This is a genomic window from Tepidimonas alkaliphilus (genome assembly GCF_007556595.1).
Classification (GTDB): Bacteria; Pseudomonadota; Gammaproteobacteria; order Burkholderiales; family Burkholderiaceae_C; genus Tepidimonas; species Tepidimonas alkaliphila.
Map to the genome: position 1 here is coordinate 56,072 of NZ_VJNB01000001.1, position 55,137 is coordinate 111,208.

General features: G+C 70.3%; 52 protein-coding genes and 2 tRNA genes (2 of these 54 only partly in view). 25 read left to right on the plus strand and 29 right to left on the minus strand.

Features of this window, described 5'->3' with window-relative positions; genetic code table 11:
• The 5 genes from Talka_RS00270 to Talka_RS00290 all read left to right on the plus strand — a co-directional run.
• Positions 1–128, plus strand: the end of a protein-coding gene (locus Talka_RS00270) for a DUF2946 family protein (RefSeq protein WP_185970004.1). It extends 262 nt beyond the left edge of the window; only the last 128 of its 390 coding nucleotides appear in the window; its start codon lies beyond the left edge, outside the window; the stop codon is at positions 126–128.
• A 120-nt stretch (positions 129–248) separates the two neighbouring features.
• Positions 249–884: an SCO family protein gene (locus Talka_RS00275; RefSeq protein WP_246100501.1), complete on the plus strand. Its 636-nt coding sequence runs from the start codon at positions 249–251 to the stop codon at positions 882–884.
• 61 nt (positions 885–945) lie between these two features.
• The gene (locus Talka_RS00280) at positions 946–1,443 is read left to right on the plus strand and encodes a copper chaperone PCu(A)C (RefSeq protein ID WP_143889036.1); all 498 of its coding nucleotides are present in this window, start codon (positions 946–948) and stop codon (positions 1,441–1,443) included.
• A gap of 21 nt (positions 1,444–1,464) precedes the next feature.
• The gene (locus Talka_RS00285; RefSeq protein WP_143889037.1) at positions 1,465–1,929 is read left to right on the plus strand and encodes a Spy/CpxP family protein refolding chaperone; all 465 of its coding nucleotides are present in this window, start codon (positions 1,465–1,467) and stop codon (positions 1,927–1,929) included.
• Positions 1,930–1,946: 17 nt separating this feature from the next.
• Entirely contained in the window at positions 1,947–2,540 is a 594-nt protein-coding gene (locus tag Talka_RS00290; RefSeq protein ID WP_143889038.1) for a cyclic nucleotide-binding domain-containing protein, read from the plus strand.
• 39 nt (positions 2,541–2,579) lie between these two features.
• Here the strand turns inward: Talka_RS00290 and Talka_RS00295 are convergent, their stop codons facing one another.
• On the minus strand, positions 2,580–3,701 hold the full coding sequence (locus tag Talka_RS00295) for an ABC transporter ATP-binding protein (RefSeq protein WP_143889039.1): 1,122 nt from the start codon (positions 3,699–3,701) through the stop codon (positions 2,580–2,582).
• A 47-nt stretch (positions 3,702–3,748) separates the two neighbouring features.
• Between Talka_RS00295 and Talka_RS00300 the strand changes: the two genes are divergently transcribed.
• Positions 3,749–5,437 carry an ABC transporter permease gene (locus tag Talka_RS00300; protein ID WP_143889040.1) on the plus strand — a complete coding sequence of 563 codons (1,689 nt, stop codon included), beginning with the start codon at positions 3,749–3,751 and terminating at the stop codon, positions 5,435–5,437.
• A 35-nt stretch (positions 5,438–5,472) separates the two neighbouring features.
• Here Talka_RS00300 and Talka_RS00305 read toward each other — a convergent pair.
• From Talka_RS00305 to Talka_RS00335, 7 genes are all read right to left on the minus strand, one after another.
• Positions 5,473–5,544: transfer RNA gene (locus Talka_RS00305), tRNA-Arg, on the minus strand.
• A 145-nt stretch (positions 5,545–5,689) separates the two neighbouring features.
• Entirely contained in the window at positions 5,690–9,415 is a 3,726-nt protein-coding gene (locus Talka_RS00310) for a translocation/assembly module TamB domain-containing protein (RefSeq protein ID WP_143889041.1), read from the minus strand.
• 5 nt (positions 9,416–9,420) lie between these two features.
• Positions 9,421–11,211 carry an autotransporter assembly complex protein TamA gene (locus tag Talka_RS00315; RefSeq protein WP_185970005.1) on the minus strand — a complete coding sequence of 597 codons (1,791 nt, stop codon included), beginning with the start codon at positions 11,209–11,211 and terminating at the stop codon, positions 9,421–9,423.
• An 88-nt stretch (positions 11,212–11,299) separates the two neighbouring features.
• Positions 11,300–12,487, minus strand: coding sequence for a vWA domain-containing protein (locus tag Talka_RS00320; protein ID WP_143889043.1), 1,188 nt, complete (start codon positions 12,485–12,487; stop codon positions 11,300–11,302).
• A complete protein-coding gene (locus tag Talka_RS00325; RefSeq protein WP_143889044.1) occupies positions 12,481–12,921 on the minus strand; it encodes a PIN domain-containing protein in 441 nt (146 codons plus the stop codon). Before Talka_RS00325 ends, Talka_RS00320 begins: the two co-directional genes overlap by 7 nt.
• Positions 12,918–13,193 (minus strand): antitoxin, encoded by a 276-nt coding sequence (locus Talka_RS00330; RefSeq protein WP_143889045.1) that lies wholly within the window; start codon positions 13,191–13,193, stop codon positions 12,918–12,920. The genes Talka_RS00325 and Talka_RS00330 overlap by 4 nt, the downstream gene beginning before the upstream one ends.
• A 66-nt stretch (positions 13,194–13,259) precedes the next feature.
• Positions 13,260–14,102: an AAA family ATPase gene (locus tag Talka_RS00335; RefSeq protein ID WP_143889432.1), complete on the minus strand. Its 843-nt coding sequence runs from the start codon at positions 14,100–14,102 to the stop codon at positions 13,260–13,262.
• 145 nt (positions 14,103–14,247) lie between these two features.
• On the opposite strand from Talka_RS00335, the gene Talka_RS00340 reads away from it, so the two are divergent.
• A complete protein-coding gene (locus Talka_RS00340) occupies positions 14,248–14,910 on the plus strand; it encodes a c-type cytochrome (protein WP_143889433.1) in 663 nt (220 codons plus the stop codon).
• Between the two features lie 233 nt (positions 14,911–15,143).
• Positions 15,144–16,433 carry a polyamine aminopropyltransferase gene (gene speE, locus Talka_RS00345; RefSeq protein WP_143889046.1) on the plus strand — a complete coding sequence of 430 codons (1,290 nt, stop codon included), beginning with the start codon at positions 15,144–15,146 and terminating at the stop codon, positions 16,431–16,433.
• 143 nt (positions 16,434–16,576) lie between these two features.
• Here the strand turns inward: speE and argH are convergent, their stop codons facing one another.
• Complete coding sequence (gene argH, locus Talka_RS00350; protein WP_143889047.1) at positions 16,577–18,040, minus strand: argininosuccinate lyase; 1,464 nt, start codon at positions 18,038–18,040, stop codon at positions 16,577–16,579.
• 126 nt (positions 18,041–18,166) lie between these two features.
• On the opposite strand from argH, the gene Talka_RS00355 reads away from it, so the two are divergent.
• From Talka_RS00355 to Talka_RS00375, 5 genes are read left to right on the plus strand one after another with little or no spacing between them, the layout of a single operon-like run.
• Positions 18,167–18,970 (plus strand): LytR/AlgR family response regulator transcription factor, encoded by an 804-nt coding sequence (locus Talka_RS00355; RefSeq protein WP_143889048.1) that lies wholly within the window; start codon positions 18,167–18,169, stop codon positions 18,968–18,970.
• Positions 18,967–19,971, plus strand: a complete 1,005-nt coding sequence (hemC, locus tag Talka_RS00360) for a hydroxymethylbilane synthase (RefSeq protein WP_143889049.1) — start codon at positions 18,967–18,969, stop codon at positions 19,969–19,971. The genes Talka_RS00355 and hemC overlap by 4 nt, the downstream gene beginning before the upstream one ends.
• A 20-nt stretch (positions 19,972–19,991) precedes the next feature.
• A complete protein-coding gene (locus Talka_RS00365; protein ID WP_143889050.1) occupies positions 19,992–20,753 on the plus strand; it encodes a uroporphyrinogen-III synthase in 762 nt (253 codons plus the stop codon).
• Between the two features lie 41 nt (positions 20,754–20,794).
• On the plus strand, positions 20,795–21,847 hold the full coding sequence (locus Talka_RS00370) for a uroporphyrinogen-III C-methyltransferase (protein ID WP_246100502.1): 1,053 nt from the start codon (positions 20,795–20,797) through the stop codon (positions 21,845–21,847).
• A 45-nt stretch (positions 21,848–21,892) separates the two neighbouring features.
• Complete coding sequence (locus Talka_RS00375) at positions 21,893–23,164, plus strand: heme biosynthesis HemY N-terminal domain-containing protein (RefSeq protein WP_143889051.1); 1,272 nt, start codon at positions 21,893–21,895, stop codon at positions 23,162–23,164.
• Between the two features lie 65 nt (positions 23,165–23,229).
• Here the strand turns inward: Talka_RS00375 and Talka_RS00380 are convergent, their stop codons facing one another.
• The gene (locus Talka_RS00380; RefSeq protein ID WP_143889052.1) at positions 23,230–23,802 is read right to left on the minus strand and encodes a DUF2062 domain-containing protein; all 573 of its coding nucleotides are present in this window, start codon (positions 23,800–23,802) and stop codon (positions 23,230–23,232) included.
• Positions 23,803–23,883: 81 nt separating this feature from the next.
• On the opposite strand from Talka_RS00380, the gene Talka_RS00385 reads away from it, so the two are divergent.
• From Talka_RS00385 to ntrC, 6 genes are all read left to right on the plus strand, one after another.
• On the plus strand, positions 23,884–24,807 hold the full coding sequence (locus Talka_RS00385; RefSeq protein ID WP_143889053.1) for an EI24 domain-containing protein: 924 nt from the start codon (positions 23,884–23,886) through the stop codon (positions 24,805–24,807).
• Positions 24,808–24,817: 10 nt separating this feature from the next.
• The gene (locus Talka_RS00390) at positions 24,818–25,639 is read left to right on the plus strand and encodes a competence/damage-inducible protein A (protein ID WP_143889054.1); all 822 of its coding nucleotides are present in this window, start codon (positions 24,818–24,820) and stop codon (positions 25,637–25,639) included.
• 168 nt (positions 25,640–25,807) lie between these two features.
• Positions 25,808–27,223, plus strand: a complete 1,416-nt coding sequence (gene glnA / locus Talka_RS00395) for a type I glutamate--ammonia ligase (protein ID WP_143889055.1) — start codon at positions 25,808–25,810, stop codon at positions 27,221–27,223.
• A 126-nt stretch (positions 27,224–27,349) separates the two neighbouring features.
• Positions 27,350–27,883 (plus strand): efflux RND transporter periplasmic adaptor subunit, encoded by a 534-nt coding sequence (locus Talka_RS00400; protein WP_143889056.1) that lies wholly within the window; start codon positions 27,350–27,352, stop codon positions 27,881–27,883.
• Positions 27,884–27,890: 7 nt separating this feature from the next.
• Positions 27,891–28,961, plus strand: coding sequence for a nitrogen regulation protein NR(II) (glnL, locus tag Talka_RS00405; protein ID WP_143889057.1), 1,071 nt, complete (start codon positions 27,891–27,893; stop codon positions 28,959–28,961).
• Between the two features lie 37 nt (positions 28,962–28,998).
• Complete coding sequence (ntrC, locus tag Talka_RS00410) at positions 28,999–30,471, plus strand: nitrogen regulation protein NR(I) (RefSeq protein WP_143889058.1); 1,473 nt, start codon at positions 28,999–29,001, stop codon at positions 30,469–30,471.
• Between the two features lie 58 nt (positions 30,472–30,529).
• Here the strand turns inward: ntrC and Talka_RS00415 are convergent, their stop codons facing one another.
• Together Talka_RS00415 and Talka_RS00420 are read right to left on the minus strand one after the other, a co-directional pair.
• Positions 30,530–31,321, minus strand: a complete 792-nt coding sequence (locus tag Talka_RS00415) for an exodeoxyribonuclease III (RefSeq protein ID WP_143889059.1) — start codon at positions 31,319–31,321, stop codon at positions 30,530–30,532.
• 63 nt (positions 31,322–31,384) lie between these two features.
• Positions 31,385–32,266, minus strand: coding sequence for a ferritin-like domain-containing protein (locus Talka_RS00420; protein WP_246100503.1), 882 nt, complete (start codon positions 32,264–32,266; stop codon positions 31,385–31,387).
• A 16-nt stretch (positions 32,267–32,282) separates the two neighbouring features.
• Between Talka_RS00420 and Talka_RS00425 the strand changes: the two genes are divergently transcribed.
• Entirely contained in the window at positions 32,283–32,810 is a 528-nt protein-coding gene (locus Talka_RS00425) for a gamma carbonic anhydrase family protein (RefSeq protein WP_143889060.1), read from the plus strand.
• A gap of 17 nt (positions 32,811–32,827) precedes the next feature.
• A complete protein-coding gene (hslO, locus tag Talka_RS00430) occupies positions 32,828–33,808 on the plus strand; it encodes an Hsp33 family molecular chaperone HslO (protein WP_143889061.1) in 981 nt (326 codons plus the stop codon).
• A 10-nt stretch (positions 33,809–33,818) separates the two neighbouring features.
• Here hslO and Talka_RS00435 read toward each other — a convergent pair whose 3' ends face one another.
• From Talka_RS00435 to Talka_RS00465, 7 genes are all read right to left on the minus strand, one after another.
• On the minus strand, positions 33,819–34,121 hold the full coding sequence (locus Talka_RS00435) for a septum formation initiator family protein (RefSeq protein WP_143889062.1): 303 nt from the start codon (positions 34,119–34,121) through the stop codon (positions 33,819–33,821).
• Positions 34,122–34,140: 19 nt separating this feature from the next.
• Positions 34,141–35,424 carry a phosphopyruvate hydratase gene (eno, locus tag Talka_RS00440; protein WP_143889063.1) on the minus strand — a complete coding sequence of 428 codons (1,284 nt, stop codon included), beginning with the start codon at positions 35,422–35,424 and terminating at the stop codon, positions 34,141–34,143.
• Between the two features lie 66 nt (positions 35,425–35,490).
• Positions 35,491–35,784 (minus strand): DUF1330 domain-containing protein, encoded by a 294-nt coding sequence (locus Talka_RS00445; protein ID WP_143889436.1) that lies wholly within the window; start codon positions 35,782–35,784, stop codon positions 35,491–35,493.
• The gene (hepT, locus tag Talka_RS00450; protein WP_246100504.1) at positions 35,778–36,218 is read right to left on the minus strand and encodes a type VII toxin-antitoxin system HepT family RNase toxin; all 441 of its coding nucleotides are present in this window, start codon (positions 36,216–36,218) and stop codon (positions 35,778–35,780) included. The genes Talka_RS00445 and hepT overlap by 7 nt, the downstream gene beginning before the upstream one ends.
• A complete protein-coding gene (gene mntA / locus Talka_RS00455) occupies positions 36,215–36,634 on the minus strand; it encodes a type VII toxin-antitoxin system MntA family adenylyltransferase antitoxin (RefSeq protein WP_143889064.1) in 420 nt (139 codons plus the stop codon). The genes hepT and mntA overlap by 4 nt, the downstream gene beginning before the upstream one ends.
• On the minus strand, positions 36,631–37,491 hold the full coding sequence (kdsA, locus tag Talka_RS00460) for a 3-deoxy-8-phosphooctulonate synthase (RefSeq protein ID WP_143889065.1): 861 nt from the start codon (positions 37,489–37,491) through the stop codon (positions 36,631–36,633). The genes mntA and kdsA overlap by 4 nt, the downstream gene beginning before the upstream one ends.
• Entirely contained in the window at positions 37,488–39,137 is a 1,650-nt protein-coding gene (locus Talka_RS00465; protein WP_143889066.1) for a CTP synthase, read from the minus strand. Before Talka_RS00465 ends, kdsA begins: the two co-directional genes overlap by 4 nt.
• Before the next feature lie 88 nt (positions 39,138–39,225).
• On the opposite strand from Talka_RS00465, the gene coaBC reads away from it, so the two are divergent.
• On the plus strand, positions 39,226–40,455 hold the full coding sequence (gene coaBC, locus Talka_RS00470; RefSeq protein ID WP_143889067.1) for a bifunctional phosphopantothenoylcysteine decarboxylase/phosphopantothenate--cysteine ligase CoaBC: 1,230 nt from the start codon (positions 39,226–39,228) through the stop codon (positions 40,453–40,455).
• Positions 40,456–40,539: 84 nt separating this feature from the next.
• Here the strand turns inward: coaBC and Talka_RS00475 are convergent, their stop codons facing one another.
• Both Talka_RS00475 and Talka_RS00480 read right to left on the minus strand, forming a co-directional pair.
• A complete protein-coding gene (locus Talka_RS00475; RefSeq protein WP_143889068.1) occupies positions 40,540–43,602 on the minus strand; it encodes an efflux RND transporter permease subunit in 3,063 nt (1,020 codons plus the stop codon).
• Positions 43,599–44,690: an efflux RND transporter periplasmic adaptor subunit gene (locus Talka_RS00480; RefSeq protein ID WP_143889438.1), complete on the minus strand. Its 1,092-nt coding sequence runs from the start codon at positions 44,688–44,690 to the stop codon at positions 43,599–43,601. The genes Talka_RS00475 and Talka_RS00480 overlap by 4 nt, the downstream gene beginning before the upstream one ends.
• Before the next feature lie 74 nt (positions 44,691–44,764).
• On the opposite strand from Talka_RS00480, the gene Talka_RS00485 reads away from it, so the two are divergent.
• Positions 44,765–45,442: a TetR/AcrR family transcriptional regulator gene (locus Talka_RS00485; protein ID WP_185970006.1), complete on the plus strand. Its 678-nt coding sequence runs from the start codon at positions 44,765–44,767 to the stop codon at positions 45,440–45,442.
• Between the two features lie 6 nt (positions 45,443–45,448).
• On the opposite strand, the gene Talka_RS00490 is transcribed toward Talka_RS00485, so the two are convergent.
• The 7 genes from Talka_RS00490 to Talka_RS00520 all read right to left on the minus strand — a co-directional run bounded on the left by Talka_RS00490 (position 45,449) and on the right by Talka_RS00520 (position 52,828).
• A complete protein-coding gene (locus Talka_RS00490) occupies positions 45,449–45,736 on the minus strand; it encodes a DUF167 domain-containing protein (protein ID WP_143889070.1) in 288 nt (95 codons plus the stop codon).
• 63 nt (positions 45,737–45,799) lie between these two features.
• A tRNA-Thr gene (locus tag Talka_RS00495) sits at positions 45,800–45,875 on the minus strand.
• Positions 45,876–45,921: 46 nt separating this feature from the next.
• The gene (locus Talka_RS00500; RefSeq protein WP_143889071.1) at positions 45,922–46,974 is read right to left on the minus strand and encodes a class 1 fructose-bisphosphatase; all 1,053 of its coding nucleotides are present in this window, start codon (positions 46,972–46,974) and stop codon (positions 45,922–45,924) included.
• A gap of 32 nt (positions 46,975–47,006) precedes the next feature.
• Positions 47,007–49,661 (minus strand): aminopeptidase N, encoded by a 2,655-nt coding sequence (gene pepN / locus Talka_RS00505; RefSeq protein WP_143889439.1) that lies wholly within the window; start codon positions 49,659–49,661, stop codon positions 47,007–47,009.
• A 35-nt stretch (positions 49,662–49,696) separates the two neighbouring features.
• A protein-coding gene (prfB, locus tag Talka_RS00510; protein ID WP_143889072.1) for a peptide chain release factor 2 occupies positions 49,697–50,801 on the minus strand; the annotation gives its coding sequence in 2 pieces (ribosomal slippage) (positions 49,697–50,719 and positions 50,721–50,801; 1,104 coding nt in all).
• Between the two features lie 92 nt (positions 50,802–50,893).
• Complete coding sequence (locus Talka_RS00515; RefSeq protein ID WP_246100505.1) at positions 50,894–51,778, minus strand: DMT family transporter; 885 nt, start codon at positions 51,776–51,778, stop codon at positions 50,894–50,896.
• Between the two features lie 78 nt (positions 51,779–51,856).
• The gene (locus tag Talka_RS00520; RefSeq protein ID WP_143889073.1) at positions 51,857–52,828 is read right to left on the minus strand and encodes an alpha/beta fold hydrolase; all 972 of its coding nucleotides are present in this window, start codon (positions 52,826–52,828) and stop codon (positions 51,857–51,859) included.
• A gap of 49 nt (positions 52,829–52,877) precedes the next feature.
• Here Talka_RS00520 and plsY point away from each other — a divergent pair, with 49 nt between their 5' ends.
• Positions 52,878–53,648: a glycerol-3-phosphate 1-O-acyltransferase PlsY gene (gene plsY, locus Talka_RS00525; protein WP_143889074.1), complete on the plus strand. Its 771-nt coding sequence runs from the start codon at positions 52,878–52,880 to the stop codon at positions 53,646–53,648.
• 120 nt (positions 53,649–53,768) lie between these two features.
• Positions 53,769–54,824 (plus strand): UDP-N-acetylmuramate dehydrogenase, encoded by a 1,056-nt coding sequence (murB, locus tag Talka_RS00530; RefSeq protein WP_143889075.1) that lies wholly within the window; start codon positions 53,769–53,771, stop codon positions 54,822–54,824.
• A gap of 15 nt (positions 54,825–54,839) precedes the next feature.
• Here murB and Talka_RS00535 read toward each other — a convergent pair whose 3' ends face one another.
• Positions 54,840–55,137, minus strand: partial view of a hypothetical protein gene (locus tag Talka_RS00535; RefSeq protein WP_143889076.1) — the 3' portion only. 143 nt of this gene lie beyond the right edge of the window; the window shows 298 of its 441 coding nt (coding positions 144–441); the start codon falls outside the window, past its right edge; it ends in the stop codon at positions 54,840–54,842.

The following is a 55,137-nucleotide window of genomic DNA, read 5'->3' on the forward strand; positions in this document are numbered from 1 at the left end:
CGGAAGGATGGCCTGCGCCGTCCCGCGAATCCGGCATGGCTTGGCCGGCGTGGGCGACCGCTTCGCCGGCGTCCAGGTTGGCGTTGTGGTGGCACCCTCAGCCGCACGCGCCCCCTCGCTTTCTTTGACGCGGCGCCACCGCTGGGGTTGCAGCCCCAGGGCAGCGCGCATGCAGCCGCGCTCGGCCCACGCTGAGGGGTTCAGCGCGGCGCCGTTGGCTTGCCTGGTGTCAAGGAGGCTGTGGGTTGATGAATGGTGTTTCCCTTTCGAATGGGGCTCGCCGCGGCTGGCTGCGCGGCGTCTCCGTCGCGCTGATGATGGCGATCGCCCCGTGGCTGGCTGGCTGCGAGCGTGGCGGCCCGAAGGATGCCCTGCGCGGCATCGACGTGACCGGCGCGCCTTACGGCAAGACGCTGGAGCTGACCGACCAGCACGGGCAGCGTCGCACGCTGCAAGACTTTCGCGGCAAAGTCGTGATGCTGTATTTCGGCTTTGTGCAGTGCCCTGACGTCTGCCCGACGGCCCTGGCGCGCACCGTGGAGGTCATGCAGCGCTTGGGGCCAGACGCCCAGCGCGTGCAGCTGCTGTTCGTCACGGTTGACCCCGAGCGCGACACGCCTGAGCTGCTGCGCGAATACCTGGCCGCCTTTCACCCTTCGTTCCTGGGCTTGACCGGCACGCCGCAGGAGATCGCGGCCGCCGCGCGTGAATTCAAGGTCTATTACGCCAAGGTGCCCACCGGCAGCGGCTACACCATGGACCACTCGGCGCAGACGTATTTGATCGATCCGCAAGGTCGCTTGCGCATCGTGCTCAAGCACGAACAAACCGCCGACGACTACGCGCACGACATCGCATGGCTGCTGCGCGAAAGCGCCGGATGACGCTGCGTCCGTGACGCCGGGCGCGTCAATCGTCCTCTTAACTTCCTCTTTTTTCAGGAGAATGACCATGACCCGCACACTGCTTCAATCCGCTGCCGTGGCGCTGCTGGCGCTGACCGCCGCCGCCTGGGCGCAAACCGTCAAAGTGGAAGATCCCTGGGTGCGCGGCACGGTGGCGCAGCAAAAAGCCACCGGCGCCTTCATGCGCCTGACCGCGCCGGAAAACATGCGCCTGGTGGCCGGCGAGTCGCCGGTGGCCGGCGTCGTCGAGATCCACGAGATGGCGATGGACGGCGACGTGATGCGCATGCGCGCCATCCCGGGGCTGGCGCTGCCGGCCGGCCGGCCGGTGGAGCTCAAGCCCGGCGGCTACCACGTGATGCTGATGGATCTGAAGCGCCCGCTGGCCGGCGGCGAAACGGTGCCGCTGACGCTGGTGTTTGAAAACGCCGCCGGCCAACGCGTGCGCCAAGAGGTGCAAGCCAAGGTGATGGCGCTGGGCGCGCCCGCTGGCGGCATGGGCGGCGGGCAGGCCGGCCATGGCGGTCACCGTCACTGACGTGGGGGAAGGAGGGTTGCGATGAACGTTATCAAGACCGTGCGCGCGGGTCGTCACGCCAGCCGCGCCTTGATCGCAGCGCTGCTGCTGGCGGCTGGCGCAATGGCCAGCGCCCCTGCGCTGGCGCGCAGCAGCGTGGTCGATGAGTCCACGCCGATCGTGGAGCTGATGCCGCTGCTCCTCAAGCACGAGGCGCAGCTGGGCCTCACCGACGCGCAGCGCCAGGCGCTGGAGCAGTTTCGCAAAGACGCGATGCCGCGCCGCGTCGCGCTGACCCAGCGCATTCGCGAGCTGCGCGGGCAGCTGCGGATGGCGATTTTGGAGGCGGCGCCGCCCGCGCGCCGTGACGAGCTGCGCCAGCAGCTCGTGCAGGCCGAGCAAGAGCACCTGCAGGCGCGCGAGCGCTGTGCCGATTTTGTGCGCTCGACGCTGACGCCAGAGCAGTTCGCGCGCGTGCGGCAGTGGTATTTGGACAGCTTGCCTTGAAGCCGATCGCAGCGACCATGTCAACCAGCGACCTTCAATCGCGGCCTCTTGCCCCGCCTTCGGTGGTGGCGCTGGCGCCGCAACAGATCGTTTTTGATGTGGGAGGGCGCGACGGTCCCTGGCGGGTGGTGCGCGGTCTGCTGCGGCTTGACCGTGTTGGACGGGATGGCCCTCTGTTGGTGATGCTGGCCGAGCCGGGCGACTGGCTGGGCATTGACGCGTTGGCCGGGCAGCCGCACGGCTGGCGCGCCACGGCCATCACCCCTGTCGTGTTGCAGGGGCCCTGGCTGGCTGCCGACGAGACGCAGCGCGCCGCCTGGTTGATCGAAGCGCTGTTGCAACAGCCGGAGCGTGCCCATGCGATGGCGCTGCTGCGCACCGGATCGGTGCGCCAGCGCTTGGCTACGCTGCTGAAATGTCTGGAGCGCCCCGACGTGCTGGGCGACGGGCGTGGGCTGGCCGGGCTGCGCGGGCGTCTGCCGCCGCTGCGGGTGCTGGCGGAATTGGTCGATGCCAAACACGAAACCGTTTGCCGCGCGTTGGGCGAGCTGTTGCCGCGCCCGCGCAGCGCTGCCGCCGCGCCCTGGTCGGCCTCGCTGCCGGCGGGGTGACCCGCCAACGACGCTGCCTTCGCTCGATGGGACTGCAGCCTAGCGGGCCGACGTCGGCGGTTGCGGGCTGTTAAGGGCGGGCGGGCTGGCGGCGCTGGCGCCGCGGGCAAAGGTCACCACATGATCGACCGCGGCGCGCAGCCCGATCCACTCGCCGATGGCGTGGTCGTGGTGCGACGGCACTTGCACCTGCAGCAGTTGCCCGTCGGCCAGCCGCACGGTGTAGAGAAACGCCGCGCCGCGAAACGCCTTGCGCACGATTTCGCCGCGAAACGGGGAGGCGTCGTCGTGCACGATGTCGTCGGCGCGCAGCAGCACCTCGCAAAGGCCGTCCGGGAAGGCGCTGGGCAGCGGGCATTCGGCAATATCCTCCAATTCGCCCAGCGGCGTTTGCACCACCACGCGCTCGCCGCGCGCCACGATGCGCGCCGGCGCAAACACGCCATGCCCAATGAACTCGGCCACAAAGCGCGTGGCAGGGCGATGGTAGAGCGTGTAGGCGTCGTCCCACTGATGCAGCCGGCCTTCGTGCATGACTCCGATCAGGTCACCCAACGCGAACGCCTCCATCTGGTCGTGGGTGACGAACAGGGCGGTGATGCCGGCGGCTTTCAGGATGGTGCGCAGCTCTTGCGCCAGCCGCTCGCGCAGATCGACGTCCAGGCTGGAAAAGGGCTCGTCCAGCAGCAGCAGGCGGGGCCGTGGCGCCAAGGCCCGCGCCAGCGCCACCCGCTGCTGTTGACCGCCGGAGAGTTCGTGCGGGTAGCGCCGCTCGTAGCCCTGCAGCCCCACCAACGCCAACACTTCCGCCACGCGCTGCTGCCGCTGCAGACGCGTCCAGCGGTGCAGACCGTAGCCGACATTGTCCGCCACCGAGAGGTGCGGAAACAGCGCGTAGTCCTGAAACACCATGCCGATGCGGCGCGCCTCCGGGGGCCAATGCACGCCGCGGGCGGCCACGGTCTGACCCTCCAGCGTGAGCTGGCCTTCGTCCAAGCGCTCCAGCCCCGCCAGCGCACGCAGCAGCGTGGTTTTGCCGCAGCCCGACGGGCCGAGCAGCACCCCAAGGGCTCCGGCTGGCAGAGCCAGCGACACGTCATCCAGGGCCGCGCGGGGGCTGCCCGGGTAACGCAGTCGCGCGTGCTCCAGTTTGAGAAACATGATTCGACATTGTAGATAATGTGCATTCTCATTCACTGCAAGCAGGCATGGTTGCTCGTTCAGCGCTGTCATGGTGGCGTGCGGCCCGGCAGGCCCCGGCGTACGCCGCCGTCGGTCGCAGCTGGTTCGTCCCAGCGGCGTTGGCCTTGCTGGCGGCGGTGCTGGCCTTGCCGGTGTTGGCGTTGCTGGTGGCGGCGTTGAGCTGGAACGACGCTTCCTGGAGCGTGCTGCGTTCAATGGCCGCCACCACGTTGCCGGGCTATGCCGGCGCCACGCTGGCGCTGTGCGTGATGGTGGGTTTGGGGGTGGCGCTGGTGGGCAGCGTCACGGCGCTGACGGTGACGGTGTTTGACTTTCCGGGCCGCCGCAGCGCGCAGTGGCTGCTGCTGCTGCCGCTGGCCATGCCGGCGTATGTGACGGCCTACGCCTACACCGATTTTTTGCAATTCTCGGGGCCTGCGCAAACCTGGCTGCGCGAGACCTTCGGGTTACAGGGGCGGGTGTTGCCGGAGGTGCGCTCGCTGTGGGGGGCGGCCTGGGTGTTCACCTTCACGCTCTACCCCTACGTTTATTTGTTGGCGCGCACGGCCTTGGCCGATCGGGCCGCAGCGCTGCTGGAGGCCGCGCGGCTGTTGGGCGCGCCGCTGAGACGGCGGCTGCTGACGGTGGCGCTGCCGCTGGCGCGCCCGGCCATTGTCGCCGGGGTGGCCTTGGCGCTGATGGAAACGCTGGCCGATTTTGGGGTGGTGAGCTACTTTGGCGTGCAAACGTTGACGGCTGGGGTGTTCAAAGCCTGGCTGGTGATGGATGACCAAGTGGCCGCCGCCCAGTTGGCTTGGCTGTTGCTGATGATGGTGGCGCTGCTGCTGGCGCTGGAGCGCGTCTCGCGGCGCCGGCTGCGCTACAGCTCCAATCGGGTTGATCGCGCTGCGGCTGCGGAAGCGCGCCCCGTGCGGCTGCGTGGCGCGGCGGCGCTGGCGGCCTGGCTGGTGTGCGGGTTGCCGGTGGGGCTGGGTTTTGGCCTGCCGGTGCTGTTCATGCTGCGACCGCTGATTGAAGGCTGGGACGTTCTGCCTTGGCAGTCGTTTGGCGGCTGGGCGCGCAACAGCCTGACGCTGGCGGCCATGGCCGCCGCGCTGACCACGCTGGGGGCGCTGGCGCTGGCATACGCCCAGCGGCAGCGGCCAACCCCGGTGGTGCGGCTGGCGGTGCGCACGGTGGGGCTCGGGTACGCGGTTCCGGGGGCGGTGTTGGTGGTGGGGCTGCTGCTGCCGGTGGGTTGGCTGCAAGCCGCGGCGCCGCAGGCGCCTTGGGCCTCGTGGGTGACGGCCACGGTGTTGGGGGTGCTGTGGGCTTATTGGGTGCGCTACACGGCGGTGGCGCTGCAATCCCTCGAAAGCGGCTACAGCCGCGTGCCCAGCAGCTTGGACGATGCGGCGCGTTTGCTGGGCCGGCGCGGCTGGCGTTTGTGGGCCAGCGTGCATCTGCCCTTGCTGCACCGTTCGGTGTGGGCAGCGGCGTTGCTGGTGTTTGTGGATGTCATGAAGGAACTGCCGGCCACCCTGGTGCTGCGGCCCTTCGGCTGGGATACGCTGGCGGTGGTGGCGCATCAAATGGCGCGCGATGAACGCTTGGGCGAAGCGGCCCTGCCGGCGCTGACGCTGGTGCTGGCGGGCTTGGTGCCGGTGCTGCTGCTGAGCCGCGCGCTGCGCCGCGGCGAGACGACGGCTTGTTGACCGTGCGCTGGCGGCGCCCGTGGCTTGCCTGGGGGCCCCCCCGCCAGGAATCGAACCTGGATTTGCCGCTTAGGAGGCGGCCGTTCTATCCATTGAACTACGGCGGGCTGTGAAAGGTGCAGCCGATTGGGGCTTGCCTTCAAACGAACTTTTTAGTGTAACCGACCTGCAGGCGAATGAGGCTACAGAGTCCAAGCCCAAGCAGGGCCGGCTAGCGCGGACGGCAGCGTCGGATGGCGTTGCAGGGGCGCTTCAATCGAAACGCCGCCGGTAGAGCAGCTCCAGCGCGTTGTCGTCACCAGCGCGTCCGCGCAGCGTCAAATAGCGCGACAGGTCGTAGAGCACCGACACCGTGCCCGTCAGGCCAAGCAGGCTGCGTTCGTAACCCAGGTAAAGCTGCTCCGAGAGCCGCTTGCCCAAGCTGACGCTGGCGGCGCGCACGTTGCCGTCGGCGTCGCGGCTGCCGGGCTCCAGCGTCAGCTCGTCCAGCCCCAGCGCCTGGGGCAGACCCGCCATCGTCGAGCCCCCGCGGCGGTCCCATAGCGCCTGCGCGGCGCGCTGCAGCAGCGCGGCTTGCGCGCCGGGCCCGCTCAGCGGTCGGCCCAGCGCCAGCCACGCCAGGATGTCGGTGTCCGGCAGGCTGGGGTCGGCGTAGAGCCGCACCACCGGCGCTTGGGCGCGACCTTCGATGTGCACGCCGACCGTTTGCTCGCTGAAGCGCCGCACGGCTCGCACGTCCAGTTGCGGGTCGTCCAGCGCCCCGTTGAAGCGCAGCAGACCGCGCTCGATGTCCAGCGTTTGCCCCCAAGCTTGGTAGCGACCGCGCACAGTGCGCACCTCGCCGTCGAGGCGCGCAGGTTGCTCGCCGCGTTGCCGCCAGCGCAGGTTGCCAGTCAGGCCGGTTTGCAGTCCGCGCCCCTGGAGTTCGGTGTCGGTGCCGAGGTCCAGGGCCAGCTCAACGCGGCCATCCCAGCCCGCCGGCCAGGGACTGCGCCGCGCGGGCTGCGGTTGCCCGCGCACCACCACGTCGTCGCTCAAGCGCGGCTTGTCTGCCGGGGGCAACAGCCAGCGCGCCTGGTCGAGTTGCAGCTGCCCTTGCACATCGACGAGCCGTGCGCGGGTGCGAATCTGCAGGTCGCCCGACAGCCGCACGCGGCGATCGGCGCGCGCCAGCGCCAGCCAGCGTCGGGCTTGCAGGGTGATGTCGGCCTGCGCCAAGGACCAGCCGTCGGTCCAGCTCAGCTGCCCGCGACCTTGCAGACCTCCGTCGGGCTCCCCGGCGGGGTTTGGCCAGTGCAGTTGCACCAGCTGGAGCCTGTGCTCATCCAAGCGCGCCTGCAAAACGCCGCCGCGCCAGTCGATGCCCTCCGTGCGCACCGCCAGCTCAAGGTCGTGGCCGAGCAGCTCGCCGCGCAGGGCCGGGCGGGCCCAGGCGCCGCCCACGGTGCCTTGTCCCTGTAGTTGCCCTCCCACCCGCCAGCCGGGCGGCAGCCACGGGGTGAGCAGTTGCAACGGCGGGGCTTTCAGGTTCCAACGCCCCTGCCAGCGTGTCTCGGGCGCCAGCGGCCACCACGCGGCGGCGGGCTCAGGGTTGGGGGTTGAGGGTTCGGCCTGCAAATCCAGCTCCAACTGGCCGGCGCGCTCGCTGTCCCACGCCAGCGCCGCTCGCCAGCGCTGGGGGCTGGCGTCCAGCTGCAGGCGGGCGCGACGCACGCCCGCCTGCCATTGCGGGCCTTGCGGGCCGTCGGGCTGCAGCTTGAGATCCCCGGCAGTGCGCTCCAGCACGCCTTGCAGCTGCGCAGAGCTCAGCGCCGCCTGCTCTTGCAGTTGGATTTGCCATCGCGCGCCCAGCGCAAGGTCGGCGCTGGGTTGCAGCGGCGCTTCGCGCGGCCACGGCCGCCCCCACCAAGCCAGCCAGGCCGGCAACGCAGCCACCTCAACTTGGCCCGAGCCGCGCCAAGTGCCGTTGTTCTGGCGTTCGATCGCGTCCCAGCGCAGCAGGGCCTGCGCCGCGCTGACGTCACGCGCACGCGCGCGCAGCGTCCCTGAGTCCAAGCGCACCAAGGGTAGCGCGGGGCTGAGGCCGCGGAGTTGGACGGGCTCGAGCCGAAGCTCCAACGAGCGTGCGCCCCATTGCAGCTCCGTCTGTCCCTGCAATTGGGCCTGCGCGCCCGCCCCTTGCAGGAGGAGCTGGCCCCGCTGAACCTGCCATGCCGCCGGGGCGTCGCGGGCGGGCGGGCGCAGCCCCGCGACCGCCAGCTCTAGCTGCCAAGGGCCGGGTTCGGGCTGCAGCAGGGGCCAGCCGCGCCAGCCCTGCATGCGCAGACGCAGGCGGCCTTGCCAGCCGGTCAGCTGCCGCTGAAGGCGGTCGAGGCTTGCCCCTCCAGCGTGGGGTGACAGTCCTGCCAGACCACGTTGCAACGTGGCTGGCAACCGCGCCAGATCCTCGATCTCGACGCTGAGCGCTCCCGATGCCTGGCTCGGCAGGGTTTGCCGCGTCCAGATCAGCGAGCCGGCCCAAAGGGCTTGCAGGCCATCGACGCGAAGCTGCGCGTCGTCCAGCTGCAGCCGCTCGTTCGGCTGCCATTGCCCGCGGGCCAGCCAGCTCAGCCAGCCATCTTGCCCCTGCACCCGCCAGCGCTGCGGCCCGTTGGGTGTGGAGGCGGGTTCCAACTGCGCCTCGGCCTGCAGCCGCCGCGGCGGGGCGGCGCTCCACAGCGCCGGCAGGGGCAGATCGTGCAGGCGCAGCGCCAACTGCAGGGGATGCGCCGGCAGCGCTCCCCAAGGGGTGGCCACAGAGGTCAGTCGCATGCGGCTGCGCAAGTGCAAGAAACCGGAGCCCACGTGCAGTTGCAGCTCAGGCAGCTCCAGATCCTGGCCGTGCCGATGCGCTTGCACGCGCAGCCGCTCCAACGGCAGCCCGCCACGATCCCACGGCGCGGGCTGCAGGTTGCGCAGCTCGGCTTGCAAGGTCCAACGCTTGGCATCGGTTGGCTGCCCGCGCAGCCAGCCGTGCAGGGCGGAGCGGGGCGCCCGTGGCCACAGCAGCGCCAGATTGAGGGCGTGCAGATCGGCTTCGATCCGCCTCAGCGGCTGCGCCGCCCAGGGGGCCAGCTCAGCCCTTAACACCGCACCGGCGCGGCTGTCTGGTTGCTGCGCCTGCGCCTGCAGCGTTAGCCGAGCCTCAGGGCCGGCCAACGTGCCCTCGGCCTGGGCTTCGATGCGCAGCCGTTGCGGCGGCAGGGAAGTGCGAGTGGCCTGCGCCTGCGCCGCCAGCTGCAGCCGCACCGTTTGCGCGCCGGTGGCTTGCCACTGCAGTTGGCCGTCCACGGCGGCCTCCCAGCGGCCCCAGGGCGCCTGGCTCAGCAGCCTGGCGTGGAAGACTCGCAGGATATGCTGCGGCCCTAGGGCGGGCTCGACGTGGTAACGGTAATCCGCTTGCACCCCTTGCAGATGGCCGTCCGCGCCCCACAGCAGCTCGTCCACATGAAGGGATACCGTTGCCGTTTGCAGCCATGGCAGGCGCAGGTCGGGTGGCGGAGGGGAGAGCGGCGCGGGGGGGCGGCGGTCGTCGACTCGCACGCGTTGCGCGGCCAGCTCCGCCAGAGCCAGGCGGCGCTCGCGGCCAAGCCGGGCCCAGTGGTCATCGGCCCAGTGCCAGCGCAAACCTTCGACCGTCACGGTCAGGCGGTCCTGTTGCCATTGCAGCCAGGCGATGCGCCCGCCGCGCAGCAGCGCGCCTTCGGCCTGGCGCCATTGCAGCTGCATGCCTGCCGGCAGCATGCGGGCAGTCCAGGCCAGCAGTTGCGCCACCGATCCCTCCCGGCTGGCCCACAGCAGCAGCGCCGCGGTGGCCGCCAACGCCAGCGCCGCCGCCGTGCCCAGCGCCAGACCCAAGGCCGCGCCGAGGTGTCGCCACGGGCGCGCCTGCGCCGCAACGGCTGGGGTGGGTTCGCGGGGTGCGGGAGCTGCGCGCATGGCCGCTAGAACGCAAAGCCGACGCTGACGTGCAGGCGAACTTGGCGGGCTTGCACGCCGTAAGCGGCCTCCACGCGCACCGGGCCGACGGGGGAGCGGTAGCGTACGCCAACGCCGACGCCCGAAAATGTTCGCATCGTTGCATGTCGGTCGCCGATGGCGGCGACATCGACAAACCAGACCCCCTCCCATAGCCCCGGCGCGGAACCCTCTAGCGCCCAGGGACGCTGCCATTCCACGCTGGCGCGCCACAGCCGCCGCGCGGGCTGAACGCCCCCGCCGGGCTGCGGCACGCCCAGACTGCCCGGGGCGTAGCCGCGCACGCTGCCGTCCCCGCCAGCCAAAAAGCGCAGTCCCGCCGGAACAGCCACTTCCCTGGCGGCCCAGACCTGTCCGGCCTCCGCGCTGGTCACCACGCGGCCCGACAGGGTCGGCGTTGGCCAGATCTGGGTCCAGCGGGCTTTTAGCCGCGCGTAGGGGCGACGCCGCTCCACCAGGGTGCCGCCGACAGCCGCCTCGATCGCCAGTCCGTGCCCCTGTTCAGGATCGTCCAAGGCATCAAAGGCGCGGCGCACCCAGGTGATGCCAGCGCTGAGGCTGCGCGCGCGCTGCGAGGGGCCGTGGGCGCGGTTTTCCCGCGAGGCATCGCCTTGCACGAACCCGCTGCGCTGCCAGGTCAGCCCCGGCTGCTCGCGCGCGACGCGCAGCTGCTGCGTGGCCAGTCGCGCTGGGCCGTCGTCGCGCCAGCCCAGCTGTAGCCCGCCGCGCCATTGCCAGCCTCGGGCGTCAAGCCAGCCGGTCCAGTCGCTGTTGAGTTGGCGCTGAGGCGCGGAGAGCAGCAGGCTGTGGCGCGCCGCCGCATCCACGCCGGGTACGCGCAAATGGGCATGGTCGAGCTGCAGCCGCGCTCCCCGCTCGCTGGTGTAGCCCAGCGCGGCGGTGAGCTGTTGCCGCGGGGCTTCGCGCACTTGCAAGCGCACGGGGTAGGCGGCAGGGTCGCCATCGTCATCCAGGCGGACGAACGCCGCGTCGTAGTGCGGGCTGGCGCTGACGTGCCGCTGCACCGCCTGCAAGACCGCCTCGTCGTACAGCTCCCCGGCGCGCAAGCCAGCCAGCTGCGCCCAGCGCAGCGCCTGTTGCGCGGGGTAGCGCTGCGCGCCTTCGACGCGCACTTCGCCCCAGCGCACCGGCGGCCCGCTGGCCAGCTCCGCGTGCAGGTGCGCAGCAGCGGTTTCGGGATCGATGTCGGCCAGGGTATGACGCCAGGCGGCTTGAGGGTAGGCGCGTCGCCGCACGGCGGCCAAGGCGGCTCGCTTGGCGTCATCCCAGCCGGCTTGGGTGAAGGGCTGCCCGACGGTCAGCGACCAGGCCGTGCGCGCCTGCGCTTGGAGCGCGGGGTCGGGTGCGCCGTCCGGCCCCAGCACGCGCACGGCGATGCTGGCCACTTGGGTGCGCGGGCCGGGTTCGACCCGCAGGTGCAGCTCGGGCGGGCCTGAGGCGCTGGGGCGCAGCTGCGCCTGAACCTCAGGGCTGAAATAGCCTTGCGTGGTCAGCAAGCGCCGCGCATCGGCGGGCGCGTCGTCGGCCAGGCGTTGCAGTTCCTGCGGGCTGAGGTCGGCCTCTTCGCGAAACCGCTGGATGTCGAGGTGCTGGCGCAGCCAGCTATCCAGCGGCGCTGGGGCATCCACCACCAGGGTAAACGCGGGCGGTGGGGCCGACGGCGCGGTGGTCGGCGCCGTCGGTGCAGTGGCGCAGCCGGCCACCAGCGCCGCCAGGCTGAGTGCAGCCGCGCTCAACCCCCGGTGGCCGCGGGGCGGGCGAGCCGCGCTGGCCGGCTTGGGATTTGAATCGATTGCGCCCTGCCGTGGTCGCACGAGGGTGCCCTTATCGCGACAGCAGCCGCATGGCCTCTTCCAGACCGCGCAGGGTCATCGGAAACATGCGGCCGCCAACCAACTGGCGGATCAGCCCGATGCTCGGGCGGTACTCCCACAGGGCCTGCGGCTCGGGGTTGAGCCAGACGTGGTGCGGGAAGGCGTGCGTGAGGCGCTGCAGCCACTCGGCGCCGGGCTCCTCGTTGTGGTGCTCGACGCTGCCGCCGGGCTGCAGGATCTCATAGGGGCTCATCGTTGCGTCGCCGACGAGGATCAGCCGCCAGTCCTTGTTGTAGGTGCGGATGAGGTCCCACGTCGGCAGCTTCTCGGCGTAGCGGCGCCGGTTGTTCCTCCACACGTAGTCGTAAACGCAGTTGTGGAAGTAATAGAACTCCAGGTGCTTGAATTCGGCCCGCGCCGCCGAGAAGAGTTCCTCCACGCGCGGGATGTGCTCGTCCATCGTGCCGCCGACATCCATCAGCAGCAGCACCTTCACGCGGTTGTGGCGCTGCGGCACCATCCTGAGGTCGAGCCAGCCGGCGTTGGCCGCCGTGGCGCGGATGGTGCCCGGCAGGTCCAGCTCCAGCTCCGCGCCGTCGCGCGCGAAGCGCCGCAGCCGCCGCAGCGCCATCTTGATGTTGCGCGTGCCCAGCTCCTGCGTGTCGTCGTAGTCGCGGTAGCTGCGCTGCTCCCACACCTTGACGGCGCTCCTGCCCCCGCCCTTGCCGCCGATGCGGATGCCCTGCGGGTTGTGGCCGCCGTGCCCGAACGGGCTGGTGCCGCCGGTGCCGATCCATTTGCTGCCGCCGGCGTGGCGCTCCTTCTGCTCCTCGAGGCGTTTCTTGAGCTCCTCGAACAGCTCGTCGTAGTCGTAGCGCGGGGCGTTGGCCCTCTGCTCGTCGCTCAGCAGCCGCTGCAGCGTCTGGCGCAGCCAGTCGGCGGGGATCTCCCGGGTGAAGTCGGCGATCTGCTCCACCCCATGGAAGTAGGCGGCAAAGGCGCGGTCGAACTTGTCGTAATGCCGCTCGTCCTTGACCAGCGTGGTGCGGGCGAGATGATAGAAGTCCTCGATCGAGCAGGCGTCCTCGCTCAACGGCCCGACCACGCCGGCCTGCAGCGCCTCCAGCAGCGTCAGGTACTCGCGCACCGACACCGGCAGGCCCGCCGCGCGCAACGTGTAGAAGAAGCCGGTCAGCATGGCGCTGGCTCCTCGGTCGCGGCAGGACCGAGCCAGCTTTCGACCTGCAGGCCGGGCACGCGCCCGAACTCGCCCAGGTTGTGGCTGACCAGCGTCAGATCCTGGGCCAACGCATGCGCTGCCAGCCACAGGTCGTTGCCGCCGATCGGCGTGCCCTGCGCCTGCAGGTGGTGGCGGATGCGGCCGTAGTGCGTGGCAGCCTGCTCCGGCAGCGGCAGGATCGGGATGGCTTGCGGCAGCTTGTCAAGCCGCAGCGCCAGCACGCTGGCGCGCCGGCTTTCGCCCAGACGCTGCAGGCCAAAGCGCAGCTCTCCGACGGTGACCACCGAGACCGCGAGCGTATCCGGTGCGCAGGCCATCAGGCGCTCGGTGAGCCCGCGGTCATGATCGCGTAGAAAGCAGCTCACCGTGTTGGTGCCCAGCAGCCAGGTCATCTTGGGGCCGGGGTGCCGAGCAGCGCGTCCCAGTCGCGGTCCTGCGGCGCTTCGGCGCGCGCGTCGGCCAGCGCGGCGTCCCACGCCTGCGCTTCCTCGGGCGGCAGCGGCGGCCAGTCGCCCAGCGCCTCGGCCAGCGTGCGGCGCTTCTCGCGCAGCACCACCTCGTCGCCCCGGCGCAGGATTTCCACCGTCTTGCCCTGGAAGCGGAACGCCTTGGGCAGCCGGACCGCCTGGCTGTTGCCGGACATGAACACCGCGGCTTCGGGCATGGCAGGCTCCTCGTTGGATATACGCAAAGTGTATATCCAGGGGTCGTTCGCGCCAGCGCGCCGGGATCAGCGGTTGCGCTGGTTCATGAAGACAAGCTTTTCGAGCAGCACGAGGTCGTGCTCGTTCTTCAGCAGCGCGCCCACGAGCGGCGGCACGGCGATCTGGCCTTCGCCGGCGGCCAGCTGCTGCGGCGCGATATCCTCCGCGGCCAGCAGCTTGAGCCAGTCCAGCAGCTCCGAGGTCGAGGGGCGTTTCTTCAGGCCCGGCAGCTGGCGCACGTCGAAGAACACCTTCAGCGCCGCGGCCACCAGCTCCTCGCGCAGGCCGGGGAAGTGCACCTCGACGATGCGCCGCATCGTCGCCGGGTCGGGGAAGCGGATGTAGTGGAAGAAGCAGCGCCGCAGGAAGGCGTCAGGCAGCTCCTTCTCGTTGTTGGAGGTGATGAAGACCAGCGGCCGGTGGCGCGCGCGGATCGTCTCGCGCGTCTCGTGGCAGTGGAATTCCATGCGGTCGAGCTCGCGCAGCAGGTCGTTCGGAAATTCGATGTCGGCCTTGTCGATCTCGTCGATCAGCAGCGCCACCGGGCGCTCGGAGGCGAACGCCTCCCACAGCACGCCCTTGACGATGTAGTTGCGGATGTCGCGCACGCGGTCGTCGCCGAGCTGGCTGTCGCGCAGGCGGCTGACGGCGTCGTACTCATAGAGCCCGTGCTGGGCCTTGGTGGTGGACTTGATGTGCCACTGCAACAGCGGCAGATCCAGCGCCCGCGCCACCTCTTCGGCCAGCATGGTCTTGCCGGTGCCGGGTTCGCCCTTGAGCAGCAGCGGGCGTTGCAGGCGGATGGCGGCGTTGACCGCCAGCAGCAGGTCGGGGGTGGCGACGTAGTGGGCAGAACCCTCAAAGCGCATCATTAGGGTTTCCTGGATGACGGTCGGGCAGGGGGCTAGGGAAAATCCTGCCTCATGACGGGGGGCTCATCCGCTGGGCTGAGCACGCAGTCTATATAATCGGATATTGATTTTTGTCAAACATCGTTGCGATGGTGCCAGCAGTATGAAACGAGTGCCGACCTTCCTGCTTCCTTTAGCGGCAGCCGCCGCGATGTTGATGGGCGCTTCCAGCGCTGCGGCCCAAGCGGCAGGCGACGCCAAGGCGGGAGAGGCCAAGGCCGCGATGTGCATCGGCTGCCATGGCATTCCAGGCTATCAGAACAGCTTTCCAGAAATTCATCGCGTGCCGATGATTTCGGGGCAATCAGCAGGCTATATCGCGGCGGCCTTACAAGCTTACCGCAAGGGGGATCGCAAGCATCCGACGATGCGCGGCATCGCCGGCTCGCTTTCCGATCAAGACATCGCCGATTTGGCGGCGTTTTACAGCGGCCACCACCAAGCCAAGGCGCCCGAGCAGGTGCGCGCGCCGTCGGCGACGGTGGCTGCGTTGATCGAAAAAGGGGCATGCGCCTCATGCCACGGGGCCAACTTCAGCACCCCGATCGATCCGAGCTACCCGAAAATTGCCGGGCAGCACGCCGACTACCTTTACGTGGCGTTAAAGGCTTACAACATCCAGGGCAACCCGCACATCGGTCGAGCCAATCCGATCATGGCTGGCATCACGCAGCAGTTCAGCCACGCTGAGCTGAAGCAGATCGCCAACTACCTGGCCGGCTTGCCCGGCGAGCTGGCCACCAAGGCGCAGCCGCGCTTTCGCTAAAGCTCAGACAGCTTAGCCCGGCGGTCACCCACGGCGTGGCCGTGGGCATCATCCTTGAGGTCAAGGCCCCATTTAGGGGCTTTTGCGTTTTCTGGCCATCCCGGCTTGAGCCGTCGCGCGCGCCATCAAGCGAGCTCAATTCTTTTGCTTGCAGCGGGTTGGGGTAGAATCCATAGTTTCGTCCAGGCCGCTTCGGTCTGGTGGTGCAACACGATTGGATGGGGGATTGAGCCATGCAAGGGCTTCATCTGACGGCTGATCTGTATGACTGCCGAGGGGCCGACGGTCTGATGACCGACGCGGCGGCGCTGGCCGAGCTGTGCCGGCGCCACACGATCGGGGTGGGGCTGACCCTGGTCGACGAGAAGTGGTATCCGTTTCCGCCGTACAACGGCCAGCCCGGCGGCGTCACCGGCATGCTACTGCTGGCCGAGTCGCACCTGGCAGTGCACACGTGGCCGGAGCGCCGCGCGGTGACGCTGGACGTCTACGTCTGCAACTTCACCACCGACAACTCGGCCAAGGCCGAGGCGCTGTTGCGCGAGATCGTGGCGGCCTTCGAGCCCGGCCGCAGCGAGATCCACCGCCTGCAGCGCGGCAGCGAGCAGCGTCCGCCGGCGGAGACGATCCTGGAGGCGCTCAACGACGAGGGCGATGCGGTCTACGGCTACACCAGCAGCGAGCGGGTGCTGAGCCGCCGCAGCCCGTACCAGACGATCGAGCTGATGCGCACGCCGCGCTTCGGCCTGGCGATGCGCATCGACGGGCACTTCATGACCTCCGAAGGCGAGGAGTTCTACTACCACGAGTGCCTGGTGCACCCGGCGGCGGTGGCGCATGGCGCGCCGCAGCGCGTGCTGATCATCGGCGGCGGCGACGGCGGCGCGGCGGAGGAGGTGCTCAAGCACCGCAGCGTCGAGCGCGTCGTGATGGCCGAGCTGGACGGCGACGTGGTGGCCATCGCCAAGGAGCATCTGCGGGCGGTGCATCGCGGCGTCTTTGACGACCCGCGGCTGGAGGTGCGCATTGGGGACGGCCTGCAGTTCGTGGCCGAGACTTCGGAGCGCTTCGACCTCATCCTGCTGGATCTGACCGACCCGGAGACGCCGGCTGGTTCGCTCTATCAGGAGCCGTTCTTCCGCTCGCTGAAGCGCATCTTGAACCCGGGCGGGGCGGTGGTGCTGCACACCGGCACGCCGGTGTTCGAGCCGCAGCAGGTGCGCCGCATCAACGCCGAGCTGCGCGCGGTGTTCGAGCAGGTGCACCCGTTCGGGCTCTATATCCCGCTCTATGGGGCGTACTGGGGCTTTGCCATCGCCTCCGACCGGCTGCAGCCGCGCGCGCTGGATGCGGCCACGCTGCAGGCGCGCGTGGCGGCGCTGCCGAACCTGCAGTACTACAACGCCGAGGTGCACCCGGCGCTGTTTGCGCTGCCCACCTACTACCGCAAGCTGGTGCAGCCGCAGGAAGGGGACGCGACCGCGGCCCCCAAGGGCTGCTGCGCGGAGGCGGCGCTGGCCTGAATGCGCCGTTGCGCCGGATCCGGCGCAACGAAGAGGCGGCGGGGTGTCGGTCCGCCTCGTCGGGCCGACTTTTCGGCGGGGCCGACCCTTGACAACGGCTGTTGGCCGTTGGCGGGCCATCCAAGACCGCCGCCGCGGGGGCATCAGACCGCGGCCAGCCCCAGCCGCGCGCGGTGGCGCTCGATCTGCTGCCACACCTGCTGCGGCGCGGTGCCACCCAGCGTGTTGCGCGCCGCCAGGCTGCCGGCCAGGCTCAGCACGTCATAGACGTCGGCCTCGATGCCGGGGTGGAAGCGGCGCAGCTCCTCCAGCGGCAGCTCGCTCAAGTCCACGCCGCGCTCGCTGGCCCAACGCACCGCCGCGGCCACCGTCTCGTGCGCGTCGCGAAACGGCACGCCCTTCTTGACCAGGTAGTCCGCCAGGTCGGTGGCGGTGGCGTAGCCGCGCCGCGCCGCGGCCTCCATCGCCTCGCGGTTCACCGTCAGGCCCCCCGAGCGCTGCCCGGTGGCGGGGTCGCGCTCGCCGCCGATCATGTCGGTGAAGATGCGCAGCGTGTCCTTCACCGTGTCCACCGTGTCGAACAGCGGCTCCTTGTCTTCCTGGTTGTCCTTGTTGTAGGCCAGCGGCTGGCCCTTCATCAGCGTCAGCAGCGCCATCAGGTGGCCGACGACGCGGCCGGTCTTGCCGCGCGCCAGCTCCGGCACGTCGGGGTTTTTCTTCTGCGGCATGATGGAGCTGCCGGTGGTGAAGCGGTCGGCGATGCGGACGAAGCCGAAGTTCTGGCTCATCCACAGGATCAGCTCCTCGCTCAGGCGGCTGACGTGCACCATGATCAGCGCGGCGGCGGCGCTGAACTCGATGGCGAAGTCGCGATCGCTGACGGCGTCCAGGCTGTTCATGCACAGCTGCGGCTCGCCGTGTTCATCCACCATGCCGAGCGTGCGCGCCACGCGCGCGCGATCCAGCGGGTAGGTGGCGCCGGCCAGCGCCGCGCTGCCCAGCGGCAGGCGGTTGGTGCGGCGGCGCACGTCGGCCAGCCGCTCCTCGTCGCGCGCGAACATTTCCACGTAAGCCAGCAGGTGGTGCGCGAAGCTCACCGGCTGCGCCACCTGCAGGTGCGTGAAGCCCGGCAGGATCACGTCCACGTGCCGCGCGGCCACCTCCACCAGCGCGGCCTGCAGCTCGCGCAGCAGCGCGGCGATGGCGTCGATCTCGTCGCGCAGCCACAGGCGCACGTCGGTGGCCACCTGGTCGTTGCGGCTGCGGCCGGTGTGCAGCCGCTTGCCGGCGTCGCCCACCAGCTGCGTCAGCCGCGCCTCGATGTTGAGGTGCACGTCTTCCAGCTCCAGCCGCCAATGGAAGGTGCCGGCCTCGATCTCGGCGGCGATCTGCGCCATGCCGCGCTGGATGTCGGCCCAGTCCTGCGCGCTGAGGATGCCCTGCGCCGCGAGCATCTCGGCGTGGGCCAGGCTGCCCTGGATGTCGGCCTTCCAGAGGCGCTTGTCGAAGAACACGCTGGCGGTGTAGCGCTGCACCAGCTCGCTCATCGGCTCGGAAAACAGGGCCGACCAAGCATGCGACTTGGCTTCAAGTTGGGACGATGGCATGAGGGAGGATCAGACTGGACGCCGGCGTGCCGCCAAAGGTATAAAGCAAGGGGTGCAAATCCAATGCGCCTGGCCTGCACGAAACTCGCAAGATTTTAACGAGGCCACGAGGGAGCAACGAAAGCCATGGTCACGCGGGTGCTGGTGGTGGACGACGAAGCGCTGGCGCGTCAGCGACTGGTTGACATGCTGGCCGAGCTGGAACCCCAGGCCATTGTGGGTGAGGCCGGTGATGCCGCCGCCGCGCTGGTGCGCCTGGATCAGGAGCCGTGGGACGTGGCCCTGCTGGACGTGCAGATGCCCGGCTTGGATGGCTTGCGTTTGGCGGCGCTGTTGCGGCAAAAGCCTTCGGCGCCAGCGTTGGTGTTCGTCACCGCGCACGCGGAGCACGCCATCCAAGCCTTTGAGCTGGACGCGGTGGACTACCTGACCAAACCGGTGCGGCTGCAACGCCTGCGCCAAGCGCTGGATAAGGCGCGCCGCTGGCGCGCCCATGCGGGTTCCGCGGAGACGGCGGCTCGCGGCGGCGCAGCGGCGCCGTCCAGCCCGCCGGCGCTGATCATTCACGAGCGCGGACGCACCGAGCGCGTCTGGCTGGATGATGTGGTCTATCTGAAAGCCGAGCTGAAGTATGTGACCGTGCGCACGCCGCAACGCAGCTACATCTATGACGGCGCGCTGCACGAGTTCGAGCGCACCCAACCCCAGCGCTGGTTGCGCGTGCACCGCAATGCGCTGGTGGCGCGTCAGCGCCTGCGCGCGCTGGAGCGCGTGCATGAGCGCAGCGCCAGCCCCCAGGGCGAGGCGTTTGACGGCTGGGTGGTGCGGCTGGACGGCGTGCCGGAACGCCTGCAAGTTTCACGCCGCCAGCTGGCGGCGGTGCGCGAGGCGCTGCGCGGCGAGGGCGCCGTGCTAGCATCGGATGCATGACTGCCGTTGCCGCGGCCATTGGGCCCTATCCAGCTGACCCCAGCCTCGACCTTACGATCGCCACGCGCGAAAGCCGCTTGGCCTTGTGGCAGGCTGAGCATGTGCAAGCCCGCCTGCAAGCCGGCGGCCACCGCGTGCGGCTTTTGGGCATGACCACGCGCGGCGACCAGATTCTGGATCGGGTGCTTTCCAAGGTCGGCGGCAAGGGCCTCTTTGTCAAAGAGCTGGAGGTGGCGCTGGAGGAGGGGCGCGCCGACCTGGCGGTGCACTCGCTCAAAGATGTGCCGATGGAGCTGCCGGCGGGCTTCGCGCTGGCGTGCGTGACGGCGCGCGAGGATCCGCGCGACGCCTGGGTGTCTTCCCTCGGCGACGGGCCCGAGGCGCTGCCGCAAGGCGCGGTGATCGGCACCTCGAGCCTGCGCCGCCTGGTGCAGCTGCGCGCCTGGCTGCGGCGGCTGGGCCGCGACGACGTGCGCATCGAGCCGCTGCGCGGCAACCTCGACACACGCTTGCGCAAGCTGGATGAAGGGCTCTATCACGCCATCGTGCTGGCCGCCGCGGGCTTGAAGCGCCTGGGCTTGCAAGCGCGCATCCGGCGCATCCTGGAGCCGCACGAGCTGTTGCCAGCCGCAGGCCAGGGGGCGCTGGGCATCGAGATCCGGGCCGAGCGCGCCGACGTCGCCGCGGCGTTGCAGCCTCTGGCGCATTGGCCCACATGGTGCGCCGTGGAGGCCGAGCGATCGGTGTCGCGCGCGCTGGGGGGCAGCTGCTCGGTGCCGCTGGCGGCTTACGCGCAATGGGCAGGATCGGTTCCGCAAGCCCCCGGCGAGGCAGGCTTGCTGACCTTGCACGCCCTATGGGGCGATGCGCAGCAGCCCGATCGGCTTTGTCGCGTTGAGTTGCAGGCTGAAGCGGCCTCGCTGGAGCAGGCGCGCGCCCTGGGCGAGCAGGCCGCCCGCGCTCTGCTTGAGCAAGGGGCGCGGGTGGCTCCATCCTGTTGAACCACGCCCTGGCGATCTCGATGGCTCGCCGCACCGTGGTGGTGACCCGGCCGCAAGGCCAAGCGTCGGCGTGGGCGCAGACGCTGCGCGCCGCGGGCTGGCCCGTGCAGTGGCTGCCGCTGCTGGCGATCGAAAGCCTGCTGGAGCCCGGCATGCCGCCGCCTTGGGCTGAAGGAGCCCTGGATGATGCGGTGATGGTGGTCAGCCCCACGGCGGTGGAGGTGATGCGCCGCGCGGGCTGGCCCCCGCCGCCCGAGCCGATGCGCGGCTGGGCGCCGGGCCCGGGCACCGCGCGCGCGCTGCAGGCTTGGGGGGTGCCTGCGAACCGCGTGGACAGCGTGGCCCCTGATGCCGACCAGATGGACAGCGAAACCCTATGGCCGCGCGTGGCGTCTCAGGTGCGCCCTGGGTGGCGGCTGTTGGTGCTGCGCGGAATTTCCGAAGACGGTCGGATGGGGCGTGACACCTTGCTGCAGCAGGTTCGGGCTGCGGGGGGGCAGGCCCGGGAGGTTGCGGTTTATCGACGCCAAGCTCCGCGCTGGACCGCCGCGCAACGCGCGCTGGCGCAGCGCTGCGCGCAGGATGCGGTCTGGCTGTTCAGCAGCGCGGAGGCGGTGACCCACCTGCGCCGGCTGCTGCCGCAGCAGCGCTGGCAGGATGCCTTGGCCCTTGCCACCCATCCCCGCATCGCCGAAGCCGCCCAGCAGGCCGGATTTGGCCGCGTGCAGACCGCGCGTCCCGATCTGCGCGATGTGCTGCAAGCTCTAGAATCGATGGGGTGAACGACACCCTGGCCTCTGCAGCAAACGCGTCGGCTCCGCCCGTGTCTTCCCCCCGGTGGGCCAAGGCGTGGCCGTGGCTGGCCGTGGGCCTAGCCGGCGCGGCGTTGGCGGCCAGCGCGGTGCTGCTGCAGCGCTTGGGACGCACGCAGGAGGAGCTGGCGCGGCGCACCCAGCAGCTGCAAACCGAGCTGGCCGCAGCGCGCGCTCAAACCGAACAAGCGCAGACGCTGGCCCAGGACTTGCAGGCGCGCCTGGGGGTGCTGGAGCTGCGCGTGGCCGAAGTCAGCCTGCAGCGCAGCCAGCTGGAGGAGCTGATGCTGGCGGTGTCGCGCTCGCGCGACGATGCGCTGGTGCAGGACCTGGAAGCCGCGCTGCGGCTGGCCATCCAGCAAAGCGAGCTCACCGGCAGCGTGCAGCCGATGGTGTCGGCGCTGCAGGGCGCGCAGCAGCGCATCGAGCGCGCGGCGCAGCCGCGGCTCAACCCGGTGCAGCGCGCCATTGGGCGCGATTTGGAGCGCATCCGCGCCGCCACCCTGGTGGATGTGCCAGCGCTGGTGGCGCGGCTGGACGAGCTGGCGCGCGCCGTCGATGAGTGGCCGCTGCGCAATGATCCCCCCGCCGCGCGTCCTGCATCGAAGCCGCCGCGCGCTGCGGCGCAGACCACCGCAGCCGCCCAGTCGGCGCAGCCGCCTGCCGATGACGCCTGGGAGCGGCTGCGCTCATGGTTGCAGGCTCAAGCCCAGTGGATCGGGCAGCGCATTCAGCATGCCGCCGGTGAGCTGGTGCGCATTCGCCGCATCGAGCACCCTGACGCCTTGCTCCTTGCGCCTGAACAAGCTTATTTTCTGCGCGAAAACGCGCGACTGCTGCTGCTCAACGCCCGTCTGGCGGTGCTGGCGCGGCAGTTCGATGGCGCTCGAGCCGATCTGCGCGTGCTGCAAACGCACGTGCGGCGCTACTTCGACACCGAGGCGGCGCTGATGCAGCCTGTGCTGCGCGCGCTGGACGAACTGCTGCGCGATCTGCGCCATGACCACCTGCCCAGACCCGAGGAGACGCTGGCGGCGCTGGCGGCCGCGGCGGGAGGGCGTTGACATGCGCGCGTGCCGCTTGCGTCGGCGGGCCGCGGGGAGGTCGGCGTGAAAAGCATCTTCGGCTGGCTGCTCTGGGCCGCGTTGGCGGTGGCCGCCGCGCTGCTGATGGGCGACAACCCGGCAACCGTATCGCTGTTTTGGCCGCCGTGGCGCGTGGATGTGTCGTTCAACCTCGTCGTCATCGCGCTGGCGCTGGGCTTTGCGCTGCTCTACGGCGCCTTGCGTGGCGTGGCGCTGCTGCGCGACCTGCCCCGGCGCGCGCGGCGCTGGCGCGCCTTGCAGCACGAGCGGGCCACGGTTGGACTGCTGCTGCAAGCGCAGGGGCATTTGCTGGCGGGGCGCTTTGTGCGCGCGCGCAACGCCGCCCGTGAAGCGATCGAGCGACTCAACCAGCCGGATGCGCCTGCCGCCCCATGGCGTGGCGCGCTGTGGGTGCTGGCCCACCTGGCGGCGGCGGAAAGCGCCCATGCCTTGGGCCAGACGGCGCAGCGCGACGCCTGGCTGCAAGCGGCGCTGGCGCCCGAACACGGTCACGACGCCCCCTCGGCGCGTGAGGGCGCCTTGCTGCGCGCGGCTCAATGGGCGCTGGAGGCGGGCGATGCCGCGGCGGCGGCGGAGTATCTGGCCGCTTTGCCGCAGGGGGCAGCGCGGCGTATTCAAGCGGTGCGGCTGCGCTTGCGGTTGGCGCAGCTGCGTCACGACACTGCAGCTGCCCTTGAGATGGCGCGCCTGTTGGCCAAGCACCGCGCGCTCTCCCCTGAAGCCGCCCAGACCCTGTTGCGCAGCTTGTGGCGTGACGCCGTGCGCGCTGCAGCCGATGCGCAAGCGCTGCTGGCCATCTGGCGCGGTCTGCAAGGCAGCGAGCGCCAGGATCCCCAGCGCGCGCTGGAGGTGCTGCGCCGGGCGCAGGCGCTGGCTTGGCCGGCCTTGGACGGCGGCTTGCCGCGCGTGGTGGATGAGGCCATCCGCGTGGCCTGGGCTGGCTACGACCGACTGGCCGAGTCCGAGCGCTGCCAATGGGCTGAGCAGCTGGATGCCTGGCTGCCGCAGCTGGAACCTCACTGGCTAGCCCGGCTGGAAGAAGCGCAACAGCGCTGGCCGCAGGATCCGGTGCTGCAGTATGTGGCGGGGCAAGCGTGCCGCGTGCGCGGCCTGTGGGGCAAAGCCCAGCTGCTGTTGCAGCAAGCGGCGCGCGGGCTGCCGCCGGGCCGGCTGCAGCGGCGCGCCTGGGTGGCCTTGGCGGAACTGGCGCAGCAGCGTGGCGAGCCGCTTGCGGCCCAGCAGGCTTGGGAGCAAGCCGCTCGCGCCGATCTTTGACAGCCCGAGCGCGACCATGCCCAGCACGGCAGGCGCAGGTCTCAGCCGGGTTTTCAGCAAATGCATCAGGAGGTGCGGCGCCAACGCTGCCTGCGACGCCGTTGACGCGCCCAGCGCACCTTCAGCACCCAGATGCCGTGCACCAGAACGTAAATCAAAATCGCGCTGACGGTGGCCACGATGGCCAGCCCCAGCACCAAGGGCTTGCCGACGTCGGTCACCCAATCCCACAGCGCCACCAGCGCATCCCACCACGAGCCTTGGGCGTGCGCGGCATCGTCCGGAAACGATGGGGGGGATTCATCCGCTTGTTCCGAGGGCCGCCCCAAAATGGCTTGTCCGAGTTTATAGGCGCCGTAATACACAGGCCCGAACGTAACCGGATTGGTGACCAGCGTGCTGGCCACCGCGGCGGGCAAATGGGCGCGCAGCAGCACCGCCAGCGTGGCCGCAAACGGGATCTGCGCCACCGGGATCAGCAGCCCGAAGAACACCCCCAACGCCAGCCCGAGCGCCAGCCCGCGTCGGCTGAAATGCCACAGGCGCGGGTGATGCAGGCGCGGGCCAAGCCAGCGCAGCCAGCGCATTTGGTGCAGCCGTTCACGGCTGGGCAGCAGGGTTTGCAGGCGGCGGATCATGGGGCGAACGAAACAATCGCTCGATTGTCGCGCATGCGCGGCAGACCTGCCGGCTGCCCCACGCGGTATGCTTGAGGGCTCATGGGCCTGCTGATAGGATCATTTTGGCGCGCGGTGGCGTATGGCTTGCACCCGCGCGTGATCGCCTTGTCTCTGCTGCCGCTGGCGCTGATGGGGGTGGCGTCGTTCGCGCTGGGCTACTTTTTTTGGGACCGCGCGGTGGACGCCATGCTCCACTGGTTGGAGTCCTGGTCGTTGGTGGAATTTGTGTTCGCCTGGCTGGACAGCGTGGGGCTGACGGGGCTGCGCGCGGTGGTGGCGCCGCTGTTGGTGCTCGTGCTGGCCACCCCGCTGATCGTGATGGGGGCGCTGTTGCTGGTGTCGCTGACGATGACCCCGGCGTTGGTGGACTGGGTGGCGGCGCGGCGCTTTCCGGATCTGCAGCGGCTGCGCGGCGCCAGCTGGTGGGGCAGTCTGGCGTGGTCGGGATGGTCCACTTTGCTGGCCCTGCTGCTGCTGGTCATTACGTTGCCGCTGTGGCTGATTCCGCCGCTGGCGTTGGTGCTGCCGGCGTTGATCGGCGGTTGGCTCACGCAGCGCGTCCTGGCCTTCGACGCGTTGGCCGAGCACGCCAGCGCCGCGGAGCGCCGCGCGCTGATGCAGCGTCACCGCCTGCCGCTGCTGGCGATGGGCGTGGCCAGCGGCCTGCTGAGCGCCGCGCCCAGCGTGTTGTGGGCTTCGGGGGCGATGTTCATCGCGCTGGCGCCGCTGCTGCTGCCGCTGGCGATCTGGATTTACACCCTGGTGTTCGCGCTGGCGTCGCTTTGGTTTGTGCATTATCTGTTGGCGGCGCTGGCGGCGCAGCGCGCGCAAGGTTCGGTCTCTGGCGCAACGCCGCCGGCTTGCGCGCCGGCGCCTGTCCCCGCCTGCGCATCCGACCGCGTCATCGACGCGCCGGCGCGCGTGCTGCCGCCGGCCAGCCCGCCCCCCGAACCCCAGTCCTGATTCCTCCTGCATGAACCCCATCCCCCGCTTCGGCCTGCTCGTCATCGGCGACGAGATCCTCTCCGGCAAGCGCCAGGACAAGCACCTGAGCCGCTTCATCGAGCTGCTGCAGGCGCGCGGCCTGGCCTTGGCCTGGGCGCGCTACGTCGGCGACGACCGCGCGCTGATCACCGACGCGCTGCGGCAAGCCTTCGCCGGGTCCGACATCGTCTTTTCCACCGGCGGCATCGGCGCCACGCCCGACGACCACACGCGGCAGGCTGCGGCGGCGGCGCTGGGCGTGGAGCTGACGTTGCATCCCGAGGCCAAGGCTCTGATCGAGCAGCGCATGCGCGAGGTCGCCGCCGAGCAGGGCGTGCCGTTCGAGCCGGATCGCCCCGACAACGTGCAGCGGCTGCAGATGGGCGTGCTGCCCATCGGGGCGACGCTGATCCCCAACCCGTACAACAGGATCCCCGGCTTCACCTGCCGCGGGCCGGGTGGCGGCGTCGTGCACTTCCTGCCGGGCTTTCCGGTCATGGCGTGGCCGATGGCCGAGTGGGTGCTCGATACGCTCTACCCGCACCTGCACGGCCTGGCGCGTCTGTGCGAGCGCTCGGTCATCGTGCTGCGCGCGATGGAGGCGGCGCTCACCCCCCTGATGGAGCGCATCGAGGCGCAGTTCCCCGGCGTCAAGGTGTTCAGCCTGCCCAGCGTCGACCATCCGCAGTACGGGCGCCACATCGAGCTCGGCGTCAAGGGTTCCGCCGAGGCGGTCGAGCCGGCCTGGCGCGCGCTGCTGGAGGGCCTGCGTGCCCAAGGTCAGGCGCTCGGCCCCGAACTGGTGCGCTGACGATGCACCAACTTCAGGCATTGCACTATTGTGGTGCAATCTTCGTTTCGGTGAGGTCGGTCCGTGGCCGTCACACCGTCGTCACCCTCCGCCGCCACCCTGTGGCACGGATTCTGCTTTCCTTTCAGCACCGTTTTTTGACCCCCTGATCCAACAAGGAGCACTGGCATGGCCAAGACCGTCGCCGACGTCATGAACATGATCAAGGAAAACGACGTCAAGTTCGTCGATTTCCGCTTCACCGACACCCGGGGCAAGGAGCAGCACGTCACCGTGCCGATCTCCGCCTTCAGCGAGGACAAGTTCACCTCGGGTCATGCCTTCGATGGTTCGTCGATCGCCGGCTGGAAGGGCATCGAGGCCTCCGACATGCTGCTGATGCCCGACCCCAACACGGCCAACATCGACCCGTTCTACGAGGAGACGACGCTGTTCCTGCAGTGCGACGTCATCGAGCCGAGCGACGGCAAGGCCTACGACCGCGACCCGCGCTCGATCGCCAAGCGCGCCGAAGCCTACCTGAAGGCCTCGGGCCTGGGGGATACCGCCTATTTCGGTCCCGAGCCGGAGTTCTTCGTCTTCGACAGCGTGACTTGGAACACCTCGATGGGCAAGGTGGGGTACGAGATCGAGGAATACGAGGCGTCATGGAACACCGGCACCAAGTATGAGAACGGCAACCGCGGCCACCGCCCCGCGGTTAAGGGGGGCTACTTCCCCGTGCCGCCGGTGGACAGCTCGCATGACATGCGCGCCGAGATGGTGCTGATCCTCGAGAAGCTCGGCATCCCGGTGGAAGTGTTCCACCACGAGGTGGCCGGCGCCGGCCAGTGCGAGATCGGCACCAAGTTCAGCACGCTGGTGGAGCGCGCCGACTGGACGCAGACGCTCAAGTACGTGATCTGGAACGTGGCCGAGCGCTACGGCAAGACCGCCACCTTCATGCCCAAGCCAATGGCCGGTGACAACGGCAGCGGCATGCACGTGCACCAGTCGGTGTGGAAGGACGGCAAGAACCTGTTCGCCGGTGACGGCTACGCGGGCTTGAGCGACTTCGCGCTGTACTACATCGGCGGCATCATCAAGCACGCCCGCGCGCTCAACGCCATCACCAACCCGACCACCAACAGCTACAAGCGCCTGGTGCCGGGCTTCGAGGCCCCGGTCAAGCTGGCCTACTCGGCGCGCAACCGCTCGGCCTCGATCCGCATCCCCTACGTGGCCAACCCGAAGGCGCGCCGTATCGAGGCGCGTTTCCCGGACCCGATGGCCAACCCGTACCTGTGCTTCGCGGCGCTGCTGATGGCCGGTCTGGACGGCGTGGAGAATAAGATCCACCCGGGCGAGGCCGCCACCAAGGACCTCTACCACCTGCCGCCGGAGGAGGACAAGCTGGTGCCGACCGTCTGCCACAGCCTCGACCAGGCTCTCGAGTATCTCGACAAGGATCGCGCCTTCCTGACCAAGGGCGGCGTCTTCACCGACTCGATGATCGACGCCTACATCGAGCTGAAGATGCAGGAGGTGACCCGGTTCCGCATGGTGCCGCATCCGGTCGAGTTCGACATGTACTACAGCCTGTAAGGCAGGCGTTGACGGCGCCCCGGTAGGGGCCATCCGATGATGGCGGGGCGGCCGGCGTGCCGCCCCGCGGCGTTTTCGGGGATACTGTGGTGCATGGCCATGCGAGCGAATCCGAAGCGATGCGGGATGGGGGGCGCCGTGCTGGCGGCGGCGCTGGTGGCTGCCGTGCCGGCGCTGGCCCAGGGCGGCAAGATCTGGCGCTGCGGCAACGAGTACACCAACAACCCCGGCGCCGACCCGGCCGCGCGGGGCTGCCGCGAGGTGCTGGGCGGCAACCTGACGATCGTCGAGGGCACGCGCCCGGCGCCGCCCCCCGGAGCCGCAGCCGCAGCGGGTTCATCGGCGGGGGCGGGTAGCGGCGCCGCCAACGGCGCGGCGCGCACGCCGGCCGAGCGCGTGACCCCGGACCAGCAGCGTCAGCGCGACCTGGAGGCGCGCCGCATCCTCGAGCAGGAACTGCGGCGCGCGCAGGAGCGGCTGGAGCAGGCGCGCGCCGAGTGGGCGCAAGCGCAGGCGGCCCGTCCGGCCGGGACGCGTGGCGAGGCGGCTTCAGGGTCGGCGCGAGCTGACGAATTGCGCGCCCGCGTCGAGCGCGCCGAGGCCGACGTGGCGGCGCTGCGGCGCGAGCTGGCGCGCCTGCCGGCGGCCGACGCCCGCTGAGCGCCCGATGGCCCGCGCGCACCCCCCCGCCGAATACGCGGCGCTGGACCTGCTGGCCACCCTGGTGGCGGTGGTCGACGGCCAGGGCTGCATCCGCTTCGCCAACCACGCGCTGGAAGACGCCATCGGCCTGTCGCGCCGCAACCTGCTCGGCGTCGATCTGGCCGACTGGCTCATGCAGCCGCAGCTGTGGCGCAACGCGCTGGACGGCGCGCAGGCGCACGAGTACGCCGTGGTGCGCTACGACACGCAGCTGCGCCGCCTGCTGCGTGAGCCGCTGCCGGTGCACCTGGTGCTGGCCGCCACCGAGTCGCGCGAGCAGCGCGTGGTCGAGATGCTGCCGCTGGAGCAGCAGGCGCGCCAGGAGCGCGAGGAGCGGCTGCTGGAGCAGGCGCAGGCCAACAAGGAGCTGATCCGCAACCTCGCGCACGAGATCAAAAACCCGCTGGGCGGCATCCGCGGCGCGGCGCAGCTGCTGCAGCTGGAGCTCGGGGATCGCGCCGACCTGGCGGAGTACACCGACGTCATCGTGCACGAGGCCGACCGGCTGCAGGCGCTGGTGGACCGGCTGCTGGCGCCGCACCGCCGTGCCCCGCAATGGGGCGAGGTCAACATCCACGAGGTGTGCGAGCGCGTGCGCGCGATCCTGCTGGCGGAGTTCCCGCGCGGTCTGGAGGTGGTGCGCGACTACGACACCTCGATCCCCGAATTCCGCGGCGACCGCGAGCTGCTGATCCAGGCGGTGCTGAATCTTGCCCACAACGCCGCGCAGGCGCTGCGCGAGCGCATCGAGGCGGGGGATGCCCGCATCACGCTGCGCACCCGCGTGCAGCGCCAGGTGACGTTCGGCAAGCGGCGCGTGCGGCTGGCATTGGAATTGCATGTGATCGACAACGGCCCCGGCGTGCCCGAGGACATCCGCGACCGCATCTTCTATCCGCTGGTGTCCGGGCGCGACGGGGGGACGGGGCTCGGCCTGACGCTGGCGCAGACCTTCGTGCAGCAGCACCAGGGCCTGATCGAGTGCGACAGCCGGCCCGGTCACACCGATTTCACGATCCTGATCCCGCTGTCGTAGGCCGGCGGGGCGGGGTCGGCAGCGTCGAGGCTTGCCCATGAAACCGATCTGGATCGTCGACGATGACCCCTCCATCCGCTTCGTGCTGGAGAAGGCGCTGGCGCGCGAGGGGCTGGCCACGCGCAGCTTCGATGCGCCCAAGGCGGTGCTGGACGCGCTGGCCGACGGCGCCGACGAGGGGCCGCAGGTGCTGGTCAGCGACATCCGCATGCCCGGCACGAGCGGCCTCAAGCTGCTGGAGCAGGTACGCCGCCAGCGCCCCGGGCTGCCGGTCATCATCATGACCGCCTACTCCGACCTGGACAGCGCCGTGGCGGCGTTCCAGGGCGGCGCGTTCGAATACCTGCCCAAGCCGTTCGACCTGCCCAAGGCGGTGGAGCTGATCCGGCGCGCGGTCGAGGAGAGCCTGCGCGAGGAGGAACAGGCCGCCGAGGCGATCCAAAGCGCCCCCGAGATCCTGGGCCAGGCGCCGGCGATGCAGGACGTCTTCCGCGCCATCGGGCGGCTCAGCCAGAGCCACGTGACGGTGCTGATCACCGGCGAGTCCGGCACCGGCAAGGAGCTGGTGGCGCGTGCGCTGCACAAGCACTCGCCGCGCGCCGGCGGGCCGTTTGTGGCCATCAACACCGCCGCGATCCCGAAGGACCTGCTGGAGTCCGAGCTGTTCGGCCACGAGCGCGGCGCCTTCACCGGCGCGCAGGCGCAGCGCCGCGGCCGCTTCGAGCAGGCCGAGGGCGGCACGCTGTTCCTCGACGAGATCGGCGACATGCCGCTGGAGCTGCAGACGCGCCTGCTGCGCGTGCTGTCGGACGGGCACTACTACCGCGTCGGCGGCCACGCGCCGCTGAAGGCCAATGTGCGCGTCATCGCCGCCACGCACCAGAACCTGGAGCAGCGCGTGCGCGAGGGCGTGTTCCGCGAGGACCTGTACCACCGCCTCAACGTCATCCGGCTGCGCCTGCCGCCGCTGCGCGAGCGGCGCGAGGACATCCCGCTGCTGGCGCGCTTCTTCCTGCAGCAAAGCGCCCGCCAGCTGGCGGTGGAGCCCAAGCGGCTGTCGGATGCGGCGCTGGCGGCGCTGCAGGCGTTTGACTTTCCCGGCAACGTGCGCCAGCTGGAAAACCTCTGCCACTGGCTGACGGTGATGGCCCCGGCCCAGGTGGTGGAGGTCAAGGACCTGCCGCCGGAGGTGCTGCAGGGGCTGGCGGCCGCCCAGCCGGCGCCCGCTGCCGCGCCCGGCGGGTCGTGGCCGCAGCCCGCGGCCGCCGCGGCGGTGGCCGCTGCGGCCGCCCCGGCACCCGGCTGGGAGGAGGGCCTGCGCGCCGAGGCGCAGCGGCTGCTGGCCGAGGGACGGCGCGACGTCTGGGATACGCTGACGCAGCGCTTCGAACGCTGCCTGATCGACGCCGCCCTGCAGACCACGCACGGCCGCCGCATCGAGGCCGCGCAGCGCCTCGGCATCGGGCGCAACACCATCACGCGCAAGCTGCAGGAGCTGGGGATGGGTTGAGTCGCGGCATGGAGTGAGGCCGCCGCCGTCGCCCCGGCGCGCCGGGGCGGGCGCGCGGTTAGCCGTCGAGCGTCAGCACCACCGGCGCGTGGTCGCTCGGCTGCGCTCGCTTGCGCAGCGCGCGCTCGATCGTGCAGGCGCGCACCAGCGGGCGCAGCGCCTCGCTGACGAGGATGTGGTCGATGCGCAGGCCGCGGTTCTTGACGAACGCGAGCTGCCGGTAGTCCCACCAAGTGTAGGTGCCGGGCGGCGGGTCGAACAGCCGCAGCGCGTCGTGCAGGCCCAGCTGCAGCAACGCCTGCAGGTGGGCGCGCTCCTCGTCGGTGCAGTGGATGGCGCCGCGCAGCCCTTCCGGATCCCAGACGTCGCGGTCGTCGAAGGTGATGTTGAAGTCGCCCAAGAGCACGAGGCGCGGATGGCGCGCCAGCTCGCCGGCCAGCCAGCCGCGCAGCGCCTGCAGCCAGCGCATCTTGTAGGCAAATTTGTCGCTGCCGGGCGCCTGCCCGTTGGGCACGTAGACGCCAACCACGCGCAGCGGTGCGTCGGCGCCAGCGGGCTGCACGGTGGCGGCGATCAGGCGCGCCTGCTCGTCGTCCAGGCCCGGCAGGTTGCGCTGCACGTCGGTCAACGTGCCGGGCGCGCGCACCAGCAACGCCACGCCGTTGTAGGTCTTCTGGCCCAGCCAGGCGGCGTGGTAGCCGGCCTGCGCCAGCGCCTCGTGCGGGAACTTGTCATGCGGCAGCTTGAGTTCCTGCAGCGCCACCACGGCGGGGGCGCGCTCGGCCAGCCAGTCCAGCAGCTGCGGCAGGCGCACCGCGAGCGAATTCACGTTCCAAGTGGCGATATCCATGGGGCGGTGGGTGGAAGGGGGGGGCGAAGCGAGCGAGGGTCGAGCGAGGTGGCGGCGGACGTTTCAGGGGGCTTGCTGCAGCCACGCCAGCTCGGCGGCGCTAAAACCCGCGCGCTGGCGCGCCTCCGTGTTGAGCGGCGGACGCGGCCGCGGGGCGCGGTACTGTCGCATCAAGTGGCGGAAGTGCGGCAGCGGCTCCAGCCCGCGCTGCGCGCACAGCCAGCCGTACCAGCGGTTGCCGATCGCCACGTGGCCAACCTCGTCGCGCAGGATGACGTCGAGGATCGCCGCCAGCGCCAGCGCCTGCGGCGTGCCGGCCTGGCGCAGCTTGGCCTGGATCGGCGGCGTGGCGTCCAGCCCGCGCGCCTCCAGCGTGCGCGGCACCAGCGCCATGCGCGCCACCACGTCGCCGGCGGTGCGCGCGCACATCGTCCACAGGCCGTCGTGGGCGTCGAAGTCGCCGTAGGCCCAGCCGCGGCCGCCGTCGGGCCGCGGCAGCGTGGCCAGGTGCTGGCGCAGCAGGTCGAAGTGCTCGGCCTCCTCCGCGGCTACGCGCCACCAGTCGCGGTAGAAGTCGGGCGGCAGGCCGTCGAAGCGCCACACCGCATCCAGCGCCAGGTTGATGGCGTTGAACTCGATGTGGGCGATGGCGTGCGCCAGCGCCGCGTGCCCCTCCGGCGTGAACGGGGAACGCGCCGGTACCTCAGCCGGGTCGACCAGCCGCGGGCGCGACGGGCGGCCCGGCAGCGGGCGATCCGGCGGGGGTGTGAGCATGGCGTGCAGGTCGAGCCAGCCCGACTGCGGCCAGCCCGCCGCCGACCACGCGAGCCAGGCCGCGCGCACCCCGGCCACCTTGGCGGACGGATCCGGTTCCGTAAGCCAGTGCAGCGCCTCGGCGCGCATGTCGCGGGCGGTGGCGGAAACGGTGGACGGCGCAGCGGGCATCGATAGAATTCTAAGGATGGCGATTTACCAGCTCGACGACCTGCGTCCCGACCTGCACCCCACCGCCTGGGTGGCCGACAGCGCCCGCGTGATCGGGCGCGTGGCGCTCGGGGCCGACGTCAGCGTCTGGGACGGCGCCGTGCTGCGCGGCGACAACGACCCGATCACGATCGGCGAGGGCAGCAACGTGCAGGACGGCAGCGTGCTGCACACCGACGTCGGCGTGCCGCTGACGATCGGCGCGCGCGTCACGATCGGGCACATGGTGATGCTGCACGGCTGCACGATCGGCGACGAGTCGCTGATCGGCATCGGCGCCATCGTGCTCAACGGCGCGCGCATCGGCCGCCACTGTCTGGTGGGGGCGGGTGCGCTCGTCACCGAGGGCAAGGCGTTTCCGGACGGCGTGCTGATCCTCGGCAGCCCGGCCAAGGTCGTGCGCAGCCTGAGCCCCGAGGAGATCGAGGCGCTGCGCTTGAGCGCCCGGCACTACATCGACAGTGCGCGCCGCTTCCGCGCCGGCCTGCGCCGGCTGGACGCCTGACGGCAGGGGCGGCGCGCGTGTCGGAATTGCAGCGCTTCCTGTTCGACGGCGTGCCGGTGCGCGGCGCGCTGGTGCGGCTGACCGGCGACTGGCAGGCGCTGCTGCAGCGCCGCGCGGCCTGCGGCGGCTACCCGCCGGCGGTCGCGGCGCTGCTGGGCGAGATGACCGCCGCCGCGGTGCTGCTGCACACGCACGTCAAGTTCGCCGGCACGCTGGTGCTGCAGATCCTGGGCGACGGGCCGGTCAAGGTGGCGGTGGCGGAGGTGCAGCCGGATCTGGCCTTCCGCGCCACGGCCACCGTGATCGGCGAGGTGGCGCCGCAGGCGCCGCTGGCGGACATGGTCAACGTGCTGGGGCAGGGCCGCTGCGCGATCACGCTGGACCCGCGCCAGGCGTCGCCGAACCTCAAGCCGTACCAGGGCATCGTGCCGCTGGTGGATGCGTCCGGCCGCAAGCTGCCGCGCCTGGCGGACATGCTGGAGCACTACATGCGCCAGAGCGAGCAGCTCGACACCCGGCTGGTGCTGGCGGCCGATGAGCGCACCGCCGCCGGGCTGCTGATCCAGCGCATGCCGACCACCGGCGAGGGCAACCTCGCCGGCACCGCGGCGGTGACCGCCGAGGGCGACGCGCTGGACGCCAACGAGGACTTCCGCCGCCTGGCGCTGCTGGCCGGCAGCCTCAAGCCGGAGGAGCTGCTGACGCTGGACGGCGACACCATCCTGCACCGTCTGTTCTGGCAGGAACGGCTGCTGCGCCTGGCGCCGCAGGGGCAGGCGAGCCAGCCACATTTCGCCTGCACCTGTTCGCGCGAGCGCGTGGCGGCGATGCTGCGCGGGCTGGGCGTGTCGGAGGTGGAGGCGATCCTGGCGGAGCAGGGCGAGGTGGACGTAGCGTGCGAGTTCTGCGGCCAGCGCTACCGCTTCGATCCGGTGGATGCGGCGCGGCTGTTCCTGGAGCCGGCGCAGCACTCCCCCGGCAGCGACCAGCTGCAGTAGGGCGGCCCGCTCACGGACGCGCGCCGACGGCGGCTGGGCGCTGGATCTGCACGAAGATCTCGTCGGGCTTGACCAGCCCCAGCTCCTGGCGCGCGATCTCCTCCACCGTCTCCAGCCCCTCGCGCAGGTCGCGCACCTCGGCGGCGAGCCGCTCGTTGCGCTGGCGCGCCTGCTCGTTGGCCAGCTCCAGCTCCGCCAGCTCGCGCCGCAGCGCGCGCACTTCCGCCACGCTGGCCCGGCCGAACCAGATGTGCCCCTGCACCAGCGCGAGCAGCGCCAGCAGCAGCAGCGTCACCCAGCGCGCCGGGCGCATCGGGGTCGTCCGGTTGCGGTCAGCGCAGGTTGTAGAACGCGTCCCGGCCCAGGTAGACCGCCACGTCGCCCAGGTCCTCCTCGATGCGCAGCAGCTGGTTGTACTTGGCCATGCGGTCGCTGCGGCTCATCGAGCCGGTCTTGATTTGACCGGCGTTGGCGCCGACCGCGATGTCGGCGATGGTGCTGTCCTCGGTCTCGCCGGAGCGGTGGCTGATGACGGCGGTGTAGCCGGCGCGCTTGGCCATCTCGATGGCCGCAAACGTCTCGGTCAGCGTGCCGATCTGGTTGATCTTGATGAGGATGGAGTTGGCGATGCCCTTGGCGATGCCTTCCTTCAGGATCTTGGTGTTGGTGACGAACAGGTCGTCGCCGACCAGCTGCACCTGCTTGCCCAGCCGCTGCGTCAGCAGCGCCCAGCCGTCCCAGTCGCCCTCGGCCATGCCGTCCTCGATGCTGACGATCGGGTATTTGTCGCACCAGGTGGCCAGCATGTCGGTCCATTCGGCAGCGCTGAGCGCCAGCCCCTCACCCTCCAGGTGGTAGCGGCCGTCGCGGAAGAATTCGCTGGAGGCGCAGTCCAGCCCCAGCGCCACCTGCGTGCCGGGGGTGTAGCCGGCCTTCTCGATCGCTTCCAGGATCAGCTGGATGGCGGCCTCGTGGTTGGCCACGCTGGGCGCAAAGCCCCCTTCGTCGCCGACCGCGGTGCTCATGCCGCGGTCGTGGATGATTTTTTTGAGCGCATGGAACACCTCGGCGCCCCAGCGGATCGCCTCGCGGAAGGAGGGCGCGCCCACCGGCAGGATCATGAACTCCTGCAGGTCGAGGTTGTTGTTGGCGTGCGCGCCGCCGTTGATGACGTTCATCATCGGCACCGGCAGCGTGGTGGCGGCGCTGCCGCCAAAGTAGCGGTACAGCGGCAGACCGGATTCCTCGGCGGCGGCGCGCGCCACCGCCAGGCTGACCGCCAGCATGGCGTTGGCGCCGAGGCGGCTCTTGTTCTCGGTGCCGTCCAGCTCGATCAGCGTCTTGTCGAGGAACGCCTGCTCGCTCGCGTCAAGCCCCAGCACCGCTTCGCTGATCTCGGTGTTGATGTGCTCGACGGCCTTCAGCACCCCCTTGCCGAGGTAGCGGCTGGGGTCGCCGTCGCGCAGCTCGATGGCCTCGCGGCTGCCGGTGGAGGCGCCGGACGGCACGGCCGCACGGCCCATCACGCCCGACTCCAGCAGGACGTCGCACTCGACGGTGGGGTTGCCGCGGCTGTCCAGGATTTCGCGTCCGACGATATCGACGATGGCGCTCATATGTGGGTTCCTTCGTTGCGTGGGATGGTGGGAAACGGATCCATCAAAGGGCCGGGAGGCGGGCCCTCAGGCCGCACCCTCGACGGCGATCATGCGCATGACGGCAGCCCCGGCGCGCGCCTCGCGCGCGCGGCGGTATTCGGGCGAGTCGTAAAACGCGCGCGCCGCCTCCACCGACGGGAAGCGCAGCACGACGATGCGGCTGGGCTGCCAGCTGCCTTCCAGCACGGTGACCGCGCCGCCGCGCACCAGCACCTCGGCGCCGTGCGCCTGCATGGCGGCGCTGGACCAGCGCTTGTATTCCTCGTACTGTTGCGGATCGGTGACGTCAACGTCGGCGATGATGTAGGCGCTCATGATGGTTCGGTGGGGGTGTCGAGGGCGCGCTGCAGCACCAGGCCGGCAAAGCGCAGCAGGGTGTCCAGTTCGCGGTCGATGACCGCGCGCGCAATCTCGGGGTCGAGATCCTGGTATTCGTGCACCAGCACGTTGCGAAACGCCACCATGCGGCCCAGCTCCGCCGCCAGCGCGGCGTCGATCCAGCCATGGCGGGCCAGCGCCTGGAACGCGGCGCGCGCGCCTTCGGGCGCGCCCAGCCGCGCCTCGGCCACGATCAGGTTGGCCATGTCGATGGCCTGCTCGCAGGCGCGCTGGACGTTGAGCAGCGCCGCATCCTGGTGCGTGAAGTCGTGCGCGAAGTCGTCGGTGGCGGCGCGCTCGGCGCGCGCCCGCTGCACGGCGCGCTGCAGCCGCTGGGCCTTCTGGGCCAGCACCTCGCGCAGCGTCGGCGTCACGCGGCGGCCTCCTGCAGCTCGGTGGCAAGCCGGCGCAGCGCGGCGCGGCGGGCCGGCTGCAGATCCTGCCAGTCGCGCAGCACGCGCGCCCACAGGCGCCAGGCGTCGCGCTCATCCTGCGCCAGCAGCAGCCGCCCGCTCGAGAGGACGATGAACTGCGTCACGGTCGGCGCGCGCGCCAGATCCAGCAGGTCCACCTCGCGCCCGAGCCGCTCGCCGAGCCGCGCGGCGGCCTGCAGCCAGCGTTCGGCGGGCAGCGGCTGGGCCAGCCACACCGCGACGTCCAAGTCGCTGTCGGGGCGCAGCGCGTCGCGCGTCGCACTGCCGTGCAGCCAGGCCAGCGTCGCCTCCGGCAGCGCGTCGCGCAGCGCCGTGCGCAGCGCCTCGTCGAGCGGGTGGGCCTGCGGCGGCGTCATGCGGCGGCGAACTCCGCTTCCAGCAGCGGCTGGCGCTTGACGACGGCGTCCAGCTCGCGCAGCGACTCCAGCAGCGGCCGCATGAACTTCAGCGGCACGGCGTTGGGGCCGTCCGACAGCGCCCGCGCCGGGTCGGGGTGCGTCTCCATGAACAGCCCGGCGATGCCGACCGCCACCGCGGCGCGCGCCAGCGGCGGCACGAACTCGCGCTGGCCCCCGCTGCTCGTGCCCTGGCCGCCGGGCAGCTGCACGCTGTGGGTGGCGTCGAACACCACCGGCGCGCCGCTTGCGCGCATGATGACCAGGCTCCTCATGTCCGACACCAGGTTGTGGTAGCCGAAGCTGTAGCCGCGCTCGCAGGCGAGGAAGTTGTCCTCCGGCAGGCCCTTTTCGCGCGCGGCGGCGCGGGCCTTGTCGATGACGTTTTTCATGTCGTGCGGCGCGAGGAACTGGCCCTTCTTGATGTTGACCGGCTTGCCGGACTGCGCCACGGCGCGGATGAAGTCGGTCTGGCGGCACAGGAAGGCCGGCGTCTGCAGCACGTCCACCACCGCCGCCACGGCCGGCACCTCGGCCTCGGTGTGCACGTCGGTCAGCACCGGCACGCCAATCTCGCGCTTCACTTTGGCCAGGATCTCCAGCCCGCGCTCCATCCCGGGGCCGCGGTACGACGCGCCGCTGGAGCGGTTGGCCTTATCGTAGCTGCTCTTGAAGATGAACGGGATGCCGAGCTGCGCCGTGATCTCCTTGAGCTGGCCGGCCACGTCCATCTGCAGCTGCTCGCTTTCGACCACGCACGGGCCGGCGATGAGAAAGAACGGTCGGTCGAGCCCGACCTCGAAGCCGCACAGCTTCATGCGCCGGCCTCCTGCCGCTGGCGCTGGTGCTGCAGCGCCGCGGCGATGTAGGCGTTGAACAGCGGGTGGCCGTCCCACGGGGTGGACTTGAACTCCGGGTGGAACTGCACACCCATGTACCACGGGTGCACGTCCTGCGGCAGCTCGATGATTTCGGTGAGCTGCTCGCGTTGCGTCAGCGCCGAAATCACCAGCCCCGCCTGGCGCAGCCGATCGAGATACTGCGTGTTGGCCTCGTAGCGGTGGCGGTGGCGCTCGGTGACCACCGGGCCGTAGATCTGGTAAGCGAGCGTCCCGGGGAGCACGTCGGCGCTTTGCGCCCCCAGCCGCATCGTGCCGCCGAGGTCGCCGCCCTCGCTGCGCTTCTGCAGCGTGCCGCTGGCATCAAGCCACTCGTCGATCAGGGCGATGACCGGGTGCGGCGTGTGCGGGTCGAACTCGGTGGAGTTGGCGCCCGCGAGCCCCGCGACGTGGCGCGCGAACTCGATCGTGGCCACCTGCATGCCCAGGCAAATGCCCAGGTACGGCACCTTGTGCTCGCGCGCGAACTGGGCGGCGCGGATCTTGCCTTCCACGCCGCGTTTGCCGAAGCCGCCGGGCACGAGGATGGCGTCGAAGCCGCCCAGGCGCTGGCCGACGTCGCCGCTTTCCAGCGTCTCGGAGTCGATGTAGCTGATCGCCACCCGCACGTGGTTTTTCAGGCCCGCGTGGCGCAGCGCCTCGTTGAGCGACTTGTAGCTGTCGGACAGATCGACATATTTGCCAACCATGGCGATGCGCACTTCGCCTTGCGGGTGCTCGACCTCATAGACCAGGTCGTCCCAGCGCTTGAGGTTGGCCGGCGGGGTGTGCAGGCGCAGCTTGTCGCAGATCAGGCCGTCGAGCCCTTGCTCGTGCAGCACGCGCGGCACTTTGTAGATGGTGTCCACATCCGGCAGCGAGATGACCCCCCACAGCGGCACGTTGGTGAACAGGCTGATCTTCTCGCGTTCCTCGTCGGGGATGACGCGGTCGGCGCGGCACAGCAGCGCGTCGGGCTGGATGCCGATCTCGCGCAGCTTTTGCACCGTGTGCTGGGTCGGCTTGGTCTTGAGCTCGCCGGCGGCGGCGATCCACGGCACGTAGGTCAGGTGCACGAAGGCCGAGTTGTTCGGCCCCAGGCGCAGGCTCATCTGCCGCGCCGCCTCCAGGAACGGCAGCGACTCGATGTCGCCGACCGTGCCGCCGATTTCGGCGATCGCCACGTCCACGCCCTCGGCACCGCGCTGGATGAAGGTCTGGATCTCGTTGGTGACGTGCGGAATCACCTGCACCGTCTTGCCGAGGTAGTCGCCGCGGCGCTCCTTTTCCAGCACCGACTTGTAGATCTGCCCGGTGGTGAAGTTGTTGGTGCGCTTCATCCGCGTGGTGATGAAGCGCTCGTAGTGGCCCAGATCCAGGTCGGTTTCGGCGCCGTCGTCGGTGACAAACACCTCACCGTGCTGGAACGGGCTCATCGTGCCCGGATCGACGTTGAGGTAGGGGTCGAGCTTGATCAGCGTGACCTTCAGGCCGCGCGACTCCAACAGCGCGGCCAGCGACGCCGAGGCGATCCCCTTGCCCAGGGATGACACCACGCCGCCAGTGACAAACACGTATTTGGTCATGACGAGGGGCGGGCCGCGCCTCGGCCCGTCGGTGAAAAACCGATTATAAAAGCCGCCTCTGGCTCGCCGCGCGCTATAGTGCAGCCGCATGAAGGAGCTGCACGACAAGCGCATCGTCCTGGGATTGACCGGCGGCATCGCCTGCTACAAGGCGGCGGAGCTCGCGCGCCAGCTGGTGCAGGCCGGCGCCCAGGTGCGCGTGGTGATGACCGAGGCGGCGGCGCAGTTCATCACGCCGCTGACGATGCAGGCCCTTACCGGCCACCTGGTCGTCTTGAGCCAGTGGGACGCGCGCGAGCCCAACGCGATGGCGCACATCAACCTGGGTCGCTGGGCCGACGCGATCGTGGTGGCGCCGGCGAGCGCCGACTTTTTGGCGCAGCTGGCGCAGGGCCGCGCCGGCGAGCTGCTGGCGCTGCTGTGCCTGGCGCGTCCCGCCGAGCGTGTGCCGCTGCTGCTGGCCCCGGCGATGAACCGCGAGATGTGGGCGCACCCGGCCACGCAGCGCAACGTCGCGCAGGCCGCGGCCGACGGCGCGGTGGTGCTGGGCGTGGGGCAGGGTGAGCAGGCGTGCGGCGAGGTCGGCGATGGCCGCATGCTGGAGCCCGAGGAGATTGTCGAGGAGCTGATCGCCCACCTGCAGCCGAAGCTGCTGCGCGGCCGGCGCGTGCTGGTGACGGCGGGGCCGACGTTCGAGCCGATCGACCCGGTGCGCGGCCTCACCAACCGCAGCAGCGGCAAAATGGGCTTTGCGCTGGCGCGCGCGGCGCGCGAGGCCGGCGCCGAGGTGACGCTGGTGACCGGCCCGGTGCACCTGCGCGCCCCGCGCGGCGTGCGCCGCGTGGACGTGCAGACCGCGCAGCAGATGCTGGAGGCCGTGCTGGCCGAGGTCGAGGCCGCCGACGTCTTCATCGCCGCCGCCGCCGTGGCCGACTGGCGGCCGGCGCAGGCCGCCGAGCGCAAGCTGAAAAAAGACGGCAGCGGCGCGGCGCCGACGCTGGCCTTCGTCGAGAACCCGGACATCCTGGCCACCGTGGCGGCGCTGCCGCGCGCGCGCCGCGGCGAGCTCTACTGCGTCGGCTTTGCCGCCGAAAGCCACGATCTGCTCGCGCACGCGCAGGCCAAGCGCGCGCGCAAGGGCGTGCCGCTGCTGGTGGGCAACATCGGCCCGGCCACCTTTGGCCGCGACGACAACGCCCTGCTGCTGGTGGACGAGCGCGAGGCGGTGGAGCTGCCGCCGGCGCCGAAGATCACGCTGGCGCGCCAGCTCGTCGGCGAGATCGCGCGCCGGCTCGGCCTGCCGTGTGAGGCGGACTGACGCGGCCGAGGGGCCCGGCCGTCACGGCCGTCGGCTCGGTCGGCGGGGTCGCTCAACCCGGCAGCGGTCACGCGGCGGCCGGCCTCAGGCCGCCGCCGGCCGGATGCGGAACCACAGCGCGTACAGCGCCGGCACGAACAGCAGCGTGATCGCCGTGCCGACGGCCACGCCGCCGATCAGCACGTAGGCCAGCGGCCCCCAGAAGCTGTCGTGCGTCAGCGGTACGAAGGCCAGCACCGCCGCCAGCGCCGTCAGCACCACCGGACGGGCGCGCTGCACCGCCGCTTCGACCACGGCGTCGAAGGCGCTCAGGCCAGCTTTGAAGTTGTCGGCCACCTGCTGCGTGAGGATCAGCGTGTTGCGCATCAGGATGCCGGCCAGGCCCGTCAGCCCCAGCAGCGCCACGAAGCCGAACGGCTGCCAGAACACCAGCAGCGCCAGCACCGCGCCGATCAGCCCCAGCGGCGCGGTGGCCACGACCATGAAGGTGCCGGCAAACGAGCGCATCTGCAGCATGATGAAGATCAGCATCGCCGCCACCATCAGCGGCTGCAGCTTCTGGATCGAGAGGTTGGCCTTCTCGGACTGTTCCACCGAGCCGCCGATGGCCACGCGGTAGCCGGGCGGCAGTTCGGCGCGCAGCGGCTCCAGCGCCTTCCAGACGGCGGCGGTGACGTCGTTGGGCTGCGCGCCACGCACCTCGGCCTGCACGGCCACGAACGGCTCGCGGTTGTAGCGCTTGATGACCGGCTCCTCGTAGCGCACCTCCAGCTGGCCGAGTTGCGCCAGTGGCACCTTGCGCCCGTCGCGGTTGAGCAGCTCGAGCGACCCGACCGTCTCGGCGCTGGGCCGCGCGCCAAGCACCGCACCGCGCGCCATCAGCTCCACCGTGCGGTTGCCGATGCGCAGCTGCGTCACCGGCACGCCGTCGAGCAACGTCTGCAGCTGCTGCGCCACGTCCTGCGGCGTGAGGCCCAGCAGCCGCAGCCGGTCGGCGTCGGCGCGCAGCGCCAGCACCGGCACGCGCTCGTCCCATTCCAGGTGCGCATCGACCACGTGCGGGTTGGCCGCCATCACCTCGCGCACGCGGTGCGCGACGCGGCGCAGCTCCACCGGATCGGGCCCGAAGACGCGGAACTGCACCGGCCAGGCCACCGGCGGGCCATACAGCAGCCGCGCCACGCGCACGCGCGCCTCGGCAAATTCGCCGCGCTGGATGTGGTCTTCGAGCGTGGCGATGATGCGGTCGCGGCTCGCCTCGTCGTGCGCGACGACGATCAGCTTGCCAAACGCCGGGTTGGGCGGCTCCGGGTTGGCGGAGATGAAAAATCGCGGCGCGCCTGCCCCGACGTAGGCTGACAGCGTCTTGACCTCCGGCATCGGCGCCAGGATCGCCTCCAGCCGGCGCACGGTCTGGTCGGTGACGCGGATGCTCGTGCCCTGCGGCAGATAGACGCTGACCAGCACCTCCGGGCGGTCGCTGCTGGGGAAGAACTGCTTGGGCACCACCTTGGCCATGGCGAGCCCCGCCAGCGCCAGCAGCGCCACGGTGGCGGCCACCACCGTCTTGCGCTGCGTCACGCACCAGGCCACGACGGCCCGCAGCCGGCGGTAGGCCGGGGTCTGGTAGAGCTGGTCGTGGCCGTGGCGCGCCTCGGGCGGCACGTCGCGCAGCATCTTCACGCCCAGGTAAGGGGTGAACGTCACCGCCACCAGCCACGACACCAGCAGGCTGATCGCCAGCACCCAGAAGATGTTGCCGGCGTATTCGCCCACGCCCGAGCGCGCAAAGCCGATCGGCAGAAAGCCCGCCACCGTGACGAGGGTGCCGAACAGCATCGGCGCGGCCGTCACGTTCCAGGCATGAGCGGCGGCGCGCACCCGGTCCCAGCCTTCTTCCATCTTCACCAGCATCATCTCCACGGCGATGATGGCGTCGTCCACCAGCAGGCCCAGCGAGATGATCAGCGCCCCCAGCGTGATGCGGTCCAGGTTGATGCCCATGGCCTTGAAGACCACGAAGCTCAGGCCCAGCGTCACCGGCACCGCGATGCCGACGATCAGGCCCGCCCGCAGCCCGATGGCCAGCATGCTCACGCCCATCACCACCGCCACCGCAACCAGAAACTTGATCTGGAACAGATTGACGGCCTTGGCGATGGCGTCGGCCTGGTTGGTCAGCTGCGTCAGCTCCAGCCCGAGCGGCAGCTCGGCCTTCTCGCGCTCCAGGTAAGCATGCAGGCGCTCGCCGAGCTGCAGGCCGTTTTCCCCTTTGTTCATCACGACGCCGATCAGCACCGCGTCCTGCCCGCGCGCGCGCACCAGGTAGCTGGGCGGATCTTCGTAGCCGCGGCGGATGGTGGCGATGTCGCCCAGCCGGATCACCTTGCCGCCGGCACGGATCGGCAGCCGCGCCAGCGCCTCGGGGTCGGAGAGGTCGGCGTCGAGCCGGATGTGCAGGCGCGGGCCGTCGGTTTCCAGCCGGCCGGTGGGCACCAGGCGGTTGCTGGCGTCGATGGCCTCGAAGATGGCCTGCGGCGACAGGCCCAGGTTGACCAGCCGCGCGTTGTCGAATTCCACATCCATGCGCTGCGTGCGCTCGCCCAGCAGCAGCGCCTTGTGCACGCCGTCGATGCGCTGGATCTGGTCGCGCAGCCGCTCGGCCTCGCGCACCAGCTCATCGTGCGGCAGCTTGGGCGCGGTCAGCGCCAGCAGGCTGAAATAGACGTCGGCGAAGTCGTCGTTGGCCACCGGGCCGATGACGCCCGCGGGCATCTCGCGCTGCGCATCCCACATGCGCTTGCGCACCTGGTAGAACAGTTCCGGCACGCGCGCCTGCGGTGTGTAGTCGTGGAACTCCACCTGCAGCGTGGCCTGCCCGGGGCGGATCGTGGTCTCGATGCGGTAGAGGAATTCAACCTCCTGGATTTTTTTCTCCAGCCGGTCCACCACCTGCTCCTGCAGCTGCTGCGGCGTGGCGCCGGGCCAGGCCACATTGACCTGCATCACGCGCACGGTGAAGGCCGGATCCTCCGCACGACCCAGTGTCGCAAAGGCGTAGATGCCGCCCAGCACCGACAGGATCAGGAAGAAGAGCGTGACGGCGCGCTCGCGCACCGCCAGCGCCGACAGGTTCGGAAAGCTCATCGCGCGCGCTCCTGCACCGTCATGCCCTGCTGCAGCAGGTGCGTGCCCAGCGCCACCACGCGCTCGCCGGCCTGCAGCGGCGCGGCCACGACGGCGTGCCGGTTATCGACGCGCAACACGCGCACCGGCACCGTCTCCAGCTTGCCGTCGCGCACGCGCCAGACGCGCGGCCCTTCGGCGCGTTCATCCAGCGCGCCCACCGGCACGCGCCAGGTGCCGACCGGGCTGGCACCCGCGTCCAATGGGGCGGTCGGCTGGCCCGGCAGCGCGAACTGCGTGCTGACGACGCTGCCCAGCGGCAGCTCCGCCGGCAGGCCGTCGGCGCGGTAGCGCGCGCGGCGCGTGCGCGCCAGCGTATCCACCATCGGGGCGGCCTCGCGCAGGGCGAGCGCCACCGTGCGCCCGTCCGGCAGCCGCGCCTGACCGGTCGCGGGCGGGGTGACGGTCTCGGGGAAGAACACCTCCACCTCGCGTGCGCCGGCCTGCGCGAGCGTCGCCACCGGCTGGCCCGCCGCCACCACCTGGCCCGGCTGACCGGTGACCTCGGTGACGACGCCGGCCGCCGGCGCGCGCAGCTGTGCGTAGGCGCGGCCGTTGCGCACCTGGGCGAGCCGCGCCTGCGCGGCGTCGCGGCGGCTGGCGGCCTCGCGCGCGGCCAGCTGCGCGCGGTCGGTGGCCTGGGCGCTGACGAAGCCCTGCGTCGCGAGCGTGCGCACCCGCTCCAGATCCGCCTGTGCGGTGCGCAGCGCCGCTTCGGCGGCGGCCACGTCGGCCTCGGCGGCGCGTACGGCCTGCTCCAGATCCGACGGGTCCAGCTCGAACAGCACCTGCCCGGCCTGCACGCTCTGGCCCGCGTCCACGCGCCGCGCGGCGATGCGCCCGCCGACCTGGAACGCCAGCGGCGCCTCCACCCGCGCGCGCACCGTGCCGGACAGGCCCAGCCCCGAAGCCGTCAACGGCTCCACCGCCGCGGTGGCCACCACCGGCGTCGGCGTCTCGGCGCGCGGCGTTTCGATCCGCTGGCAACCCGCTGTCAATCCCATCACGATAAGGCCAACTACGCTCAAGCTGGCGCGCCGCAAGGCCATAACCTTCACGGTGGTGTTCCTCCTAAGCGGTGTGCAGTGCACTAATTATGAAACGCTATCGTATAGTAAATGCCATGACCCCACCGCAAACAGGCATGCGCATTGGCCAGCCTGGCCGCCCGCTGGACGCGCGCAAGGACGAGCTTATCCTGCAAGCCGGGCGCGAGCTGTTGCTGCGCGGCGGCCCGCTGGCATTGACCATGGAGGCGGTGGCGCGGGCCAGCGGAGTTTCCAAAGCCACGCTCTACCGCCGCTGGCCGCATCGCGAGGCTCTGCTAGAGGCGCTGGTGCTGCGCGAGGCGCAGCCGCTGTTGAGCATGTTGGAAGGCACCCCCACGGACGACGCCGGGCTGGCCGCCAAGTTGGAGGCGTTTTTGGATTCGATGCTGGCGTTGATGGGACAGCCGGGTTATCGCGCTTACCTGCAGGCGATTGTGGCGCTGCCCCAGCAGCAAGCCGACTTGCAGCGCATCTGGTGGCTTGGCCCGCATCAGACGATGGAGTCGGTGGCGGCCTTGTTGCGCCGCTATGCCGCCGCGCAGGGCCGCCGCTGGCCGGCCGCTGCGCGTGATGCCGAAACGCTCATCGGCATGGCTATCGGCCTGGAGCAAGCGCGCATTCTTTACCGTCAGCGGCCGTGGCGGGCCGATGCGCGGCTTCGACGGCGCCTGATACGAGCGGTGGTGGCCAGCTTTTTGGGGCGTAGGTCGGCCGGGATTGCGGTCTGCGAGGGTAACGTGGGACGAGGATAAGGTCGATTAGCTCGCTTGCATTGCCTGCAGGGCGCCTGCGTTGTCCAGTCCATCGATTGCCAGTCGTTTGGTGCGGCTGGTGTGCCCACGAACGATGCGCACGCACGAGCGGGGCACCCCACATCGCTCAGCCACGAAGGCGATGAGCGCCTCGTTGGCCGCGCTGTCCACCGGCGGGGCGGCGAGCTGGATCTTGGGCAGACCGCCGTGCAGGCCCGCAAGCCGCGTCTGGCGCGCGCCGGGCTGGCAATAGATGGTGAGGGCAGCGGTGACGTTGGGGTCGCGCTTGGCCATGGCCACATGGGCCTGGATGCTAGCAAAGAGCCCGCGCGAGGCGGGCTTAAGCCTTGATTTTCCTGGTGCCGCAAAGAGGATTCGAACCTCCGACCTACTGATTACGAATCAGTTGCTCTACCAGCTGAGCTATTGCGGCTTGGCGACTTGCCCGGTTTGAGCGGACGATATCGCTTAAACCACCATTATACCGCTGTTGCGGGGGCTGGCTGGCCGTCGGCCTCGAGGTGGTAGCGCGTCACGCGCTCGACCTCGTTTTTGGAGCCGAGGATGACGGCCACGCGGTCGTGCAGGCCCTTCGGCTCGATGTCGAGGATGCGCCGGCGCCCATCGGTGGCGGCCCCGCCCGCCTGCTCGACGATCCAGCCCATCGGGTTGGCCTCGTACATGAGACGCAGCTTGCCGGGCTTGTTCGGCTCGCGCTTGTCCCACGGGTAGAGGAACACGCCGCCGCGCGTCAGGATGCGGTGCACGTCGGCCACCATCGAGGCGATCCAGCGCATGTTGAAGTCCTTGCCACGCGGGCCCTCCGCGCCGGCCAGGCACTCCTCGATGTAGCGGCGCACCGGCGCGGCCCAGTGGCGCCAGTTGCTCATGTTGATGGCGAACTCGCGCGTGTCCTCGGGGATACGAACCTGGTCTTGCGTCAACACCCAGGCGCCCTGTTCGCGGTCGAGCGTGAACATTGCCACGCCGTTGCCGACGGTGAGCACCAGCGTGGTCTGCGGGCCGTAGATGCAGTAGCCGGCGGCGACCTGCTGGCGCCCAGGCTGCAGGAAGTCGGCCTCGCTGACCGGCTCGATGACGGCGGGATCGTCGTGCAGGCGCTTCAGCACCGAGAAGATGGTGCCGATGCTGACGTTGCAGTCGATGTTGCTGGAGCCATCCAGCGGGTCGAACAGCAGCAGGTATTCGCCCTGGGGATAGCGGTTGGGGATCGGGTGGATGCCGTCCAGCTCCTCGGAGGCCATGGCCGCCAGATGCCCGCCCCATTCGTTGGCCTCGATCAGCACCTCGTTGGCGATGACGTCGAGTTTCTTCTGCACCTCGCCCTGGACGTTCTCGGTGCCGGCCGAGCCGAGCACGCCGCCCAGCGCCCCTTTGCCGACGGCGATGGCGATGCGCTTGCAGGCGCGCGCGACAACCTCCAGCAGCAGCCGCAGCTGTGGCGTGATGACGCCGTGCACGCGCTGCTGCTCGATCAGGTAGCGGGTCAGCGAGATGCGGGACTCGGACATGGTGGCGACTCCGGGCGGAAAAGGGCAGGGGGTCAGTCGGCCAGCGCGCGCGTGACGACCTCGCGCACGTCGGTGCTGAGCGGCTCGTGCGCGGCCACCGCCTGCAGCGCGGCCTGCGCGGCGCTGCGGTAGGGCTCGGCGAGCTTCTTCCAGCGGTCCAGCGCGCGCGCCAGGCGCGCGGCCACCTGCGGGTTGAAGGCGTCGAGCTCCAGCACGCGGTCGCGCCAGAAGGCGTAGCCGGCGCCGTCGGCGCGGTGGAAGCCTGCCGGGTTGGCGTGGCAGTAAGTGTGGATCAGGCTGCGCGCGCGGTTGGGGTTGCGCAGGTGGAAGTCCGGGTGCTGCAGCAGCGCCTGCACGCGCGGCAGCGCGTCGCCGCCGCGGTCCGGCGCGCCGGCCTGCAGCGCGAACCACTTGTCCAGCACCAGCTCCTCGTCGCGGAAGCGGGCGTGGAACTGCTCCAGCGCGCGCGCCGCCAGCTCGTGCCCGGCCGTGACCAGGGCGCTGAGCGCCGCGTAGCGGTCGGTCATGTTGGTGGCGTCCTTGAAGCGCTGGTAGGTCTTGCCGGGCCAGACCGGGTTGCCGTTGTCGCGCGCGGCCAGACACAGCATCTGCAGCGCGAGGCCCGCCAGCGCCCGCCGGCCGGCGCTGACCGGGTCAGGCCGGTAGGCGCCGTTGTCCTTGTGCTGTTCGTAGGCCCAGATCCAGTCCTCGTGCAGCGCGTGCGCGAGCTGGCGGCGCATCGCCTCGCGCACCGCGTGGATGCGCTGCGGATCGACCGCGTCGAGCTGCTCGGCGATGTAGGTCTCGGCCGGCAGCGTCAGCACCAGCTCCTTGAACGCCGCATCCAGCGTCGGGTGGCGCAGCACCGCGCGCATCGCCTCGAGGAACGGCGCATCCAGCGGATCGTGCACCGGGCCGTCGGCGCGCACCGCCGCCAGCGCCCGCCGCAGCGCCAGCTGCTGGCCGGCCTCCCAACGGTTGAAGGGGTCGGTGTCGTGCGCCAGCAGCGTGCGCAGCTCGTCGTCGCTCAGGTCGTGCTCCAGGATCACCGGGGCGCTGAAACCGCGCAGCAGCGACGGCACCGGTGCGGCGTCCAGCCCCTCGAAGACGAGGGTGGTCTGCGGCTCGTGCAGCACCACCAGCCGCTCGGTCTGCGGCAGCGCGCGGCCCTGGGCGTCCAGCAGGCCCATGGCCACCGGAATGACGAACGGCTCCTTGACCGGCTGGCCCGGCGTCGGCGGGCAGCTCTGCCGCAGCGTCAGCGTGTAGGTGCGCGCCTCGGCGTCGTAGTGCCCGCGGGCGTGCACGCGCGGCGTGCCGGCCTGGGAATACCAGCGCTTGAACTGCGGCAGCCGGCGCGCCAGCTCGCTGTCGGGGTTGGCGTCCGCCATCGCCTGCGCGAAGTCGTCGCAGGTGACGGCCTGCCCGTCGTGGCGCTCGAAGTAGAGCTTCAGGCCCCGCGCGAAGCCGTCGCGGCCGACCAGGGTCTGCATCATCCGCACGACCTCGGCGCCCTTCTCGTACACCGTGACGGTGTAGAAGTTGTTGATCTCGGCGTACTGGTCGGGGCGCACCGGGTGCGCCATCGGGCCGGCGTCCTCCGGGAACTGCACGGTGCGCAGCACGCGCACGTCCTCGATGCGCTTGACAGCGCGCGCCGAGGGGCTGCCGGCCATATCCTGGCTGAATTCCTGGTCGCGGAAGACCGTCAGCCCTTCCTTGAGGCTCAGCTGGAACCAGTCGCGGCAGGTCACGCGGTTGCCGGTCCAGTTGTGGAAATACTCGTGCGCCACCACCGACTCGATGTTGGCGTAGTCGGTGTCGGTGGCGGTGGCCGGGTTGGCCAGCACGTACTTGGTGTTGAAGATGTTGAGGCCCTTGTTCTCCATCGCGCCCATGTTGAAGTCGCCCGTGGCGACCACCATGAAGCGCTCCAGGTCCAGCGGCAGGCCAAAGCGCGTCTCGTCCCAGGCGATGGCCGCCATCAGCGACTGCATCGCGTGTTCGGTCTTGTCGAGGTCCGCCGGGCGCACGTAAATCTGCAGCAAGTGCTCGGTGCCGTGGCGGCTGACGATCGGCTGGCTGCGGCAGACCAGGTCGCCGGCCACCAGCGCGAACAGGTAGCACGGCTTGCGGTGCGGATCGACCCATTTGGCGTAGTGACGCCCGCCGTCCAGCTCGCCGCTTTCGACCAGGTTGCCGTTGGACAGCAGCACGGGATAGCGCTTCTTGTCGGCGCGCAGCGTCACGGTGTAGGTGGCCATGACGTCGGGCCGGTCGAGGAAGTAGGTGATGCGGCGAAAGCCCTCGGCTTCGCACTGCGTGAAGAAGGTGCCCTGGCTGACGTAGAGGCCCATCAGCTGGGTGTTCTTCTCCGGCGCGCAGGTGGTGAAGATTTCCAGCTCGAACGGCTCGGGGCCTTCGGGCAGGGCCTCCAGCACGAGCTGGCTGCCATCGATCCGGAAGCTGGCGCCCTGGCCGTTGACCAGCACCCGCGCGAGGTTCAGCTCCTCGCCGTCCAGCCGCAGCGGCTGCGCCGGCACGTCGGGGTTGCGGCGCACGCGCATGCGGTTGAGCACGCGCGTCTTGGCCGGGTCAAGGTCAAAGGTGAGATCGACGGTGTCGATCCAGTAGGCCGGCGGCGCGTAATCCTCGCGGCGCACGATACGGGGGGTGCCTTCACGCATGGCGGTCATGGGTGCGTTCCTGATGGGGGAGGGGCTCAGACGCCCTGCTTGAGCGAGGCTTCGATGAACACGTCAAGGTCGCCGTCCAGCACCTTCTGCGGCGTGGAGACTTCGACGTTGGTGCGCAGGTCCTTGACGCGGCTTTGGTCGAGCACATAGCTGCGGATCTGGTGGCCCCAGCCGACGTCGGTCTTGCTGGCCTCCAACTGCTGCTTGGTTTCCATGCGCTTGCGCATTTCCAGCTCGTAGAGCTTGGAGCGCAGGCGCTGCCACGCCAGGTCGCGGTTGGAGTGCTGGCTGCGGCTGTCCTGCGCGGTGACGACGATGCCGGTGGGGATGTGCGTCAAGCGCACCGCGGAGTCGGTCTTGTTGACGTGCTGGCCGCCGGCGCCGCTGGCGCGAAACGTGTCCACGCGCACATCGGCCGGGTTGATCTCCACCTCGATCGAGTCGTCGATTTCCGGATAGACGAACACCGAGGCAAACGACGTGTGGCGCCCGCCGGAAGAATCAAACGGCGACTTGCGCACCAGCCGGTGCACGCCGGTTTCGGTGCGCAGCAGTCCAAAAGCGTAGTCGCCCTCCACGCGGATGGTGGCGCTTTTGATGCCCGCTGTCTCACCCGGCTGCTCGTCCTCCACCGTGGCCTTGAAGCCCTTGCGCTCGGCGTAGCGCAGGTACTGGCGCAGCAGCATCTGCGCCCAGTCGCACGCCTCGGTGCCGCCGGCGCCGGCCTGGATGTCGATGAAGCAGTTGTTGGGGTCCGCCGGGTTGTTGAACATGCGGCGGAATTCGAGCTTCTCGACCTCGGGCGCGATGCGCGCCACGTCGGCCTCGATCGTTTCCAGGCCCGCGTCGTCGCCCTCGGCGCGCGACATCTCGAACAGCTCGGCGTTGTCGGCCAGCTCCTGCGCCAGCCGGTCCAGCACCAGCACCACGTCCTCGAGCGACTTCTTCTCCTTGGCCAGCTCCTGCGCGCGCTTGGGGTCGTTCCAGACGCCCGGATCCTCCAGCGCGGCGTTGACCTCCGACAGCTTCAGCGCCTTGGCGTCGTAGTCAAAGAAACCTCCGCAAGTCGGCGACGCGCTGCGTCAGGTCCTGCAGGCGGTGGGCAAGAGCGTTCAAGCGTTCGGCTTCCATGGCTGCGTTCCGTGCGGATCCAGTCTCGGTTCGATGACAAACCGCGGATTTTCGCACGGAGGCGCCGCTTCGGGGGCGGGCGGCACGCGCCGTCAGTCGCGCCGGCCGAGCTGCGCCACCAGCATGCCGGCGACGATCAGCGCCGCGCCGCCCCAGCCGCGCCAGCCGATCGCCTCGCCCAGCACCCACCAGCCGCCCAGCGCCGAGAACACCCCTTCGCTGCTGTAGATGATGGCCGCGTGCGTCGGGTGGGCGTGGCGCTGCGCGATCACCTGCAGCGTGTAGGCCACGCCGATCGAGAGGATACCGCCCCAGGCGATGGCGCCCGCTGCGGCCCACAGCGCCGCCGGGCCCATCGGTTCGGCGCGCGCCAGCGCCACCGCCCACGACAGCGCCGCGGCCACCAGGTACTGCACCAGCGACAGCCGCAGCGCATCGTGACGCCGCGCGTAACAGCCCACCAACAGCACATGCACCGCCCACACCGCTGCGCTGCCGAGCTGTAGCCAGTCGCCCGGGGCGATGGTGGCGTCGGGCTTGACGCTGAGGAAATACAGCCCGGCCGTGGCCAGCGCCACCGCCAGCCACACCGGCAGGCCGACGCGCCGCCCGAACAGCGCCAGCAGCAGCGGCACCAGCACCACATACAGCCCGGTGATGAAGCCGGCGTTGGATACGCTCGTGCCCAGCAGCCCCACCTGCTGCAGGTTGATGGCCACAAACAGCACCAAGCCCAGCAGCGCGCCGTCGCGCCACAGCCCCGTGGAATCCAGCACGGGGATGGCGGCGAACGGCCCGCCGCGCCAGCGCCACAGCGGCGCAATCAGCAGCAGCCCCAGCGTCAGGCGCGCGGCGGTGTAAGCAAACGGCCCGACGCTGTCCATGCCCATCTGCTGGGCGACGAAGGTCGAGCCCCAGATGGCGGCGGTCAACAACATCAGCGCGTCGGTCAGCCAGACGCGTGGCGCTGGGTTCAAGTGTCAATCCTCCCTTGCCGGAGCAAGCGCCTTGCAGCCTGCCGGCGTTGAATCCTAGGGGTGACCTGTTGCAGCCCGTCAACCCAAGTGCGACGCAATCAGTGCCGCCACCTGGCCAGGCTGATCGTGATGCAGCATGTGGCCGGCATCGTCCACCCGCTCGATGCGACAGTGGCGCACCACCGAAAGCCTTTCATGATACTGCGCCAGCGAATATTCGCCGCGCTGGAACCACTGCGCCAGGCTGTCGTCGCTGCCCTCGACCACCAGCACCGGCGCCTCAATGGCAGCCCACGTCGCCAACACCTCGTCGAGTCGGTAGGGCTGGCTGCTGCGCACCTTGTGGGCGGCGTCGCCCAGGATGACCCATTCGCCGTCAGGTTGGGCCGGGTCGAGCGGACGCGCCCAGTGGGCTGCCAGCCAGCGTGCGCGCTCAAGCGGCAAGCGCGGGTTGGTTTTCATCAGCCGTGCGGCCACCCCATCCAGCCCGCGGTAGGTTTTGAGCCGGATGTCGCCTTGTGCGTATCGTCCCAAATCATCCAGCCAGCGAGCCAGGTGGCGCGGCGCCTGGGCCGGGTCGCTGGCCGGCAGGCCAAACCCCTCCAGATTGACCAGCCGACGCACGCGTTGCGGGCGCACGCCAGCGTAGAGCATGGCGATGTTGCCGCCCATGCTGTGACCCACCAGATCCACCGGTGCATCTGGCGCGCGACCGAGCTGCGCGTTGACATGGGCGATCAGGGCGTCAAGATCGCCAAGGTAGTCGGCCAGCACGTAATGGTCGCCCAAGCCATACGGCGGAGGAAAGTGATCCGGCGGGAGGTGAGCCGCCCGAGATAAGCCAAACCCGCGCCAGTCCGGCGCGATGCACCAACGCGGCGGCGCCAGCGCTTCCACCACCCATTGCCACGAAGCCGACACGTCCATCCAACCGTGCAGCAACCACAGCGGCGGCTGTTCGGGGTCGGGCCGGCCCCACCAGCGCAGGTGGTGGCGCACGCCGCGCAAGGTGACGTAGGCGCTGCGGCTTGTCCGCGCAAGAGCATCCATAACTTGACAATTATTCCGAGCGGCAGCCCTTTCACGGACGATGGCCGTCATGCTGGCGACAGCGCCCGCCGACCCCGTGCGCGGCGGCCGTCCGCGCACAGCGCAGGCGGCGCTGGCACAATCCGCGCTGCAGGAGGAGTTGCCCGTGCCCGAATCGACGCCTTGGGTGGCTGCCGCGGTGGCGGCGCTGTTGGCTTACTTGGTGGGCTCGCTGTCGTTTGCCGTGCTGGTCAGCCGCGTCATGGGCCTGGCCGACCCACGCACTTACGGCAGTGGCAACCCGGGGGCCACCAACGTGCTGCGCAGCGGCAGCAAGGCGGCAGCGCTGTTGACGCTGCTGCTGGATGGACTCAAAGGCTGGGCGCCGGTGTGGGCGAGCGCGCGCTGGGGATCGAACTGGGGCCTTGCCGACGGCGCGCTGGCCTGCGTCGGGTTGGCCGCATTTTTGGGGCACTTGTTTCCCGTGTGGTTCCGTTTTCGAGGCGGCAAAGGGGTGGCCACGGCAGCTGGGGTGATGCTGGCATGGGTGCCGCCGCTGGGCTTGCTGGTGGTGTTCACTTGGGTGGCGGTGGCGCTGACGCTGCGCTATTCGTCGCTGGCCGCCATCGTGGCGGCGCTGGCGGCGCCGCTGGGTTACGGTTGGTTGGATGGCTTGTGGTGGGAGGCTCGGTTGCCGATCGCGGCGGCGATGGTGGCCATGGTGGCGCTGTTGCTCTGGCGGCACGCCGGCAACATCCAACGCTTGCTGGCAGGACAAGAAAGCCGCATTGGCGAGCGCAGCCGCGCAGCCAAGTCCAGCCCTCCGCAACGACCTGGCTGACGCCGCAGGCGCAGGCGGCGTTAGCCGGCTGCGCGCCAGCCCGAACGTTGAGCGAGTTGCCGCCCCCGCTCTTGACGGCGCGCCGGCTTTGCCTTGCCAGGCTTTGCGACAATCGCGAGCATGCAGGTCGAATACCAAGCGCCGCTGCAGCGGCTCAACACGTTTGGGATCGCGGCGCGCGCGCGTTGCCTGGTGCGCGTGCGCAGCGAGGATGACGTGCGGGCGCTGCTGCGTCAGCCTGGCTGGGACTGGCAGCACACCTTCATTCTTGGCGGCGGCAGCAACATCGTGCTGGCGGGCGATGTGCAGCGCACCGTTTTGAAGGTCGAAATCCCCGGACGGCGCTTGCTGCGCGAGGACGAGCGCGGCTGGCTGGTGGAGGCGGGCGCTGGCGAGCGGTGGCACGATTTTGTCGTCTGGACGCTGCAGCAGGGCTGGCCAGGCTTGGAGAACCTGGCGCTGATCCCCGGCACGGTCGGGGCGGCGCCGGTGCAAAACATTGGCGCTTACGGGGTGGAGCTGCAAGACCGCTTTCACTCGCTGGACGCGATCGATCTGGAGACGGGCGAGACCTTCACGCTGCACCACGAGCATTGCGCCTTTGGCTACCGCGATTCGGTTTTTAAGCACGATCGGCCCGGCGCGCGGGGCATGGGCTTGCGGGGGCGCGCGTTGATCACGCGCGTGCGCTTCTGGCTACCACGGCGCTGGCGTCCTGAGCTGTCCTACCAAGATTTGCAGCGCAAGGTGGCCGAAACCGGGATCCAGCAGCCCTCGCCGTGGCAAGTGTTGGAGTGGGTGTGCGCCATCCGCCGCGCCAAGCTGCCCGATCCGGCGGTGTTGGGCAACGCCGGCAGCTTTTTCAAGAACCCCACGGTCACCGCCGAGCAGTGCGCCGACATCATCGGTCGCGACCCGCGCGTGGTTCACTACCCGATGCCCGACGGCAGCGTCAAGCTGGCCGCCGGTTGGCTGATCGATGCCTGCGGCTGGCGCGGCAAGACGGTTGGCCGAGCGGGGGTGTATGAGAAGCAGGCGCTGGTGCTGGTCAACCGCGGCGGGCCCCAGGATCCATGCTCAGGCGGAGAGGTGATGACGCTGGCGCGGTTGATCCAAACCAGCGTCTATGAGCGTTTCGGCATCCGGTTGGAGCCGGAGCCGGTGTGCGTGGGGTAAGCGCCGCTGCGGCGCTCAAGCCGCCAGCGCCAGGGCGGCTTCCTGAGCGGGCGCTTCGCTGCAGCGCGCGTGCGGGCGTGCCGCCATCGCCTCCAGCGTCTCGACCATGGTTTGCGCGCTCAGCTGCCCGGCGCGCACCAGGCGGCGAAAGTCCTCCAGCGCACTTTGACGCCGCCGCTCGATGCGCTGCGCCTGCGCCGCAGCGGGCTCGTCAACTGCGCGCTCGGCAGCGGTCAACACCGATACTGTCAGCCAGCGCTGCTGATATCCGCATGTGGGGCAGATCAACCCCCGGCGCTGCGCCACCAACACG

Excerpts from the sequence above, each read along its gene's own strand:
- hemC (WP_143889049.1), top strand. The coding sequence starts at position 18,967 with ATGACTGCCGTTGCCGCGGCCATTGGGCCCTATCCAGCTGACCCCAGC.
- Talka_RS00285 (WP_143889037.1), top strand. The coding sequence starts at position 1,465 with ATGAACGTTATCAAGACCGTGCGCGCGGGTCGTCACGCCAGCCGCGCC.
- Talka_RS00380 (WP_143889052.1), bottom strand. The coding sequence starts at position 23,802 with ATGATCCGCCGCCTGCAAACCCTGCTGCCCAGCCGTGAACGGCTGCAC.
- Talka_RS00325 (WP_143889044.1), bottom strand. The coding sequence starts at position 12,921 with ATGACCTGGCTGCTGGGCACCAACACGGTGAGCTGCTTTCTACGCGAT.
- murB (WP_143889075.1), top strand. The coding sequence starts at position 53,769 with ATGCAGGTCGAATACCAAGCGCCGCTGCAGCGGCTCAACACGTTTGGG.
- eno (WP_143889063.1), bottom strand. The coding sequence starts at position 35,424 with ATGAGCGCCATCGTCGATATCGTCGGACGCGAAATCCTGGACAGCCGC.
- ntrC (WP_143889058.1), top strand. The coding sequence starts at position 28,999 with ATGAAACCGATCTGGATCGTCGACGATGACCCCTCCATCCGCTTCGTG.
- Talka_RS00425 (WP_143889060.1), top strand. The coding sequence starts at position 32,283 with ATGGCGATTTACCAGCTCGACGACCTGCGTCCCGACCTGCACCCCACC.
- Talka_RS00415 (WP_143889059.1), bottom strand. The coding sequence starts at position 31,321 with ATGGATATCGCCACTTGGAACGTGAATTCGCTCGCGGTGCGCCTGCCG.
- Talka_RS00275 (WP_246100501.1), top strand. The coding sequence starts at position 249 with ATGAATGGTGTTTCCCTTTCGAATGGGGCTCGCCGCGGCTGGCTGCGC.
- glnL (WP_143889057.1), top strand. The coding sequence starts at position 27,891 with ATGGCCCGCGCGCACCCCCCCGCCGAATACGCGGCGCTGGACCTGCTG.
- Talka_RS00330 (WP_143889045.1), bottom strand. The coding sequence starts at position 13,193 with ATGCCCGAAGCCGCGGTGTTCATGTCCGGCAACAGCCAGGCGGTCCGG.
- Talka_RS00490 (WP_143889070.1), bottom strand. The coding sequence starts at position 45,736 with ATGGCCAAGCGCGACCCCAACGTCACCGCTGCCCTCACCATCTATTGC.
- glnA (WP_143889055.1), top strand. The coding sequence starts at position 25,808 with ATGGCCAAGACCGTCGCCGACGTCATGAACATGATCAAGGAAAACGAC.
- kdsA (WP_143889065.1), bottom strand. The coding sequence starts at position 37,491 with ATGAAGCTGTGCGGCTTCGAGGTCGGGCTCGACCGACCGTTCTTTCTC.
- Talka_RS00340 (WP_143889433.1), top strand. The coding sequence starts at position 14,248 with ATGAAACGAGTGCCGACCTTCCTGCTTCCTTTAGCGGCAGCCGCCGCG.
- Talka_RS00420 (WP_246100503.1), bottom strand. The coding sequence starts at position 32,266 with ATGCCCGCTGCGCCGTCCACCGTTTCCGCCACCGCCCGCGACATGCGC.
- Talka_RS00390 (WP_143889054.1), top strand. The coding sequence starts at position 24,818 with ATGAACCCCATCCCCCGCTTCGGCCTGCTCGTCATCGGCGACGAGATC.
- Talka_RS00485 (WP_185970006.1), top strand. The coding sequence starts at position 44,765 with ATGACCCCACCGCAAACAGGCATGCGCATTGGCCAGCCTGGCCGCCCG.
- Talka_RS00295 (WP_143889039.1), bottom strand. The coding sequence starts at position 3,701 with ATGTTTCTCAAACTGGAGCACGCGCGACTGCGTTACCCGGGCAGCCCC.
- Talka_RS00400 (WP_143889056.1), top strand. The coding sequence starts at position 27,350 with ATGGGGGGCGCCGTGCTGGCGGCGGCGCTGGTGGCTGCCGTGCCGGCG.
- Talka_RS00385 (WP_143889053.1), top strand. The coding sequence starts at position 23,884 with ATGGGCCTGCTGATAGGATCATTTTGGCGCGCGGTGGCGTATGGCTTG.
- Talka_RS00365 (WP_143889050.1), top strand. The coding sequence starts at position 19,992 with ATGGCTCGCCGCACCGTGGTGGTGACCCGGCCGCAAGGCCAAGCGTCG.
- Talka_RS00520 (WP_143889073.1), bottom strand. The coding sequence starts at position 52,828 with ATGGATGCTCTTGCGCGGACAAGCCGCAGCGCCTACGTCACCTTGCGC.
- Talka_RS00300 (WP_143889040.1), top strand. The coding sequence starts at position 3,749 with ATGGTTGCTCGTTCAGCGCTGTCATGGTGGCGTGCGGCCCGGCAGGCC.
- Talka_RS00465 (WP_143889066.1), bottom strand. The coding sequence starts at position 39,137 with ATGACCAAATACGTGTTTGTCACTGGCGGCGTGGTGTCATCCCTGGGC.
- plsY (WP_143889074.1), top strand. The coding sequence starts at position 52,878 with ATGCTGGCGACAGCGCCCGCCGACCCCGTGCGCGGCGGCCGTCCGCGC.
- Talka_RS00475 (WP_143889068.1), bottom strand. The coding sequence starts at position 43,602 with ATGAGCTTTCCGAACCTGTCGGCGCTGGCGGTGCGCGAGCGCGCCGTC.
- Talka_RS00320 (WP_143889043.1), bottom strand. The coding sequence starts at position 12,487 with ATGCTGACCGGCTTCTTCTACACGTTGCGCGCGGCGGGCCTGCCGGTG.
- Talka_RS00500 (WP_143889071.1), bottom strand. The coding sequence starts at position 46,974 with ATGTCCGAGTCCCGCATCTCGCTGACCCGCTACCTGATCGAGCAGCAG.
- Talka_RS00355 (WP_143889048.1), top strand. The coding sequence starts at position 18,167 with ATGGTCACGCGGGTGCTGGTGGTGGACGACGAAGCGCTGGCGCGTCAG.
- mntA (WP_143889064.1), bottom strand. The coding sequence starts at position 36,634 with ATGACGCCGCCGCAGGCCCACCCGCTCGACGAGGCGCTGCGCACGGCG.
- Talka_RS00310 (WP_143889041.1), bottom strand. The coding sequence starts at position 9,415 with ATGCGCGCAGCTCCCGCACCCCGCGAACCCACCCCAGCCGTTGCGGCG.
- Talka_RS00280 (WP_143889036.1), top strand. The coding sequence starts at position 946 with ATGACCATGACCCGCACACTGCTTCAATCCGCTGCCGTGGCGCTGCTG.
- Talka_RS00290 (WP_143889038.1), top strand. The coding sequence starts at position 1,947 with ATGTCAACCAGCGACCTTCAATCGCGGCCTCTTGCCCCGCCTTCGGTG.
- Talka_RS00480 (WP_143889438.1), bottom strand. The coding sequence starts at position 44,690 with ATGGCCTTGCGGCGCGCCAGCTTGAGCGTAGTTGGCCTTATCGTGATG.
- argH (WP_143889047.1), bottom strand. The coding sequence starts at position 18,040 with ATGCCATCGTCCCAACTTGAAGCCAAGTCGCATGCTTGGTCGGCCCTG.
- speE (WP_143889046.1), top strand. The coding sequence starts at position 15,144 with ATGCAAGGGCTTCATCTGACGGCTGATCTGTATGACTGCCGAGGGGCC.
- pepN (WP_143889439.1), bottom strand. The coding sequence starts at position 49,661 with ATGCGTGAAGGCACCCCCCGTATCGTGCGCCGCGAGGATTACGCGCCG.
- Talka_RS00435 (WP_143889062.1), bottom strand. The coding sequence starts at position 34,121 with ATGCGCCCGGCGCGCTGGGTGACGCTGCTGCTGCTGGCGCTGCTCGCG.
- coaBC (WP_143889067.1), top strand. The coding sequence starts at position 39,226 with ATGAAGGAGCTGCACGACAAGCGCATCGTCCTGGGATTGACCGGCGGC.
- Talka_RS00335 (WP_143889432.1), bottom strand. The coding sequence starts at position 14,102 with ATGCGCTTTGAGGGTTCTGCCCACTACGTCGCCACCCCCGACCTGCTG.